This is a genomic window from Streptomyces sp. NPDC002669, assembly GCF_042889165.1.
Taxonomy (GTDB): Bacteria; Actinomycetota; Actinomycetes; order Streptomycetales; family Streptomycetaceae; genus Streptomyces.
In genome coordinates, this window is the sequence record NZ_JBIAQQ010000029.1 from 57672 (window position 1) to 107784 (window position 50113).

At 72.0% G+C, this 50113-nt stretch carries 52 protein-coding genes (1 of these 52 running past the window's edge); 23 read left to right on the plus strand and 29 right to left on the minus strand.

Going from position 1 to position 50113, the window contains the following annotated elements; genetic code table 11:
- The 7 genes from ACFYW1_RS31965 to ACFYW1_RS31995 all read right to left on the minus strand — a co-directional run.
- Positions 1 to 1388, minus strand: partial view of a hypothetical protein gene (locus ACFYW1_RS31965; protein ID WP_389001078.1) — the 5' portion only. 1285 nt of this gene lie to the left of the window's left edge; 1388 of the gene's 2673 nt are visible here — the first part of the coding sequence; it begins with the start codon at positions 1386 to 1388; the stop codon falls past the left edge of the window.
- The gene (locus ACFYW1_RS31970) at positions 1385 to 1810 is read right to left on the minus strand and encodes a DUF6507 family protein (RefSeq protein ID WP_389001081.1); all 426 of its coding nucleotides are present in this window, start codon (positions 1808 to 1810) and stop codon (positions 1385 to 1387) included. The genes ACFYW1_RS31965 and ACFYW1_RS31970 overlap by 4 nt, the downstream gene beginning before the upstream one ends.
- Positions 1811 to 2086: 276 nt before the next feature.
- Positions 2087 to 2392 carry a hypothetical protein gene (locus tag ACFYW1_RS31975; protein ID WP_389001083.1) on the minus strand — a complete coding sequence of 102 codons (306 nt, stop codon included), beginning with the start codon at positions 2390 to 2392 and terminating at the stop codon, positions 2087 to 2089.
- 24 nt (positions 2393 to 2416) lie between these two features.
- Positions 2417 to 3298 (minus strand): glycosyltransferase family 2 protein, encoded by an 882-nt coding sequence (locus ACFYW1_RS31980; protein ID WP_389001086.1) that lies wholly within the window; start codon positions 3296 to 3298, stop codon positions 2417 to 2419.
- A 35-nt stretch (positions 3299 to 3333) separates the two neighbouring features.
- Complete coding sequence (locus ACFYW1_RS31985) at positions 3334 to 3510, minus strand: hypothetical protein (protein WP_389001089.1); 177 nt, start codon at positions 3508 to 3510, stop codon at positions 3334 to 3336.
- Between the two features lie 29 nt (positions 3511 to 3539).
- Positions 3540 to 4484: a hypothetical protein gene (locus tag ACFYW1_RS31990; RefSeq protein WP_389001092.1), complete on the minus strand. Its 945-nt coding sequence runs from the start codon at positions 4482 to 4484 to the stop codon at positions 3540 to 3542.
- Between the two features lie 76 nt (positions 4485 to 4560).
- The gene (locus tag ACFYW1_RS31995; protein WP_389001095.1) at positions 4561 to 4836 is read right to left on the minus strand and encodes a hypothetical protein; all 276 of its coding nucleotides are present in this window, start codon (positions 4834 to 4836) and stop codon (positions 4561 to 4563) included.
- Positions 4837 to 4959: 123 nt separating this feature from the next.
- Here ACFYW1_RS31995 and ACFYW1_RS32000 point away from each other — a divergent pair, with 123 nt between their 5' ends.
- Positions 4960 to 5787, plus strand: coding sequence for a Scr1 family TA system antitoxin-like transcriptional regulator (locus ACFYW1_RS32000; RefSeq protein ID WP_389001098.1), 828 nt, complete (start codon positions 4960 to 4962; stop codon positions 5785 to 5787).
- Positions 5774 to 5998 (plus strand): DUF397 domain-containing protein, encoded by a 225-nt coding sequence (locus ACFYW1_RS32005; protein WP_389001101.1) that lies wholly within the window; start codon positions 5774 to 5776, stop codon positions 5996 to 5998. The genes ACFYW1_RS32000 and ACFYW1_RS32005 overlap by 14 nt, the downstream gene beginning before the upstream one ends.
- A gap of 70 nt (positions 5999 to 6068) precedes the next feature.
- Here the strand turns inward: ACFYW1_RS32005 and ACFYW1_RS32010 are convergent, their stop codons facing one another.
- The 4 genes from ACFYW1_RS32010 to ACFYW1_RS32025 form a co-directional block, all read right to left on the minus strand.
- Entirely contained in the window at positions 6069 to 7889 is a 1821-nt protein-coding gene (locus tag ACFYW1_RS32010; protein WP_389001104.1) for a coagulation factor 5/8 type domain-containing protein, read from the minus strand.
- Between the two features lie 369 nt (positions 7890 to 8258).
- Positions 8259 to 9791, minus strand: coding sequence for a hypothetical protein (locus ACFYW1_RS32015; RefSeq protein WP_389001107.1), 1533 nt, complete (start codon positions 9789 to 9791; stop codon positions 8259 to 8261).
- 131 nt (positions 9792 to 9922) lie between these two features.
- Positions 9923 to 10642, minus strand: a complete 720-nt coding sequence (locus ACFYW1_RS32020; RefSeq protein ID WP_389001110.1) for a class F sortase — start codon at positions 10640 to 10642, stop codon at positions 9923 to 9925.
- Positions 10643 to 10865: 223 nt separating this feature from the next.
- Positions 10866 to 12053, minus strand: a complete 1188-nt coding sequence (locus ACFYW1_RS32025; RefSeq protein WP_389001113.1) for a hypothetical protein — start codon at positions 12051 to 12053, stop codon at positions 10866 to 10868.
- 637 nt (positions 12054 to 12690) lie between these two features.
- Here ACFYW1_RS32025 and ACFYW1_RS32030 point away from each other — a divergent pair.
- The gene (locus ACFYW1_RS32030; RefSeq protein WP_389001116.1) at positions 12691 to 14715 is read left to right on the plus strand and encodes a GTP-binding protein; all 2025 of its coding nucleotides are present in this window, start codon (positions 12691 to 12693) and stop codon (positions 14713 to 14715) included.
- A gap of 168 nt (positions 14716 to 14883) precedes the next feature.
- The gene (locus ACFYW1_RS32035) at positions 14884 to 15420 is read left to right on the plus strand and encodes a hypothetical protein (protein WP_389001119.1); all 537 of its coding nucleotides are present in this window, start codon (positions 14884 to 14886) and stop codon (positions 15418 to 15420) included.
- Between the two features lie 49 nt (positions 15421 to 15469).
- On the opposite strand, the gene ACFYW1_RS32040 is transcribed toward ACFYW1_RS32035, so the two are convergent.
- The 3 genes from ACFYW1_RS32040 to ACFYW1_RS32050 form a co-directional block, all read right to left on the minus strand.
- Entirely contained in the window at positions 15470 to 15898 is a 429-nt protein-coding gene (locus ACFYW1_RS32040) for an ester cyclase (protein ID WP_389001122.1), read from the minus strand.
- 86 nt (positions 15899 to 15984) lie between these two features.
- Positions 15985 to 16845: a transglutaminase-like domain-containing protein gene (locus tag ACFYW1_RS32045; RefSeq protein WP_389001125.1), complete on the minus strand. Its 861-nt coding sequence runs from the start codon at positions 16843 to 16845 to the stop codon at positions 15985 to 15987.
- A gap of 60 nt (positions 16846 to 16905) precedes the next feature.
- Complete coding sequence (locus ACFYW1_RS32050) at positions 16906 to 17931, minus strand: GNAT family N-acetyltransferase (RefSeq protein WP_389001128.1); 1026 nt, start codon at positions 17929 to 17931, stop codon at positions 16906 to 16908.
- 117 nt (positions 17932 to 18048) lie between these two features.
- On the opposite strand from ACFYW1_RS32050, the gene fdxA reads away from it, so the two are divergent.
- Together fdxA and ACFYW1_RS32060 are read left to right on the plus strand one after the other, a co-directional pair.
- Positions 18049 to 18369: a ferredoxin gene (gene fdxA / locus ACFYW1_RS32055; protein ID WP_018105475.1), complete on the plus strand. Its 321-nt coding sequence runs from the start codon at positions 18049 to 18051 to the stop codon at positions 18367 to 18369.
- A gap of 135 nt (positions 18370 to 18504) precedes the next feature.
- Positions 18505 to 19602, plus strand: a complete 1098-nt coding sequence (locus tag ACFYW1_RS32060; RefSeq protein ID WP_389001132.1) for a bifunctional succinyldiaminopimelate transaminase/glutamate-prephenate aminotransferase — start codon at positions 18505 to 18507, stop codon at positions 19600 to 19602.
- Positions 19603 to 19706: 104 nt separating this feature from the next.
- Here the strand turns inward: ACFYW1_RS32060 and ACFYW1_RS32065 are convergent, their stop codons facing one another.
- Positions 19707 to 20105: an ATP-binding protein gene (locus ACFYW1_RS32065; RefSeq protein WP_351833633.1), complete on the minus strand. Its 399-nt coding sequence runs from the start codon at positions 20103 to 20105 to the stop codon at positions 19707 to 19709.
- Between the two features lie 297 nt (positions 20106 to 20402).
- Positions 20403 to 21356 (minus strand): hypothetical protein, encoded by a 954-nt coding sequence (locus tag ACFYW1_RS32070; RefSeq protein ID WP_389001136.1) that lies wholly within the window; start codon positions 21354 to 21356, stop codon positions 20403 to 20405.
- A gap of 257 nt (positions 21357 to 21613) precedes the next feature.
- On the opposite strand from ACFYW1_RS32070, the gene dapE reads away from it, so the two are divergent.
- Together dapE and ACFYW1_RS32080 are read left to right on the plus strand one after the other, a co-directional pair.
- Entirely contained in the window at positions 21614 to 22693 is a 1080-nt protein-coding gene (dapE, locus tag ACFYW1_RS32075) for a succinyl-diaminopimelate desuccinylase (protein WP_389001139.1), read from the plus strand.
- 101 nt (positions 22694 to 22794) lie between these two features.
- Positions 22795 to 23544, plus strand: coding sequence for a TIGR00730 family Rossman fold protein (locus tag ACFYW1_RS32080; protein ID WP_389001142.1), 750 nt, complete (start codon positions 22795 to 22797; stop codon positions 23542 to 23544).
- A gap of 43 nt (positions 23545 to 23587) precedes the next feature.
- Here ACFYW1_RS32080 and folP read toward each other — a convergent pair whose 3' ends face one another.
- Positions 23588 to 24460: a dihydropteroate synthase gene (gene folP / locus ACFYW1_RS32085; protein ID WP_389001145.1), complete on the minus strand. Its 873-nt coding sequence runs from the start codon at positions 24458 to 24460 to the stop codon at positions 23588 to 23590.
- Between the two features lie 214 nt (positions 24461 to 24674).
- Between folP and ACFYW1_RS32090 the strand changes: the two genes are divergently transcribed.
- Together ACFYW1_RS32090 and ACFYW1_RS32095 are read left to right on the plus strand one after the other, a co-directional pair.
- Complete coding sequence (locus ACFYW1_RS32090; protein ID WP_389001148.1) at positions 24675 to 25121, plus strand: DivIVA domain-containing protein; 447 nt, start codon at positions 24675 to 24677, stop codon at positions 25119 to 25121.
- Positions 25118 to 25708, plus strand: coding sequence for a DNA-3-methyladenine glycosylase I (locus ACFYW1_RS32095; protein ID WP_389001151.1), 591 nt, complete (start codon positions 25118 to 25120; stop codon positions 25706 to 25708). Before ACFYW1_RS32090 ends, ACFYW1_RS32095 begins: the two co-directional genes overlap by 4 nt.
- An 85-nt stretch (positions 25709 to 25793) precedes the next feature.
- Here ACFYW1_RS32095 and ACFYW1_RS32100 read toward each other — a convergent pair whose 3' ends face one another.
- A complete protein-coding gene (locus tag ACFYW1_RS32100) occupies positions 25794 to 26606 on the minus strand; it encodes an enoyl-CoA hydratase/isomerase family protein (RefSeq protein ID WP_283853840.1) in 813 nt (270 codons plus the stop codon).
- Between the two features lie 314 nt (positions 26607 to 26920).
- Here ACFYW1_RS32100 and ACFYW1_RS32105 point away from each other — a divergent pair, with 314 nt between their 5' ends.
- The gene (locus ACFYW1_RS32105) at positions 26921 to 27088 is read left to right on the plus strand and encodes a DUF3117 domain-containing protein (protein WP_003966491.1); all 168 of its coding nucleotides are present in this window, start codon (positions 26921 to 26923) and stop codon (positions 27086 to 27088) included.
- Between the two features lie 171 nt (positions 27089 to 27259).
- On the opposite strand, the gene ACFYW1_RS32110 is transcribed toward ACFYW1_RS32105, so the two are convergent.
- Entirely contained in the window at positions 27260 to 27925 is a 666-nt protein-coding gene (locus ACFYW1_RS32110; protein WP_389001155.1) for an O-methyltransferase, read from the minus strand.
- 186 nt (positions 27926 to 28111) lie between these two features.
- Between ACFYW1_RS32110 and sigE the strand changes: the two genes are divergently transcribed.
- The 5 genes from sigE to ACFYW1_RS32135 all read left to right on the plus strand — a co-directional run bounded on the left by sigE (position 28112) and on the right by ACFYW1_RS32135 (position 33223).
- Complete coding sequence (gene sigE, locus ACFYW1_RS32115) at positions 28112 to 28873, plus strand: RNA polymerase sigma factor SigE (protein ID WP_389001158.1); 762 nt, start codon at positions 28112 to 28114, stop codon at positions 28871 to 28873.
- On the plus strand, positions 28870 to 29922 hold the full coding sequence (locus ACFYW1_RS32120; RefSeq protein WP_389001161.1) for an anti-sigma factor family protein: 1053 nt from the start codon (positions 28870 to 28872) through the stop codon (positions 29920 to 29922). The genes sigE and ACFYW1_RS32120 overlap by 4 nt, the downstream gene beginning before the upstream one ends.
- Positions 29923 to 30032: 110 nt before the next feature.
- Positions 30033 to 31862 (plus strand): trypsin-like peptidase domain-containing protein, encoded by a 1830-nt coding sequence (locus tag ACFYW1_RS32125; RefSeq protein WP_389001164.1) that lies wholly within the window; start codon positions 30033 to 30035, stop codon positions 31860 to 31862.
- A 99-nt stretch (positions 31863 to 31961) separates the two neighbouring features.
- Positions 31962 to 32444, plus strand: a complete 483-nt coding sequence (locus tag ACFYW1_RS32130; RefSeq protein ID WP_389001167.1) for a sec-independent translocase — start codon at positions 31962 to 31964, stop codon at positions 32442 to 32444.
- 119 nt (positions 32445 to 32563) lie between these two features.
- Positions 32564 to 33223, plus strand: a complete 660-nt coding sequence (locus ACFYW1_RS32135; protein WP_389001170.1) for a hypothetical protein — start codon at positions 32564 to 32566, stop codon at positions 33221 to 33223.
- 76 nt (positions 33224 to 33299) lie between these two features.
- On the opposite strand, the gene ACFYW1_RS32140 is transcribed toward ACFYW1_RS32135, so the two are convergent.
- The 3 genes from ACFYW1_RS32140 to ACFYW1_RS32150 form a co-directional block, all read right to left on the minus strand.
- Positions 33300 to 34433: an Mrp/NBP35 family ATP-binding protein gene (locus ACFYW1_RS32140; protein ID WP_389001173.1), complete on the minus strand. Its 1134-nt coding sequence runs from the start codon at positions 34431 to 34433 to the stop codon at positions 33300 to 33302.
- A 74-nt stretch (positions 34434 to 34507) separates the two neighbouring features.
- Positions 34508 to 35065 carry a DUF1003 domain-containing protein gene (locus tag ACFYW1_RS32145; protein ID WP_389001176.1) on the minus strand — a complete coding sequence of 186 codons (558 nt, stop codon included), beginning with the start codon at positions 35063 to 35065 and terminating at the stop codon, positions 34508 to 34510.
- Entirely contained in the window at positions 35055 to 36329 is a 1275-nt protein-coding gene (locus ACFYW1_RS32150) for a magnesium transporter MgtE N-terminal domain-containing protein (protein ID WP_389001179.1), read from the minus strand. The genes ACFYW1_RS32145 and ACFYW1_RS32150 overlap by 11 nt, the downstream gene beginning before the upstream one ends.
- A 203-nt stretch (positions 36330 to 36532) precedes the next feature.
- On the opposite strand from ACFYW1_RS32150, the gene ACFYW1_RS32155 reads away from it, so the two are divergent.
- Positions 36533 to 37300 carry a hypothetical protein gene (locus ACFYW1_RS32155; RefSeq protein WP_389001182.1) on the plus strand — a complete coding sequence of 256 codons (768 nt, stop codon included), beginning with the start codon at positions 36533 to 36535 and terminating at the stop codon, positions 37298 to 37300.
- Between the two features lie 40 nt (positions 37301 to 37340).
- On the opposite strand, the gene ACFYW1_RS32160 is transcribed toward ACFYW1_RS32155, so the two are convergent.
- Both ACFYW1_RS32160 and ACFYW1_RS32165 read right to left on the minus strand, forming a co-directional pair.
- Positions 37341 to 37865, minus strand: a complete 525-nt coding sequence (locus tag ACFYW1_RS32160) for a hypothetical protein (protein WP_389001185.1) — start codon at positions 37863 to 37865, stop codon at positions 37341 to 37343.
- A 35-nt stretch (positions 37866 to 37900) separates the two neighbouring features.
- Positions 37901 to 39016 carry a magnesium and cobalt transport protein CorA gene (locus tag ACFYW1_RS32165; protein ID WP_389001188.1) on the minus strand — a complete coding sequence of 372 codons (1116 nt, stop codon included), beginning with the start codon at positions 39014 to 39016 and terminating at the stop codon, positions 37901 to 37903.
- A 410-nt stretch (positions 39017 to 39426) separates the two neighbouring features.
- Here ACFYW1_RS32165 and ACFYW1_RS32170 point away from each other — a divergent pair, with 410 nt between their 5' ends.
- Positions 39427 to 40011, plus strand: a complete 585-nt coding sequence (locus ACFYW1_RS32170) for a suppressor of fused domain protein (protein ID WP_389001191.1) — start codon at positions 39427 to 39429, stop codon at positions 40009 to 40011.
- A gap of 105 nt (positions 40012 to 40116) precedes the next feature.
- On the opposite strand, the gene ACFYW1_RS32175 is transcribed toward ACFYW1_RS32170, so the two are convergent.
- Positions 40117 to 41349, minus strand: a complete 1233-nt coding sequence (locus ACFYW1_RS32175) for an MFS transporter (protein WP_389001193.1) — start codon at positions 41347 to 41349, stop codon at positions 40117 to 40119.
- 157 nt (positions 41350 to 41506) lie between these two features.
- Here ACFYW1_RS32175 and ACFYW1_RS32180 point away from each other — a divergent pair, with 157 nt between their 5' ends.
- The 3 genes from ACFYW1_RS32180 (at position 41507) to ACFYW1_RS32190 (ending at position 43897) form a co-directional block, all read left to right on the plus strand.
- A complete protein-coding gene (locus ACFYW1_RS32180; RefSeq protein WP_389001195.1) occupies positions 41507 to 42151 on the plus strand; it encodes a DUF6758 family protein in 645 nt (214 codons plus the stop codon).
- Between the two features lie 126 nt (positions 42152 to 42277).
- A complete protein-coding gene (locus ACFYW1_RS32185) occupies positions 42278 to 43144 on the plus strand; it encodes a PHP domain-containing protein (RefSeq protein WP_389001198.1) in 867 nt (288 codons plus the stop codon).
- Between the two features lie 147 nt (positions 43145 to 43291).
- Positions 43292 to 43897, plus strand: coding sequence for a MarC family protein (locus tag ACFYW1_RS32190; protein WP_356930946.1), 606 nt, complete (start codon positions 43292 to 43294; stop codon positions 43895 to 43897).
- Between the two features lie 75 nt (positions 43898 to 43972).
- On the opposite strand, the gene ACFYW1_RS32195 is transcribed toward ACFYW1_RS32190, so the two are convergent.
- On the minus strand, positions 43973 to 44125 hold the full coding sequence (locus ACFYW1_RS32195; RefSeq protein ID WP_187438837.1) for a hypothetical protein: 153 nt from the start codon (positions 44123 to 44125) through the stop codon (positions 43973 to 43975).
- A 229-nt stretch (positions 44126 to 44354) separates the two neighbouring features.
- On the opposite strand from ACFYW1_RS32195, the gene ACFYW1_RS32200 reads away from it, so the two are divergent.
- Positions 44355 to 45242 (plus strand): NYN domain-containing protein, encoded by an 888-nt coding sequence (locus tag ACFYW1_RS32200; protein ID WP_389001203.1) that lies wholly within the window; start codon positions 44355 to 44357, stop codon positions 45240 to 45242.
- Positions 45243 to 45320: 78 nt separating this feature from the next.
- Here the strand turns inward: ACFYW1_RS32200 and ACFYW1_RS32205 are convergent, their stop codons facing one another.
- Positions 45321 to 46166 carry an alpha/beta fold hydrolase gene (locus ACFYW1_RS32205; protein WP_389001206.1) on the minus strand — a complete coding sequence of 282 codons (846 nt, stop codon included), beginning with the start codon at positions 46164 to 46166 and terminating at the stop codon, positions 45321 to 45323.
- Between the two features lie 157 nt (positions 46167 to 46323).
- Positions 46324 to 48162 (minus strand): DEAD/DEAH box helicase, encoded by a 1839-nt coding sequence (locus tag ACFYW1_RS32210; protein WP_389001230.1) that lies wholly within the window; start codon positions 48160 to 48162, stop codon positions 46324 to 46326.
- A gap of 486 nt (positions 48163 to 48648) precedes the next feature.
- Between ACFYW1_RS32210 and ACFYW1_RS32215 the strand changes: the two genes are divergently transcribed.
- On the plus strand, positions 48649 to 49383 hold the full coding sequence (locus ACFYW1_RS32215) for a ferritin-like fold-containing protein (RefSeq protein ID WP_389001209.1): 735 nt from the start codon (positions 48649 to 48651) through the stop codon (positions 49381 to 49383).
- A gap of 51 nt (positions 49384 to 49434) precedes the next feature.
- Here the strand turns inward: ACFYW1_RS32215 and ACFYW1_RS32220 are convergent, their stop codons facing one another.
- Positions 49435 to 49704, minus strand: coding sequence for a hypothetical protein (locus tag ACFYW1_RS32220; RefSeq protein ID WP_389001212.1), 270 nt, complete (start codon positions 49702 to 49704; stop codon positions 49435 to 49437).
- Positions 49705 to 50113: the final 409 nt, after the last annotated feature.

A 50113-nucleotide genomic window follows, 5' to 3' on the forward strand; every position in this document is an offset into this window, starting at 1 on the left:
TTCTTGGCGTGTTGGGTGAGGTCGCCGGTGGCGTTGTAGATGTTGCCGTGGGGGTCCAGGAACTGTGACGGGCCGTCGCCGGGGAGTTTCACCGTGCCCGGCGGGAAGGTGGTGGTGCCCTCGGGGAGCTTGAGGGTGCCGTCGGGGAGCCGGGTCGCTCCGTCGGGGACCGCCGTGCCCGGGGGGAGGTGGATCGTTCCGTCGGGGAGGTGTGCGGCGCCCTCGGGCAGGGCGATCGCGCCGTCCACGTCGAGGGCAGGGGCCTCGAACCTGCCCAGGCCCTTCAGCCCGGCCAGCACGTCGCTGACCTTCGACAGGCCCGCGCCCGCGCCCTTGAACAGGTAGGTCATGGGGTCGACGGCGCGGGCGGTTCTGCTCGTGAGGGAGAGGGCCCTGGCGGCCAGGCCGGCCTTGCCCGCGCCCGAGGCCGCGCCGCCCGTGCCGCCGGTGAAGACGGTGGTCAGCACGTTGAAGGTGACCGCCCCGGCCGCCCGGGAGGGGTTGGAGCCCCACTGGTCCCAGGCGACCAGGGCCTTGCCGGTCTCCTTCACCGCGGTACCCGAATCACGCAGCCACGCGGAGTGGTCGCCGGGCAGGGCGTGCAGGACGAGCTGGGCGGCGGGTGAGAGGCCGGTGGCGAGTTTCGCCAGCCCGGTCCAGGCATCCTCCGCCGCGTCCCCGCCACTGAAGCCGGCCAGGGTCCCCAAACCCTTGAGGGTGCCCCAGACACCGTCGACGAGGAAGCCCCTGCCGAAGTCGTAGGCGTGCTCCCACACCTGCCACCACGGCGTCGACTCCTCAACCGCCTCACCCCACGGCAGGGACTTCGCCCGCTTCAGGGCTCCGGCGTCGTACCCGTACGTACCGGGTTTGCCCGAGCCGTCACCGGTCTTCAACGGGCTGCCGCCGACCAGGGCGACGATCTTGGCGTGACAGGCCCGCTCCACCTCCTGAAACGCCGCCCACACCTCCGCGATCTCGCCCCGGCGCCGGTTGTTCTCCTCGACCAGGTCCCCGTCCTCGGACCACGTGTCGTCGCCGTCGACCTCCACCCGGAAGGCCACCGCGTCCCGCTTCAGCTCCTTCAGCTTCTCCACCAGGGGAAACGCATCAGCCGAGTACGTCCCCAGCGCACCGGCGATCACACACAGATCCGAACTCAGAACCTGACCCTTCGCCGCGACCGGCCCGGTCGTCGCGAACAACTGCTCCGCCTCGGGCGCCCTGTAGAAGGCGCGCAGCCCACCGAAACTGCGGTGCACCTCCCCGGCCGCCCCCGCCACCTTCGCCCCGTGCCCCGACAACGCCGTCACCTTCGTGTCCAGCAACGCCAGATCACCCGTGAAAACCGGTATACCGACCGGATCCACCGGCCCCGCCCCGCTCACCGCCCCTCCCCACCACGCCTGAGCAGATCCAGCCGCACCGCCCCGGCCGCCTTCTGCGCGTGCTCGGCGGCCTCCAGATCACCCCGGCAGTACGCCCCCGTCGCCTCCAGCGCCCCCAGCACCGACGCCTCCGTGCGCTCGGCCATCGACCGGAAGTCCTGATCACGCTCCCGCAGGTACTCGCCCAGCGCCACGGCCACCGGACCCATCGCCGCCCGCGACAACGGCGCACTCCCCGCAACCACCGGACCCTGCACCGGAGTCGACGCCTGCGCACCCGGCACCGCCGTCCCCGCCGCCCGCGCCGCCTCCGACACCGTCTCCAGCATCGCCGTCAGAGCCTTCTGCAGATCACCGGCATGACCGCCGACCACCCTCAACTGGCCCTGAACCCCCTGCGGCCTGATGTCCCACCCCACCACGACAAAGCCCCCTCACGTCCCGCGCCGGCCCGGCCGCCCGCCTGTACGCGCGCACAACGAACGGCCATTCGCATGGTCATCCCTATCAACCATGGCGTCGCTGGTGCAATCAGCAAATCGTCAATCGGCCAACAATGACTCACTCATGACGTGATGAAGTGCGAGGAAAGCGTGAGGGAAGTACTCCTGGGTGGTGCCGGGAGGCGTTTGCAGTCGGGGGCGGAGGGGGGTGTCGTCACCTCGGGGCGAGGGACGGGCGGGCGGGCGCGTGTGCGGTCAGCCGCCGTCCAGGCAGTTCCAGTTGATCGAGTGCGTGGCGGCGGGGGCGAGCGCGTGGACCCGTTCCCGGAAGCCGGTCTCGAAGCGCGGTCGCATGGCGTAGAAGCTCCTGATGCCGACGGGGTAGTCGGTCTCGCCGGTGATGAAGTACTGCCCGTCGATCACGCTCCACCCCATGGCGACCTCGTGGTCCTGGAAGCCTTCTTCGGTCACCAGGTCGGCGATCGAGTCCAGGACGGTTCTGGTTTCCGCCTCGTCGGCGAGTCCGTGCACCGCGAAATCGAACATGACGTTTACACCCATGCGCCGATGCTAAACGGCCGGAGGTCAGAGGATCGGGGGGCGGCCCAGCCGGGTCATGCGCCACACCGTGCGCCACTTCATCGCCTTGCGCGGGCCGCACGACGTCCGCACGCCCTCGGCGAAGCCGCCCCACCACGCCTTCGCGCCGCTCAAGGAGCGCATGCGGATCATGGTGATCCCGGTCCACACGCCGAGGTAGACCGGGATCAGCGGGACCGGGAGCCGACGGCGTGCCAGCCATACGCGGTTGCGCGCCGTGAACCGGTAGTAGACCGCGTGCCGGGCCGGGGACGTCTTCGGGTGCTGCAGGACGAGTTCGGGCTCGTACAGGATCTTCCAGCCCTCGTCGAGCGCACGCCAGGCCAGGTCGGACTCCTCGTGCCCGAAGAAGAACTCCCCGGCCCACAGGCCGGTCTGCTTGAGCATCGGTACGGAGAAGGCGTGCCCGCCGCCGAGGAACGCCGTCACCAGGCCCCGGCGCATCGGGTCGTCGGCGCGCAGCCGGGGAACCCAGCGCCGTTCGGTGTGCCCGTGCTCGTCGGCGACCCGGAACCCGATGATCCCGAGCCGCGGGTCGGACGCGAACAGTTCCTGGACCTTCCGGAACACGCCCATGTCGATGAGGAGTCCGTCGTCGTCCAGCTCGACGACGACATCGACGTCGCCGGAGTCGCGCAGCAACTCCAGACCGACGTTGCGGCCCCCCGGGCAGCCGAGGTTCTCGTCGAGCGGGACCTTGGTCACGTTCTCCGCCACGTCCACATCGGTGAGGGGCGTCGCGTTGCCGATCAGTACCACGCGCGCCGCCGGCACGTCCTGCTTCTCCACCGAGGTGAGGAGAGCCTCCAGTTCCCGTGGGCGGGTGCCCATGGTCACGATGACGACTCCGATACGCGGCAACGACATAGCGGCAAACTCCAGTGGTTGGCGGAGTGCCGATGCTAGCGCCGTCCGACGTGCTCCTCGTGCCGCACCCGGCCCGACCGGAACGGCCGTCGCGCCGTATCCGGCTCGGCCGGTGCGATGACGTCGACCAGGGTCGGGCCGCCCACCATGACGCCGATGCCCGGGGCGGTGCGTCCACCGGCACGGACCGACCGCCGGGCAACGGACGTCACCGCACCCCGCGGGAGTCGATGCGATCGGGTCAGCTGCGGGCGGCGGACCGCCCGGACAGCCCCGCGCGTACGGCGGCTGCGCCGCGTGCCGTGGCTGCCACCGCTGCCGACTCCTGGAGGGGCGACGCGCCCCGGCACATGGCGCACAGCTCCTCGTCCCCTTCCGGGGTGAACAGCATCGGCTGCATGTGATGGGGTCCGGCGCACTCGCGCATCGCGGTCAGTCGGGGCGGCGGAGTCGTGGCGGGAGGGGCCACCGGCGGCGGCACGGGCTCCGGTTCCCGGAGCAGGTACCGCAGGAGGCCGCCCGGGCGGTGGATGGCCCGTTCGCGCCCCGGCAGACCGCGCCGGACCCGGCCGCGTACGTCGTCGGCGGTGTGCCCGAGGTCCAGCCACTGGGAGGCGAGCGCGACGAGCTGCGGGACCATGCCGCGCGGCACGGTCAGCCGTGGGTCCAGGGTCGTGATGTCGGCGATCAACTCCCTTGCCTCGCGGTCGCATTCGGAGTCCGGGGGCGGGGGAGAGGGAGGGATGGAGGTGTTTTCGGCAGGAGTCTTTTCGGGATGACGACCGGCGGCCCGACCCTTCGGCTCACCGGCGGCCGGACAGGCGGCCGTCGGACGTTCGTCGCGCACGGCGGCCGTCGGACGCCCGTTGCGTACGGCGAGGGCCTCCTCGGCGGTCAGCGGCACGGAGGAGACCAGCTGCACGGTGGACCAGAGGCCGCGCAGCCCCTGCTGTCGCCACTCGTGCACGAACCCCTCCCCCTTGAGCTGGGTCTTGGCCCGGTTGAAGGCGCCCTTCCCGATACCGGCGCGGGTGGCGGTGCGGGAAAGGGATTCCTCGGCGCCCGGAGGGAGGGAGAGCTGCCAGGTGAGGATGCGGACGGCGTCGGACGACAGCCGGGGGTGCCGCAGGATCTCGTTGGAGATCTGGGAGAAGTGGCGCAAGGGCGCGATAACATGCCGAAGCATCGTTCGTGTTCCTGTCGTGTCGGGAACTGGCGGTGAAGGCCCTTGTCGCCGGGTGCAACCAGCGATGGGGGCCGCTTCATTGGTCACCGTACATGAACATCCGCACACACAGGGTCACTTCATCCGGTCGCCACTCCCCGCCGTAACGCTCCTGCTTCCGCTGGATCCGCGCCCGGATCACGTGCGTCTCCTCGGGCGACGCCGCGCGCAGATCGGCCGCGTTGATGGTCGCCACGAAATGGACGAACCGCACCCGTCGAAGGGTCCCGTCCACCCCGATGACCTTGCCGGGGCCGTAGGCGTCGGTACCGGTGTGGGCGACGTAGGCGTCCTGTTCGAAGGGCGTCGTCATGGCACTTCCTCTCGCTTCACTTCACTCTGCGTGGGTGATTCATGTCACAGGGTGAGTCGCTTGCGGCTACGCTCGCCAGAGGGTTCAGCGTGACGACGCACTTCGCACATGGGGGAGTTACCGGTGGCGAGCGAGGGGATTCCCGAAGTACGGGTCCTGTACGGCAAGGAATTGCGCAGCCGGAGAGAGGCGGCCGGGCTGACGCAGGAGCAGTTGAGTCGGCGCGCGTTCCTGTCCCGTACGCACCTCGCCCATATGGAGGCGGGGCGGCGGCTGCCCTCGCCGGAAGACGCCGAGCGGCTGGACCAGGTGCTGGGCACGGGTGGGTTTTTCGTGCGGTTCCTGCCTGTGCTGGACGACGAACACAAGATCGCCAAGTACTTCGAGGCGGTTATGGAGTTCGAGAAGCAGGCGACGGTGCTCCGGCATTACGACCCCAAGCTGATTCCCGGTCTGCTTCAGACGGAGGCATACGCCCGCGAGGTGTTGAGCTCGGGCTTCCCGCCCAAGAGCGAAGAGGAACGTGACAGGCTCCTTGTCACACGCCTGAAGCGTGCCCGCATCCTCGGCAACTTCGAATCGCCCGTGGTGTGGGTGCTGCTCGACGAGGCGGCGTTGCACCGTCCCATTGGCAGCCCGGCCCTGATGGCCGAACAGTTGCGTCATGTTGTGGGGTTCGGGGAGCGGCGACGCATACGAGTGCACGTCCTGCCGTTCTCGGCGGGTTATCACGCACTGTTGGAGGGGTTGGTCTCCCTGATGTGGTTCGAGGATCTACCGCCCATCGCTTACACCGAAGGGCTCAAGTCGGGGAGGATCTGGGAGAACCCATCGGCAGTACGCGACTTCCAGGTGGCCTACGATCACGCGCTGGGGGATGCGCTCTCGCACCGGGAGTCCCTGGCCCTCATCCGTTCGGTTGCGGAGGAGTACGAGCATGAAGCGCAGTGAACCCATCGTCCCGGACGCCTCGGTCCTGTCCGCCTGGCGCAAGTCCAGTTACAGCGGCGACAACGGCGGCGACTGTCTCGAAGTGAACGACTCCTGCACCGCCCGCGTCCCCGTCCGCGACAGCAAGAACCCGCACGGTCCGGCCGTCGTCTTCGCGGCCGCGGCCTGGACGCCGTTCGTGACGGCGGTCAAGGGCGACCGCCTGGTGTGACGGTGCGTCGAACCACGGAGTGGGGCCCGGTCGCCGCGACGGCCGGGCCCCACTCCCGTTCCCGTACGTACTACGGGAACGACACCACCTGCGACGGAACGGTGTCCGAGCCCGAGGTGGGCGATCCCGTCCCGTTGATGACGTGCTCGTACTGGCCCTTGCCGCCGAGCGAGACCACCAGCAGGTCGTGGAACCTCACACCGGGCTTCACCGGTGCCTGGAAGCCGTGGTCCTGGCGGATCGTCGGGTCGACGTTGAAGTAGCAGTAGCTGCCCAGGCCCCAGCCCTCGTGGTTGTTCACCGAGTCGTCGACCTTGTAGGCCGCGAAGCCCTTGGTGTCGCCGTTCTGGATGGCGGCCTGGTTGGGGGCGTCGTACGCCTTCTCGTTCTGGAAGAAGATCGTCCGGCCGTTCTCGCCGGACCACCGCACGTCGTACTTGTTGAAGTGCTCGACGAACAGGCCGGTCGCCAGGACGTCGTCGCCGTTGACCTGGAAGCCGTAGTCGGCCCGGTTGGTCTCCCAGCCGACGCCCTCGCCGTGGTCGGCGCGCCAGATCCAGGTGTGGTCGACGATCGTGTCGTTGCTGTTGATCACCATGCCAGTGGTGGCCCGGCCGGCCCCGGCGCCGCCGACCCGTACGAACACGTCCTGGAGCGACGTCGGGTTGTCCGCGTGGCGTGCGGAGGCGCCCGCCGGGCCGACCTCGACCAGGGTGTCCGAGTTGGTGGGACCGGCGTCGACGAGCAGTCCGGCGAGCTTCACCCCGTCCACGTCACCGACCCTGATGGCCGTGACGCCGTTGTCCGGGACGATCGTGGCGAGGCCCAGGCCGAGCACCACGGTGTCGGCGCGGTCGATGTCGATCGTCCGGTCCACGTGGTAGATGCCAGGCGTGAACAGCAGGTGCAGGCCCTGCTCCACCGCCGCGTTGATCGTCTCGGCGGTCGCGCCGGGCTTCACCACGTAGAACCGGTCCAGCGGTATCGACCCGCCCTGCGGTGTGCCGTTGCCCCATGAAGTGCCGCGCGCGTTGACGCGTTTCGCGGGCACGAACACCTTGTACGCGTCCCCGTCGAGGTACAGGAACGGCTTCTCGCGCGAGACGGGGGTGGTGTCCAGCGTGGTGTACGGCGGATTCGGGAAGCTCTGCGCGGGCGCGCCCTCGACGCCGGAGAACGTCATGTTCCAGACGGCGTTGTTCCAGCCGCCGACCGAGCTGTCCCGGGTGTACCACTGCTGTTGTGAGTACGGTGCGACCTGGCCGTCGATCCTGCTGTCGGCGATGTAGCCGCCGCTGGCCCAGCCGTAGCCGTCGGGTGCGAGGTTCAGCCCGCCCCGGACGTGCATCCGGCGGAACGGCGCGGCCTGCGAGACCGCCCAACGGTCCGTGCCGTTCACCGGGTTGAGCGCCAGGTTCTCCGCCGAGCGCCAGAAGTTCTGGGTGGCGTTCCCGTTGAACCAGCCGGCGTCGACCGTCACGTCGCCGTTGAACGTGGTGTCGTCCGGGCTCAGTCCCAGCCCGGCGATCGAGGTGTAGAAGCCGAGCTGCGCGTTGATGTTGTCGTACGTGCCCGGCTTGAAGAACAGCGCGTAGCGGCCGTCGCCGAACTGTGCCGACTCCTGCTGCTTGAAGATCTCGTCGACCTTGCCCTGGATGTTCGGCGTCGAGGGGTCGAAGACCAGGACGTTGGGGCCCAGGTCGCCGCCGCCGACGATCTCCTGTGCGTTCTGGCCGTGCGCCGTCGGGGCGGCGAGGACGGAGGCGAGCAGCGCGGCGGCGAGCGCGGCGATCACGGCCGGTCCGGGAATCCGGCTCCGACGGCCCCGACGGCTGCGGCGGAGGCCGGAACGAGGGCTGAGGCGTGGGGGTGCTGTGGGGGGAGCATGCATGGGAACACTTCTCCTGAGTCGTGGTTCGGATGCACGACGAACTGTCGGGGGAGCGTCTTGAGAGCGTCCTGAGAGCGCTCTCAGGACGGATTCCGATGGTTCCGTTGCCGCGCGGTGAACGTCAAGAGGTGTGCACAGGTGGGCGCCCGGGATCGGCTTGAGTGCAACAACTAAAGCCATGGGAAAGGCGATTGACCCGTCATGGGGTCGGTTCGGTGGGGGCGCGCATTCAGGGGGTGCCGTATGAACGGCGAGGGGCGGGGACAGCCCCGTAAGGCCGTTCCCGCCCCTCGCGGTCCGTCGGTCCGTCAGCCCGTCGGTCCGTGTCGAGTGATCAGGCCGGATCGTCCGGCTGCGGAGGACACCTGCTCAGTCCGTCAGCGTTTCACTGAAGCGGGACTGGTTGGTCGGGGCGCCGATCGTGGCCGCGCCGAACGAGACGGAGCCCTTGGCGACGATGCCGGTGGCGTCCGTACCGAAGATCCACAGGGCGCCCTTGCTGTTGTTCTCCGAGGGGGCGCCGACCACCATCTCCGTACGGCCGTTGCCGTCGTAGTCGCCCAGCGCGACGGCCTCGCCGAACTGGTCGCCCGCCTCCGCGACACCCGGGACCCCGGCCGTGTACTGGCCGAACTCCTTGGTGCCCGCGCCGCTCACGCCCTTCGGGCCGCCCTTGAACACCAGGACCCGGCCGGCGTCGGAGATGCCGTTGATCCGCTCGCCGGGCAGGCCCACGGCGATGTCGGGGTAGGTGTCGCCGTTCGTGTCGCCCAGCGCCAGGCTGTAGCCCATCCGGTCGTGGGCCTCGGCCGTACCCGAGACGCCCTCGGTGTCCTGGTTGATCCAGACGGGCTTCCGGGTGGTGCTCTGCCCCTTCGGGCCGCCGTACGAGACGAAGAGCGCGCCGCCCTTCTTCACCGGCGGGTCCGCCTGCGACCACTCGTCGCCGCGCCCGATGACGATGTCCCCGTGGCCGTCCTTGTCCAGGTCGGCGATGCCCACGCTGACGCCGCCGACACCGGCGCCGTCCGCGTCCTTGATCTCGACCGGTGCGCCGAAACCGGTACGGCTGCCCTTCAGCAGGTACGTGTGCTGCTGCCACGGGTCGTCCGGGCCGAAGCCGAGGATCACCAGGTCGCCCACGCCGTCGCCGGTCACGTCGCCGACGGCGATCTCCGAGGTGTCGAGCACGGCGGTGCCGTCGACCGAGAACGAGCTGATCCGGCCCGGCTTGCCCGTACGGCTGATCGGGCCGTGCAGGACGTGGCCGCCGCGCCGTACGTCGCCCACCGCGATGTCGGCGAAGCCGTCGCCGTCCACGTCGCCCACGTCCAGGTCGCCGGTGGCGTCGGTCTGCTCGCCCGGGACGGGGGCGAGGACCGTGGCGTTCTTCGAAAGACCGGTCGCGCTGCCCCAGTTGACGGACAGGACCGTGCCCTGGTCGCCGGGGATGTTCGCCCAGAGGCGGCTGACGAGGTCCGCGTAACCGTCGGAGTTCAGGTCGGCGCTGCGCAGCTTCGTGCCGTAACGGGCGTCGCTCCCGCCCTCGATGCCGGAGCGGTCCGGCCAGGTCAGCACCTGCTTGCGGGCGGAGGACAGGCCGCCGGGGCCGCCGAAGAGGACGCTCACGGCGCCCGCGCCCTCCTCCGAGCCGACGACGGTGGTGGCCATGGGGGCACCGACGGCGACGTCCGGGTAGCCGTCGCCGTTGAAGTCGTCGCGCAGCCGCTTGGGGCTCGGCGTGCTCGCGGCGACGGACGACTGCGCGGCGGCGACGGACGACTTCGCGGCCGGGGCGGACGACTGCGCGGCGGCATGACCCACGGGTGCGGCGAGGGCTCCTGCGACCAGGGCGACACCGGTCGCTACCGCCAGCCGACGGTGGGGGAAAAGAACAGGCACGTGGATCAACTCCGGTGCTCGGGACGTCGGTCGGGGCAGTACGGAAACGCTTCCGTACTGCCCCGTACGACGTTGCGACCCGGCGGATGGTTGTGCCGAAGTGCCGACGACCGATGACGGATGCCGTCGGCTCAGCCCTCCTTGAAGGTGTCGAGATGGGCGAAGGCCACCACGTTGTCCTTGTAGTCCTTGGCGGTCTTGTCGTACGCGCCACCGCAGGTGATCAGGCGCAACTGGGCGGAGTTGGTGTCGGCGTAGACCCGCTCGTCGGGGAAGTCCGCCTTGCTGAACTGCTCGACGGAATCCACCTTGAACGTGGCGACGGAGCCGTCGGCGCGGGTGATGTCCACCTTGGCGCCGGGCTTGAGGTACTGGAGCTGGAGGAACACGGCCGGGCCGGTCATCGTGTCCACGTGGCCCGCCACGATCGAGGCGCCGCGCTCACCGGGGGTGGCGCCGTCCTTGTACCAGCCGACCAGGTTGTTGTCGTCGGGGGGCGGCGCGTCCAGCTGGCCGTTGGCACCGAGGGACAGATCGGTGAACGGGGCGTTGACGCCGATGGCCGGGATGCTCAGCCGCTTGGGGACGGAACGCGGCATGGTCGGGCCGACGGTGGTCGGGGACGGGGGGAGCGGGGCGGGCGCGGCGTGGGAGCCGAGGACCTCGGGAGTGGCGGACGAGACGGCCGCAGGTGGGGCGGGCGGTTTGTCGTCGGCCGAGGTGCCGAAGGAGTTGTAGATGAGGAGGACGCCGACGCCGGCTGTCACGGCGGGCCACATCAGGGCGCGGCCCAGTGTGGTGCGGGAGGCAGTCCGGGTGGGGGTGGAGCCGGTCGACTGCGGGGCGGCCATGGGAACGTGCCTTTCGGTTCAGTCGTGCGGTGCTGAGGGGGCGGGCGCGGGTGCGGCAGGTGCAGCCCCCGTTGCGTGTGCGGGACCTGTCGGATTCGCGGGGGCTCACCGGATCCGCCGGGGCTTATTCGGGATTTACTCGGGGGGAAACGCAGCCGCCGCGACCGCCGCCCCGAGGGGCGACGGCCGCGACAACGTGCCGTTCGGACGGCGATGGGCCCGGTCAGGCCATCGCGCCACCCGTCGACTGGCGGCGGCGCAGCTTGTACGCGCCGACACCGACACCGCCGAGGAGCAGCGCCGAGCCGGCGGCCAGACCGCCACCGGTCATCGCCATGCCGCCACCACCGGTGTGGACGCCGCCGCGGGGGCGGTCGCCGCGGTCGCCGTAGCCACCCCGGTCGTCGCCGCGGTCGCCGTAACCACCACGGTCGCCACCGCGGTCACCACCGCGGTCGCCGTAGCCGCCGCGGTCGTCCTTGCCACCCTTGTCGCCGTAGCCGCCGCGGCCGCCCTCGTCGTCACCGGTGATCACGGAGGCCATGAAGCCGCCGCCGGCGTGGACGCCGCCCCAGGGCTTGTCGCCCCGGTCGCCGCCGTAGCCACCACGGTCTCCACCGCGGTCCCCGCCGCGGTCGTCCTTGCCGCCCTTGTCGCCGTAGCCGCCGCGGTCGTCCTTGCCGCCCTTGTCGTGGTCGCCGCCGCGGCCGCCCTCGTCGTCACCGGTGATCACGGAGGCCATGAAGCCGCCGCCGGTGTGGACGCCGCCCCAGGGCTTGTCGCCGCGGTCTCCACCACGGTCGCCGCCGTAGCCGCCACGGTCTCCACCGCGGTCTCCACCGCGGTCTCCACCGCGGTCCCCGCCGCGGTCGTCCTTGCCGCCCTTGTCGTGGTCGCCGCCGCGGCCGCCCTCGTCGTCACCCGTGATGACGCGAGCCATGAAGCCGCCACCGGTGTGGACACCACCGTGGGGGCGGTCGCCGCGTCCGCCGCGGTCGTCGCCGTAGCCGCCGCGGTCGTCCTTGCCGCCCTTGTCGTGGTCGCCGTAGCCACCGCGGTCGTCCTTGCCACCCTTGTCGTGGTCGCCGCCGCGGCCGCCCTCGTCGTCACCCGTGAGGATGGAGGCCATGAAGCCGCCGCCGGCGTGGACGCCGCCCCAGGGCTTGTCGCCCCGGTCGCCGCCCCGGTCGCCGCCGTAGCCGCCGCGGTCTCCACCACGGTCGCCGCCGTAGCCGCCGCGGTCGCCGCCGCGGTCGGAGTCGGACTTCCCGTGGTCTTCGCCGCGCGAGGACGAGTAACCGTTGTCGTGATCGGAGTCGCCGGACGTCGCCATGGCGTAGGCGGCCGGACCGGTGATGGCGAGGACCGCTGTGACGGCGGCCGAAGCGAACAGTGTGCGGGCAGAGCGCATCTGAACACATTCCTTCCGACGCAACTGCGAAGAGTGACGGGCTGTCGACTCAATGTGGCGCAGTGGCGACGTGATCCACCGTCAGTCGGAATGCCGATCCGCGCCATCGGGGAGAGGCGCATTGGAGCTATACCCTGCTCTTTTCGGGTGGCACCGGGCCGATAATCACCCGTTGGATTGCATGAGGCGCCGTGTGAGGTTTGGGCGGCGGAGGGCCACCCGTTTGCCGGTGCGTCAGTTCTTCGGTGCGCCCGGCGCCCGGTCCGCCCGCATTTCTCATTTCCCGTCAACGGCGTTCTGGAAAGGGAGGATTGGGCGGGTTTCGCGTGGACCCTGTCGCGGACGGGCCGGGCGGGACGGTTCCGGCGGCCCGTCAGTTTCTTCGTGCGAAGGCCCCCGATCCGGGGCCATGACGTGCGGTACCGGGCGACTCGCCGCCTCTGACCTGTTTGCTTTCGGACGGCGAGAGGTGTTCGGGACCTGAGGCGGCGACCGGGGCCGGTAAATCGGTTGTCGACGGGTCCGGCCCCTGCTGTACTCGCCGCTGACGTCCACCGGCCGAAGGAGCGGATCATGCGCGGAACTCACATGTTCATTCAGACGGGAATTGCCACCGATCTCGAAGACATGGAGTTTCGTGCACACGCTGAACCTGGGAATTCTGGCGCATGTCGACGCCGGTAAGACGAGCCTGACCGAGCGGCTGCTCCACGCCGCCGGAGTCATCGACGAAATCGGCAGCGTCGACGACGGGAGCACCCGGACCGATTCCCTGGCGCTCGAACGGCAACGCGGCATTACGATCAAATCCGCCGTCGTCTCGTTCGCCGTCGACGACACCACCGTCAATCTGATCGACACCCCCGGTCACCCGGATTTCATCGCCGAGGTGGAACGGGTCCTGAACGTGCTCGACGGCGCCGTGCTGGTCGTCTCCGCGGTGGAGGGCGTCCAGGCGCAGACCCGCGTCCTGATGCGGACGCTGCGCCGCCTGCGCATCCCGACGCTCGTCTTCGTGAACAAGGTCGACCGGGGCGGCGCGCGGACCGGCGCCGTGCTGCGGAGCATCGCCGAGAAGCTGACCCCGGCCGTGGTCGCCATGGGCTCGGTCGACGCAGCGGGCGGTCCGGCCGCCCGCTGCGTGCCGTACACCGGCGCCGACACCGGCTTCACGGACCGGCTTGCCGAACTGCTCGCCGACCACGACGACGAACTCCTGGCCGCGTACGTCGGGGACGCCGGGCCGCTCCCGTACGACCGGCTGCGCGGGGAACTGGCGGCACAGACCGGGCGGTCCCTGGTGCACCCGGTGTACTTCGGCTCGGCGATCACCGGCGCGGGGGTGGACGCCCTGATCGGCGGCGTCCGGGAGCTGCTGCCCGCGGGCCGGGGCGATGCCGAGGGGCCGGTCGCGGGCACGGTCTTCAAGGTGGAACGCGGACCGGGCGGCGAGCGGACGGCGTACGTCCGGATGTTCTCGGGCACGGTGCGGGTCCGCGACCGGCTGCCGTTCGGCCGGGGCGAGGGGCGTGGTGAGGGCAGGGTGACCGGGATCGACGTCTTCGACGGGGGCTCGGTCGTGCGCGGGTCGGAGGTCGGCGCGGGCCGGATCGCGAGGCTCCGGGGGCTCGACGGCATCCGGATCGGCGACCCGGTCGGGGCGCCGGACGCGGACGGCGCGGCCGGGCCGGGCCGGTGGTTCGCCCCGCCGACGCTGGAATCGGTCGTGGTTCCCCGCCCGCCCGCGAACCGGGGCGAGCTGTACTCCGCGCTCGCCCGGCTCGCCGACCAGGACCCGCTGATCGACCTGCGGCAGGACGACGTCCGCAAGGAGCTGTCCGTATCGCTCTACGGCGAGGTGCAGAAGGAGGTCATCGAGGCGACGCTGGCCGACGAATTCGGCATCGGCGTCACCTTCCGCGAGACCACCACCATCTGCCTGGAACGGCCGAGCGGCAGCGGCGCGGCGCACGAGATCATCGACGAGGGGGAGAACCCCTTTCTGGCGACCGTCGGACTCAGGGTCGACCCCGCCCCCGTCGGCAGCGGCATCGCCTACCGCCTGGAGGTGGAACTCGGTTCGATGCCCTTCTCCCTGATGCGGGCGGTGGAGGAGACCGTGGGGGAGACCCTGCGGCAGGGAATTCACGGCTGGCAGGTCACCGACTGCGTCGTCACCATGACGCATTCCGGCTACTGGCCCCGCCAGAGCCATTCCCACGGGGTCTTCGACAAGAGCATGTCGAGCACCGCGGGGGACTTCCGGAACCTGACGCCGCTGGTCCTGATGAGCGCGCTGGAACGGGCCGGCACCACGGTGCACGAGCCGGTGCACCGGTTCCGGCTGGAACTCCCCGAGGACCTGTTCGGCCCGGTCCTGCCCGTGCTCGCCCGGCTGGGGGCGGTCCCCGGCACGCCCGCCGTGCACGGTTCCGCCTGCGTGCTGGAGGGCGAGATCCCGGCGGCCCGCGTCCACGAACTCCAGCAGCGGCTTCCGTCCCTGACGCGCGGTGAGGGGATGCTGGAATCCGGCTTCGACCGGTACCGGGCCGTCGTCGGCCCGCCCCCGGCCCGGCCGCGCACGGACCACGACCCGCTCAACCGCAAGGAGTACCTGCTGCGCACGATGCGCAAGGTCGCGGCGGGCGGGGAGGCGCGGTGACCTGGTGATCCGGTGACGGTGCCCGCGGCCCGGACGTCGCCGCTCGTTAGGATCGGGCCGGACCCGTGAGGGCCGGGGAGGCGTTTCGCGACGGTCCGGGCCGTGCGGGGGACCTGATCATCGATGTGACACGACGGCCGGGCCGTCGTCGGGAGAAGTGAGCAAACCGTGGCCATGGTGGGCCTGTTCTGGATCGCCGAGGGCGACGTGTACCTGGGCGCGAAGCCGACCGGTCTGGCGCCCGGGGTGCGCCTGACCCCCGAGGGTGTGATGGGCCTCGGCGACGGGCAGTCCACCCTCCACCTCTGGGAGGACGTGCGGGCCCTGACCCTGGCCGACGTCCCCATGAAGTCCTTCATGCGGCAGGCCGGGAAGGCCGGGGGCGTGGCCCTGGAGACGGTGATGAACCTGGTCCTGCCCGAGCGCCCGCTCCGGGCGGGCGAGGCCCCGCCGACGATGACGCTGCACGTGAGCACGGACGGCGGCGACCACCGGCTGACGGCCTACACCGCCGCGGCCGCCGGCTACTCCTCGACGGAGGCGGAGCTCTCCGGGGCCCTCCTGTCCCGCCTCACGGAGGGCGCCGCGACGATGTCCACGACGCTCGCCGCGATGTCGGACTGGGGCCGCCGGGCGGAGGGCGGATCGCCCCGGGGCGCGGAGCGGGAACGACTGCTGCGGCAGTGGGCGGACCAGGGAAGCTGACGCCGGGGCCCTTCCGGCCGCGGATACCGGGCGCGGGCCCGCGCCGGGGTCAGCGCTCGGTGGCCGCCTGCTCCAGCTGGGCGGTGATGCCCTGCCGGTCGATCTGGATCCAGTACTCGACGATGAGTCCGTCCTCGACGCGATAGACCGCGCTGGTCATCGCCGTGACCGGGGCACCGGTCGGCCGGTAGTGGTCCACCGGCCCGACGTGCCGCCCGTGCTGGGTCCAGCGGGCGTGGACCCGGTCCCCTTCGGCGACGAGCTCGTCCACGGTCAGGGTGAAGGGGCCGTACGCGTCGAGCATCTCCTGGACGTGCTCGGTGTACTGCTGCGGCGTCCGCTCCACGGTCGCCGGGGCCTCCGAGACGACCTGATGGGCCCGGACCCGGTCGGCCATGAAGCGACCGGCCCGGTCGGGGTGCAGCCCCGAGCGCACCTGAAGGAGGAACTGGTGGACGGTGTCCTTGGCGTTGCTCATGGGCGAAGTGTGGCATTCCGCTCGGGTTGCGGCGGATTCGGGGCGCTCGACGTGACGAGCGCCAAAAGGCCCTGATCCGGAAGGCCCTAGTTCAGCAAGGACCGTGCCGCCCGCGCCCGGCGCCGTATGTCTTCCGCCGCCGTGGGCTCGACCGCGTCGACCACGTCCGCGTACTCCTCCATCTCCGCCGCCCCGCGCAGGAACTGGCCGCTCTGCACGAGCAGCTGCGCACGCTCGTAGCGCAGCCTGGCGGGGTGCGAGGGCAGCAGCAGCGAGAGGTCCACGGCCCACAGCGCCACGTCCGTGCGCTCCGGACGGTGCGCGGCCCAGGCCCTGATGTTGTTCAGGATGCGCAGCACGATGTCCAGGGTCTGCGCGGGCACCAGCATCGACTCGTCGAGCGGCCGCCCGGTCGCCCCCGCCGCCAGCAGCTCCGCGTCCTGACCGGTCATCGGCCGGCCGCCGTCGAACGGATCGGCCAGCACCCGCTCGTCCGGATCACCGAAACCGACGACGAAATGGCCGGGCAGCGCCACCCCGTACACCGGGGCCCCGGCACGGCGCGCCACCTCGATCCACACCACGGACAGCAGGATCGGCAGCCCCCGGCGCCGCCGCAGCACCTCGTGCAGCAGCGACGACTCCAGCCGCCGGTAGTCCGCCGACGAGCCCGCGAAACCGCACCGCTCACCGAGCAGCTCGGCGAGGGCCGAGGCCCAGGCCCGGCCGCCCCGCACCCCGTAGGGAAGCCGGCCCGCCAGCTCGTCCAGCTCGATCTGCGCCGCGTCGATCCCGTGCTCGCCCAGCGAGGGATCGGCCACCGCACCCAGCAGCAGGCAGAGCAGCGCGAGGTCGGGCCGCTCCTCGCGCGCCTCCTCGGCGAACCGCCCGCGCAGCTCGTCGGGGCCGGGACGGTCCGGCTGCTGCTCGTGGTGGTGATGGCTCATCGGGATCGTCCGCCTCGGTGAGGGTTCATCGGGATCGTCCGCCTTCGTCACGCCGGTCCGTCATGCCGACCGGAAGTGGTGGTACAGGTGGTGGACCGCGAACCCCATGCCCTCGTACATCGCTCGCGCGGCCTCGTTGTCCGACTCCACCTGGAGCCAGGCCGCCGAAGCACCCTCGTCCAGGGCCCGGCGGGCGAGTGCGGTCATCACGGCGGTGGCCAGGCCCCGACGCCGGTACGCCGGATCGACCTCGACGGCCATGAAGCCCGCCCACCGGCCGTCCACCACGCACCGGCCGATCGCGGCGGGCGGGACGGGGACACCGGCCGCGCCGGACGTGTCGGCGTCGTCGGCCGGTACCGAGGCGAACCACACCGACGGGCCGCCGCGCAGCACCTGGAGGACGTGCGGGCCCGGCGTCTCGAAGCGCTGGTAGCGGGAGAGCCACGCCTCGTCGAGGTCCCGGCCCAGCCGCACCCGCGACACGTCCGCCGCCAGGTCGCCGATCGGCGCCAGCGCGGCGGTCCGCACCTCCGTCGTCACCTCGCGCCGCCAGCCGCGCTCCGTCAGCTCCGCGCAGAGCAGCTCCTGGGTGCCCTCGCCGCCGGTCGCGGCCTGGACGTACGCGGGCAGGCCCCGTTCCCCGTACCACTGCCCGACGCGCCGGAGCGCCTCGTCGAGCGGCATGCCCGGATCGCCGAGCGGCAGCACGGAGTTGGCGCGCCGGGTGAACCCCCGTGCGGCGCGCAGCCGCCAGTCGCCCAGCGGTTCGCTCTCCACCGGGGGCCAGGCACGGGCACAGACGGCGGACAGTTCGTCGAAGGAGGCGGCGGGGCCGCGGCGGCGGGCCGGGGCGGCGGGCACGACCTTGCCCGCGACCAACGCGGACTCGTCGATCCGGACGGATTCACCGTTCTTCCGTGTGATCGAGAGCACACCATCGTCCCATGATGTGAGAACCCCGACGGTGTCCGTGAACTTCACGCCTTGAGGATCGGTCTCGCACACACGCCGGACTGATACCCGTTTGCCCACGTCAACCGGTGTGATTCGGACCTCGAACTGTCCGCCGATGGTGAATTCCACAGCTCTGTGCGCCCCTCCTGTTCGGTTCGTGCCCCGGAACGGAGATACTAGGGGTGGGCATCGACGACGCCGCGCTCCCGCGCGAGAGCCAACGCCCTACCGAGGAGGAACGACAGCGTGACCTACGTCATCGCGCAGCCTTGTGTCGACGTGAAGGACAAGGCCTGCATCGAAGAGTGCCCCGTCGACTGCATCTACGAGGGCCAGCGGTCCTTGTACATCCACCCGGACGAATGCGTCGACTGTGGAGCCTGTGAGCCGGTGTGCCCGGTCGAGGCGATCTTCTACGAGGACGACACTCCGGACGAGTGGAAGGACTACTACAAGGCGAACGTCGAGTTCTTCGACGACCTCGGGTCGCCGGGTGGTGCCTCCAAGCTGGGCCTGATCGAGCGCGACCACGCGTTCATCGCCGCGCTCCCGCCGCAGAACCAGTAGTCGGCGGCCGCCACGCGCACCGCCCCGGTCCCGTACGGCTCGTCACCGTGCGGGGCCGAGGCGTTTTCGCACCCGGGCGACGAGTGCCCGGCGGCCCGTACGAGAAAGCCACGTACGAGAAAGCAGAGAGATTCCGTGTCCGCAGTCTCCTCCCGTCTCCCGGTCTTCCCGTGGGACAAGCTCGCCCCCTACAAGTCGACGGCCGCGGGGCACCCCGACGGCATCGTCGACCTGTCCGTCGGCACGCCCGTCGACCCGGTGCCCGCGCTGATCCAGGAGGCGCTCGTCGCCGCCGCCGACAGCCCCGGCTATCCGACGGTGTGGGGGACCGCCGAGCTGCGCGACGCGATCACCGGCTGGCTGGAGCGGCGGCTCGGCGCGGCCGGGGCGACGCACGAGAACGTCCTGCCGGTCGTCGGCTCCAAGGAACTGGTGGCCTGGCTGCCGACCCAGCTCGGCCTCGGCGCGGGCGACAAGGTGGCGTACCCGCGGCTCGCCTACCCCACGTACGAGGTGGGTGCCCGGCTCTGCGGCGCCGAGCCCGTGGTCTACGACGACCCGACCGAGCTGGACCCGGCCGGGCTGAAGCTGCTCTGGCTGAACTCGCCGTCCAACCCGACCGGCCGCGTCCTGTCCAAGGACGAGCTGACCCGGATCGTCGCCTGGGCCCGCGAGCACGACGTGCTGGTCTTCAGCGACGAGTGCTACCTGGAACTGGGCTGGGAGGCCGAGCCGGTCTCCGTGCTGCACCCGGACGTCTGCGGCGGCACGTACGACGGCGTCGTCGCCGTCCACTCGCTCTCCAAGCGCTCCAACCTGGCCGGGTACCGGGCCGCCTTCATCGCGGGCGACCCGGCCGTGCTGGGCGAGCTGCTGCTGATCCGCAAGCACGGCGGAATGATGACGCCCGCCCCGGTCCAGGCCGCGACGGTCGCGGCGCTCGGCGACGACGCGCACGTCACCGAGCAGCGCGAGCGGTACGCGGAACGGCGCACGGCCCTGCGCGCGGCACTGGAGGCGCACGGCTTCCGGATCGAGCACAGCGAGGCCAGCCTCTACCTGTGGGCCACCCGCGACGAACCGTGCTGGGAGACCGTGGCGTACCTGGCGGAGCTCGGCATCCTGGTGGCGCCGGGCGACTTCTACGGCCCGGCCGGGGACCGCTTCGTGCGCGTGGCGTTCACGGCGACGGACGAGCGGGTCGCGGCGGCGGTCAAGCGCCTGGCACCGTAGACGGCCTGTCCGTACCGGATCGTGCGCACGCGCGAGGGGCCTCGGGAACGCATCGCGTCCCGAGGCCCCTCGCGCGTGGTGCGCCGGCCGATGGCCGGGGCGGGTCAGCCGAGCGGCAGACCGCCCCCGGCCGCGCCGCCGAGGGTCTCGCCCGCGTTGCCCGCGAGGCCGCCCGCGGCCTTCTGCACGGTGGGGGCCGCCTGGGTGCCGGCCTCGCCGACGGTCTTGCTCGCGACCGGGAGGGCCGTGCCGACGAGCTTGCCGCCGGTCTCGTTCGCCGTGCCGGCACCCTGCCGGGACGCGCCGTCGACCGCCTTGCCGAGACCGGCGCCGTCCGCCACCTCGCCGAGGCCGGCTCCGTCGACGGTGGTCAGACCGCCGAGCTCCGGGGCCTGCGGAAGCGTCGCGGCACCCGCGGCTCCGGCCGCGCCGACCACGGGGGCGGCACCTGCGGCGATCAGCAGCGCGGCACGGGCGATCCGGCGGGTCAGGGGGAGGGACATGATGCTCCTTCGACGGGGTGAGGAATCTGTCTGTCCGTTGATCGGACGCAATGACAACCGTCGTGAGGGCGGGAGAGGTTGCGGTGGGCCGAGGTAAAGAGTCGGTAACGCACCGCACGGTCCGCAGCGGCGGAATTCGGTCGGTCCGCGACTTTCCGGACGGGTGGATGAACCATCACTTCCCTTGTGGCGCAAGGGAAGTGGCGATTATTCGAGAAGCAGTGGGGGCTGTCGCGACGGTCCGCGCGCGGGGGCGGACGGGAGGCGCCGGATGACCGCTGCGAGCGATCGGACGAACTACTGCGCGAGGCCGATCCGGACCTCGGTGGTGCCCGATTCCTTGCGTTCCGTCCGCCAGCCCGCCCCGGCCTTCCACACCCGGCCCGCGTAGGACACCTCGTCGATCCGCAGCGCCTCGGAGCGCGCGACCGCCCAGTGCGCGAGCTCCCAGCCGCGCCGGTCCGTGCCCTTCCCGCCGCCCCCGGACGCACGGGTCGCGCGCACCGGCACCGAGACCGGGCCCGCCGCCGGGGCCCCGGCCGCGGACTTCCCGTCCGGCGACGCGACCTCCCGCGCGGGCAGCACGTCCTTGCCGAAGGCGCGCACCAGTTCCGAGCGCACCTTGGCCGGGTCCGCCTTCGCGCCCGTCGCCCGCGGCGGCACGCAGTTCAGCGCGGCGGGCGTCCGGCCGGTCAGCGCCGCCGCCAGCAGCGCCGCGTCCGGCTCGTGCTTCGCGTACGCCTGCGGGAAGCCACTGCGCTGGACCCGCTGCGCGGCGACCGTCAGCGGCAGCCGCGAGTAGCCGGGGACCTTCGCCAGGTGCCGGTAGAACTCACCGGCGGAGTAGACCGGGTCCAGGATCTGCTCCTCCGTGCCCCAGCCCTGCGAGGGACGCTGCTGGAACAGGCCCAGCGAGTCCCGGTCGCCGTGCTCGATGTTGCGCAGCCCGGACTCCTGGAGGGCGGTCGCCAGCGCGATCGTCACGGCGCGCTCCGGCATCCCGCGCGAGGCGCCGACCGCCGAGATCGTCGCGGCGTTGGACGCCTGCTCGGGACTCATCCGGTACGTACGGGCCCGGCCGTCCGAACCGTCGGCGGACTCCACCGTGCAGCCCTCGACGAGCTTGTTGCCGGTGACGTACTGAACGGCCAGATAGCCGCCGAGCGCGGCGAGCACGACAAGAGCCGCCGTGATGCGGAAGAGACGGCTGCGGCCGGTGTGTCGGCTGGTGGAAGAGGCGGTCCGGGGCACGGGGCCACCGTACTGGAGTGCCGGACCGGGACCGAGGGCCCAGGGGCCCAGGCCCGGATCATGACGCGCCCGAGGAGTCCGATCCGCCCCGGAGCGAACGAAAAGCCCTGCTCCCGTACCGTCCCGTACGGTCGCGTCCGCGGCCGGCGGCGGGACGGCCGGGCCGGGGGCCGCGCACCGGCCGTGGCGGGCGTCCCGCCACGGCCCGGGGTGAGACGGCCCTGCCGACCGCGAGCGGGGTCGTTAGGGTCGGTGCCATGCCCGAAACCACACTTGACCTCACCCAGGACGGCCCGGCGCTCACCGCCGCGCTCGTCGACTTCCCCTCGGTCAGCGGTCAGGAGAAGGACCTCGCCGACGCGATCGAGTCGGCGCTGCGCACGCTCCCGCACCTGACCGTCGACCGGCACGGCAACAACATCGTGGCCAGGACGAACCTGGGCCGGGCCGAGCGGGTCGTGCTCGCCGGGCACATCGACACCGTGCCGATCGCGGACAACGTGCCGTCCCGGCTCGACGCCGACGGCCTGCTGTGGGGCTGCGGCACCTCCGACATGAAGTCGGGCGTCGCCGTCCAGCTGCGGATCGCCGCGACCGTGCCCGAGCCCAACCGCGACCTGACCTTCGTCTTCTACGACAACGAGGAGGTCGCCGCGCACCTCAACGGCCTCGGCCACATCGCCGACGCCCACCCGGACTGGCTCGCGGGCGACTTCGCGGTCCTGCTGGAGGGCTCCGACGGCGAGGTCGAGGGCGGCTGCCAGGGCACCCTGCGGGTCTTCCTGCGCACCGAGGGCGAGCGGTCCCACTCCGCGCGCGGCTGGATGGGGTCCAACGCCATCCACACCGCGGCCCCGGTCCTGGCCCGCCTCGCCGCGTACGAGCCGCGCCGCCCGGTCATCGACGGCCTCGAATACCGCGAGGGCCTGAACGCGGTACGGATCGAGGGCGGCGTCGCCAACAACGTCATCCCCGACGCCTGCACCGTCGTCGTCAACTACCGGTACGCCCCCGACCGCACCGCCGAGGAGGCGCTGGCCCACGTCCACGAGGTCTTCGCGGACTGCGGCGTCGCCGAATTCGTCGTCGACGACCACTCGGGCGCGGCCATGCCCGGCCTCTCCCACCCGGCGGCGAAGGCGTTCATGGCGGCGGTCGGCGGCACCGCCCGGCCCAAGTTCGGCTGGACCGACGTCTCCCGCTTCGGCTCCCTCGGCATCCCCGCCGTGAACTACGGCCCCGGCGACCCGCTCCTGGCGCACAAGCGCGACGAGCACGTGAAGGTCGAGCGGATCACCCACTGCGAGGAGCGGCTCCGCTCCTGGCTCACCGGCTGACCCACGGCATTCCCCCGGCCGTAACCTTCGGCGATCTACCCTGACCTGACACGGACGGCCGCCGTCGGACGGCCGTCGATCGTCGTCGGAGGGAGCAGGTCATGGGCAACCCCGAGGGAGCACGTGTCCCCGAGGAGCAGCGGCTCGGACCAGTACTGCGCCGCAGGGAACAGGTGCAGCCCGGCACCACCGACCAGCGGCTGCTGGACACCGAGGGCGACTCCGAGTGGGTGCACACCGACCCGTGGCGGGTGATGCGCATCCAGTCGGAGTTCGTCGAGGGCTTCGGCGCGCTGGCCGAACTGCCGAGCGCCATCAGCGTCTTCGGCTCCGCCCGCACTCCGGCCGACGGACCCGACTACGAGGCGGGCGTACGGATCGGCAAGGCCCTGGTCGAGGCGGGCTTCGCGGTGATCACCGGGGGCGGGCCCGGCGCGATGGAGGCGGCGAACAAGGGGGCGCGGGAGGCGAAGGGCGTCTCGGTCGGCCTCGGCATCGAGCTGCCCTTCGAGTCGGGCCTCAACCCGCACGTCGACATCGGCGTGAACTTCCGCTACTTCTTCGTCCGCAAGACGATGTTCGTGAAGTACGCGCAGGGCTTCGTCGTGCTGCCCGGCGGGCTCGGCACCCTGGACGAGCTCTTCGAGGCCCTCACCCTCGTCCAGACGGGCAAGGTGACCCGCTTCCCGATCGTGCTGTTCGGCACCAAGTACTGGAGCGGCCTCGTGGACTGGCTGCGGGACACGGTGGTGGCCCAGGGCAAGGCGTCCGAGCACGACCTGCTGCTGTTCCACGTCACGGACGACGTGGACGAGGCGGTCGACCTCGTGACGAAGGAGGTCGGCCGGTAGACCGGACGGGGGCCGGGGCGCCCGCCCCCGGCCCCCGCGGGCCTCAGGCCAGGCCGCGGCGGGCCACGGCGGGCTCCCGGTGACCGGCGATCGACGCCACCATGTCCAGCACCTGCCGGGTCTCCGCCACCTCGTGCACCCGGTAGACCTGCGCGCCCAGCCACGCCGACACGGCCGTCGTCGCCAGCGTCCCGATCACCCGCTCCTTCACCGGCCGGTCGAGCGTCTCGCCCACGAAGTCCTTGTTGGACAGCGACACCAGCACCGGCCAGCCGGTCTCCGTCATCTCGCCGAGCCGCCGGGTCGCCTCCAGTGAGTGCCGGGTGTTCTTCCCGAAGTCGTGACCGGGGTCGATCATGATCCCGTCGGGCCGCACCCCGAGCGCGACCGCCCGCTCGGCCAGCCCCACCGTCACCCGCAGGATGTCCGCCATCACGTCCTCGTACCCGACCCGGTGCGGCCGGGTCCGGGGCTCGGCGCCGCCCGCGTGCGTGCACACCAGCCCGGCGCCGTACCGCGCGGCGACCTCCGCGAGCTTCGGGTCGAAGCCGCCCCACGCGTCGTTCAGCACGTCCGCGCCGGCCTCGCAGACCGCCGCGCCCACGTCGTGCCGCCAGGTGTCGACACTGATCACCACGTCCGGGTGGCGGCGGCGCACCTCCGCGACGAACCCCACCGTGCGGCGGGCCTCCTCCTCGGCGGTCACCTCCTCGCCGGGGCCCGCCTTCACGCCCCCGATGTCGACGATCGCCGCACCGTCCGCGATCGCCTGCTCGACCCGGGCGAGCGCCGGTTCGTCCCGGAAGGTCGCGCCCTGGTCGTAGAAGGAATCCGGGGTGCGGTTCACGATCGCCATGATCACCGGCTCGTGCGCACCGAATTCGCGCCGTCCCAGCCTGAGCGCACCGCTTCGCATCCCGTGTCTCTCCTCCGGTAGATCGCCCCGCGGGTCGCCTGCGCCCCTGGGCCGTGTCCGCCAAGTTATCGCCTGGTCCCGGCCGCCGGTCCCACGGTGCTGTCCGGGCGGACCCCGGTTGTCGGCCGGCGGTCCCGGACGGGCAGGGCCCCGGTTGTCGGTGCCGCATGGCACGATCGGACCCGGACAGGTTTCCGCCCATGGGGAGATGCGCGTGTTCTGGTTCTTGCTGCTGACGATGGTGGTGGTCGTGGCCGCGGTCACCCTCGCGGTGGTCGGCGGGGGGAAGAGCGCGGTCCTGCAGGACGTGGCGCCCGAGCAGCTGACCGATCCACTGCCCGCGACACGCCCGGTCGGCCGCGCGGACGTCGAAGCGCTGCGGCTCCCGGTGGTCGCGCGCGGCTACCGGATGACGGAGGTGGACGAGGCGCTCGGCCGCCTCGGTGCCGAACTCGCCGAGCGGGACGCGCGGATCGCGGAGCTGGAGTCGGCGCTGGCCGGTGCCCAGGCGACCGCGGTCGGCGGCCCCGAGCTGTTCGAGCGGCCGGCCGCGGAGCCGTCCGAGGAACGCCACCGGGCGCCGTGGGAGGCACCCGGGCAGGAGCCCGGCGGCAGCGGACACGGCCACCCCGAGCACCCCGGAGAGGAGCCCCGGCGATGAGCGGCGGAGCCGAGGCCGCCCAGGACGGCGGACTGCGCTGTCCCTGGGGGCTCGCCACCGAGGACTACCTCGCGTACCACGACACCGAATGGGGCCGCCCCGTCCACGGCGACGACGCCCTCTTCGAACGGCTCTGCCTGGAGGCGTTCCAGTCGGGCCTGTCCTGGCTGACGATCCTGCGCCGCCGCGAGGGCTTCCGCTCCGCCTTCGCCGGGTTCAAGATCCCCGCGGTGGCGGAGTTCACCGGTGCCGACGAGGACCGTCTCCTCGCCGACGCGGGCATCATCCGCAACCGGGCGAAGATCGAGGCGACCCTCGCCAACGCCAAGGTGCTGGCCGGCTGGCGCGCCGGCGAGCTGGACGAGCTGATCTGGTCCCACGCCCCCGACCCGGCGGGCCGCCCCGCCCCGCGCACCCTCGGCGACGTCCCCGCCGTCACCCCGGAGTCGACGGCGCTGGCCAAGGACCTCAAGAAGCACGGACTGCGCTTCGTCGGACCCACCACCGCCTACGCCCTGATGCAGGCGTGCGGCCTGGTCGACGACCACCTGGCCGACTGCGTGGCGCGCGGCGGCGGCGCCGCTTAGCCCGCCGGTCTCCCGGCCCGACGCGTCCAGGGCCCCGGCGGAGCGCCGGGGCCCTGGGAGTTTTCGATGCTGCCGGGTTTCGGCGCTACCGGCCGAGGTACTTCGGCTTCTCCTTGTTCAGGAATGCCTGCACCGCGATGGTGTGGTCCTCGGACGCGCCCGCCCGGGTCTGGAGCTCGTCCTCCTTCTCCAGCGCCTCGTCGAGCGTGTGCCCGGCGCCGTGGGCCAGGGACTCCTTGAGCGCGGCGTACGCCACCGTGGGGCCGGACGCCAGGGCGCGGGCCACGGCGGCGGCCTCGGCGGCCAGGTCCGCCGCCGGCACCAGCTTGTTCACGATGCCCAGCTCGTACGCGTCCTGCGCGGAGATCGAGCGCGGGAAGAACAGCAGATCGGCCGCGCGGCTCTGCCCGATCAGCCGGGGCAGCGTCCAGGAGACGCCCGAGTCGGCGGTGAGCGCGACACCGGCGAACGAGGTGTTGAACGAGGCGGTGTCGGCGACCACCCGGTAGTCGCAGGCGAGCGCGAAGCCGAAACCGGCGCCCGCGGCGACGCCGTTCACCCCGGCGACGACCGGCTTGGGCATTCCGGTGAGGGCCCGGACGATCGGGTTGTAGTGCTCCCGCACGGTGCTCAGCGCGTTGCCGCCGTCCGACTCGCGGGCCTCGGCGAGCTTGGCCACGTGCTCCTTCAGGTCCTGGCCCACACAGAAGGCGCGCCCGGTCGCGGTGAGCAGAACGGCCCGTACGGCGGTGTCGGCGGCAGCGGCCTCCAGCGCGTCCCGGAGCGCCACCTTGGCCGCGGTGTCCATGGCATTCATCGCGTCGGGACGGTTGAGGGTGATCGTCGCGAGTCCGTCGCTCACCTCGTAGAGCACGCTGTCCGCCATGTGATCGGCCATTTCGTTGTCCCCTCCGGGCCTCGGGCAATGCCTGTCCAGGCAAGCATGGCCGACGCGGGCGGAAGCCGACATGTGACCTGCGTCTAACAATTGCGCCCCCACAAGGGGGTGAGGGGGGCGGAGTATCGCAGGTCGATCGCCGAAATGGGTGGTTTTGAGAGAGCGCGTTGCACAAGCGATGCCGACCGAGGTTGGTCATCGGGGTCTGTGATGCGGGATAATGGCCTGGAAGCAATGTGTTCGATGCCGGTGACACAGCGCCTGTCAGTGGGGCCGCCGGTTGCGATGAGCTGGTTTCAGGAAGGGGAACGAGCATGGCGGCCATGAAGCCGCGGACGGGCGACGGCCCGCTCGAGGTGACAAAGGAGGGGCGGGGCATCGTCATGCGCGTTCCGCTCGAAGGCGGCGGTCGGCTTGTCGTGGAGCTGACGCCGGACGAGGCCGATGCACTCGGCGACGCCCTCAAGAAGGTCGTCGGCTGAACAGAGGCGTTCACTCTTCATCACTGCCCCGGCACGGTCACCGTGCCGGGGCAGTGATGCGTTCACGACGCCCCGGGGCCGACCGGTCGGCCGACCGGCCCGCCGTCCGGGAGCCCTGACGGCGCCGGGTCGCGCCCTGCGGCCCGGCCGCCCCGGGCCCGTTCCGGTCGCTCAGCCCCGCCGCACCGCGCACAGCAGCCCGTCGCCCACCGGCAGCAGCGTCGCCATCAGCTCCTGGCTCTCCCGCACCGTGCGCAGCAGCTCCCGCAGCCGCAGCACCTCCGCGGGCTGGGCCGAGGAGTCGACCGTACGGCCGTCGGCGAAGACGCCCTCGAAGCAGACGAGGCCGCCGGGCCGCAGCAGACGCAACGATTCGGCGAGACAGTCCAGGCTCTCCAGCCGGTCGCCGTCGCAGAACACGAGGTCGTACCCGCCGTCCGCGAGCCGCGGCAGCACGTCCAGGGCGCGGCCGGGAATGAAGCGGGAGCGGTTGGCGGCGAAGCCCGCGGCCCGGAACGCCTCACGGGCGAACTGCTGGCGCTCGGGCTCCGGGTCGACCGTGGTCAGCACCCCGTCGGGCCGCATGCCGTGCAGCAGGTAGAGGCCGGACACGCCGGTGCCGGTGCCGATTTCGGCCACCGCTTTGGCGTCCGTCGTGGCAGCGAGCAGGCGCAGCGCGGCGCCGGTGCCTGGCGACACCGGGCGGAGCCCTGCGTCCCGGGCCCGGTCCCTGGCCCAGCGCACTGCTTCGTCCTCGGCGACAAAGGCGTCGGCGAACGCCCAGCTCGTCTGCCGGTTGGCGGTAATGACCCTCTCCTGTCCCCGTAGTTGGCGCAACGGTGACTGTATCCGCTGGACCCGGGAACCCGCAGATGGGACCGGGCGTTATGAGGAGGCGGGGGAGAGCCCGTGGGACCGGCCCCGCAGATCGGGTCCGGGAAGCCGCGGGCCGATGCTTTCCCGGGGCGTGTCCCCGGCCCCAGCAGGAAAAAGGCTTATCCGGAGCTAACGGGCGAGGTGGCTATGGTAGGGACTCCACTGGACACCACCAGAGCCGACAGGGGAGGTGCGGCTGCGCCTGTGGATCGGGGAGGAGTGCTGCGGCGCTTTCTCAGGTCGGCGGGTGAGCCGAAATCCGTGACCTACATTGCTGACCGTTCTTCCAACGACTCCGCACCGACCGCGACCTTCGCCTCCGATGCGGAATCCCAGGCGTGGACACCGCCCTCATGGGAAGAGATCGTCAGCACGCACAGCGGCCGGGTCTACCGCCTCGCCTACCGACTGACGGGCAACCAGCACGACGCCGAGGACCTCACCCAGGAGGTCTTCGTCCGTGTCTTCCGGTCGCTGTCGACCTATACGCCCGGCACCTTCGAGGGCTGGCTGCACCGCATCACGACCAACCTGTTCCTGGACATGGTCCGCCGCAAGCAGCGGATCCGCTTCGACTCCCTCGGCGACGACGCCGCCGAGCGGCTGCCGAGCCGCGAGCCGTCCCCGCAGCAGGTCTTCAACGACAGCCACTTCGACGCGGACGTGCAGCAGGCGCTGGACACCCTCGCGCCCGAGTTCCGTGCCGCCGTCGTGCTCTGCGACATCGAGGGGCTCTCGTACGAGGAGATCGCCGCGACGCTGGGCGTGAAGCTCGGCACCGTGCGCAGCCGTATCCACCGGGGCCGCTCGCACCTGCGCAAGGCGCTGCAGCACCGTTCGCCCGCCGCCCGTGCCGAGCAGCGCTCGCTGGCGGGCGCGGTACTCGCGGGGGAGGGCGGAACGGCGTGAGTGGCACAGGTCCGACCCCCGCGGAACAACACCTGGGGGATCGCCTCGCCGCGCTTGTCGACGGCGAGCTCAAACACGACGCCCGGGACCGGGTGCTCGCCCACCTCGCGACCTGTGCCAAGTGCAAGGCCGAGGCCGCGGACCAGCGGCGGCTGAAGAGCGTCTTCGCGCAGTCCGCCCCGCCCTCGCCCTCCGAGGGCTTCCTCGCCCGGTTGCAGGGCCTTCCCGGCGGACCGGGAGGTGACGGCGACGACGAGGGAAGACCGTTCGGCGGCACCGGGCGCTTCTCCGACGGGCTCTTCCCCGTGGTCCAGCCGTCCGGCAGCCGTACGGATCGGCCGGGGGACTCCCCGCTCGCGGGCTTCGGCTTCCTGCCGGCCCCGCACGGCTCGACCGCCGTGCTGCCGGGCAGACCCCCCCGTTCCGGCTTCCGGATCCATGAGGTGGGACGGGAGGCCGCCGACCGCTCGCCCTGGCGCGGCCGGAGATTCGCCTTCGCGGCGGCGAGCGCCGTCTCGCTGGCGGCCATCGCCCTCGGCGCCCTGCCCGCGGGCTCCGGGTCCGGTGCTGCGGCCCGCGCCTCGGGTTCCGGCTCCGGGAACGCCGTGACCCCCTTCGACACGGCTTCGCGCGGCGAGAGCGGCAGCCCGGCCGCCCGTCGCAACGGCAGCGGCGGCGGGCACGGCAGGCTCACGGCGGCGGAGGAGGGCGAACGCGTGGCCGTGGCGGCCCCGTCGACCGCGCCGGGCACGATGTCCGCCCCTCCCGCGGCCACTTCCGCCACCCTCTCCACGTCCGCGGTGATGTCCACCGGGAGCCTCATGGGCGGTCCCTTCACCACCCAGGTCCTGACGAACATGTCCGCGCCACCACTGATACGCCCGACCGCCCCCACCCCGCTCTTCGCCAAGGTGTTCGGGCGCCTCGCCCCGCCGCCCCCGACGCCCTACGCGCCGCCGCAGCCACCACCGTCGTCCTGGGCGCAACCGTCGGCCTCGGCTCTCCCCACCCCCACCGAGCGCGGCCTGCCGCTTTCCGTCCGGCGCTGACCGGGGTCTGCGCAAGCATTCGCAAACCTGGTTGAATTCCTGGAGCAGTTCCGGGAGGGACGCCCCCGCCGGGGCGTGCACGGGCCAGTTGAGGCAGTTGCGGGGAGAGCATGGAAGACGGGAAGTCCACCGGGCCGAAGGCGAAGTGGTGGAGCCGTCCCACACCGGGACGCGCCACCCGCACAGCGCCGGACGAGTCCTCGTTCCCCGTCGAGGACGCGCCGCCCGCGGCCGGCTCCGCGGGCGCGCCGACGGCCGGACTCCCGGCGGACGCCGCGCAGGCGCCCGGGGGCCCGGAGCCGTCCGCGCCGGACGACTCCCGCACCACCGCGGCGCCCGTGACCGCCGGGCCCCACGCCCCGGCGGCCGAAGCCCCCGAGCCGATACCGGCCGTCCCGGCCGCCGGAACACCGGTCCCCGAGGCCCCGGCCCCCGGGCCCATGACGTCCGGGCAGCCGATGAAGCCGCTGCACGAGCCCGACGAGTACAGCACCCCGCCCTACGGCGGCCCCGGCCCCTGGGCGCCCGCACCCCCCGTGCAGCGCCCGGTCCCGACCCCGGCGCACGGCACCTCCGTACCGCCGCAGTACACGGGGACGAACGGGGCGGGCACCCCGGCGCCGCTCGCCGCGGCTCCGTCGGCACCGGCCGCGCCCGCGCCCGGCTTCACGCCCCCGCCCCAGCATCCTCAGGCCCAGGCGGCCCCCGCCCCGCTCCAGCCGCAGCCGGCACAGCCGACGCAGTGGCTCCAGTACGACCCCTGGGGCGCGCCCCGGCAGCCGCTCACCACCAACCCGGGCCCGCCGGCCGGGGCCGACACCGGGCGCAAGAAGCAGCGGCGCGGCTCGCTCCTCATCGGCGCGGTGCTGCTCGCCCTGGTGGCGGGCGGCATCGGCGGCGGCATCGGGGCCTACGTCGAGCGCAACGGCGGCCTCACCCGGATCGAGCTGCCGCAGGCCGGTCGCGACAGCGGCGGCCGGGCCCCCGACAGCGTCGCCGGGATCGCCGCCAGCGCCCTGCCGAGCGTGGTCACCCTGCACGTCAGCGGCACCGGCGAGTCCGGCACCGGCACCGGCTTCGTCCTCGACAAGTCCGGCCACATCCTCACCAACAACCACGTCGTCGCCCCGGCCGGTTCGTCCGGCGACATCACCGTCACGTTCAGCGGCGGCGAGACGGCGCGCGGCGAGATCGTCGGCAAGGACAGCGGCTACGACCTGGCCGTGGTCAAGGTCTCCGGCGTCTCCGGCCTCAAGCCGCTGCCGCTGGGCAACTCCGACAACGTGCGGGTCGGTGACCCGGTGGTGGCCATCGGAGCCCCCTTCGACCTGTCCAACACGGTGACCGCCGGCATCATCAGCGCCAAGGACCGGCCGATCACCGCGGGCGGCGAGAAGGGCGACGGCAGCGACATCAGCTACGTGGACGCGCTCCAGACCGACGCCCCGATCAACCCGGGCAACTCCGGCGGGCCGCTCGTCGACGGCAAGGCCCAGGTCATAGGCATCAACAGCGCCATCCGCGCCGCCGACAGCGGTTCGTCGGGCGAGGGCGGCCAGGCCGGTTCCATCGGCCTCGGCTTCGCCATCCCGATCAACCAGGGCAAGCGGGTCGCCGAGGAACTGATCGCGACCGGCCGGGCCACCCACCCCGTGATCGGCGTCACGCTCGACATGAAGTACACCGGGGACGGCGCCCGGGTCGGCACCAAGGGCGCGGGCGGCAACCCCGCGGTGACGCCCGGCGGACCCGGCGCCAAGGCCGGGATCAGGCCCGGGGACGTCATCACGGAGGTCGACGGCCGCCGGGTGCACAGCGGCGAGGAACTGATCGTGAAGATCCGCGCCCACCGTCCCGGCGACCGTCTGGACCTCGGTCTGACACGCGGTGGTAAAGACCTGTCCATCTCTTTGACCCTCGGGTCCGCAACCGGCACGTGAGAGCCCTCGGGCGCTACCGCGACGACAGTTTCGGCGGGTACCGTGGGCCGGGTCCGGACCTCGACCGACCCGGCCCCGGAGAACACGAGGAGCAACAGGGTGTTCAATGACATAGGCGTACTCGAGCTGGTGACGCTCGGGATCCTGGGCGTGCTGATCTTCGGCCCGGACAAGCTGCCCAAGGTCATCCAGGACGCCTCGCGCTTCGTCCGCAAGGTCCGTGATTTCTCGGAGAGCGCCAAGGAGGACATCCGCACGGAGCTCGGCCCGGAGTTCAAGGACTTCGAGTTCGAGGACCTCAACCCCAAGACGTTCGTCCGCAAGCAGCTCATGGACGGCAACGACGACCTGGGGCTGAAGGAGATCCGCGAGACCTTCGACCTGCGCAAGGACCTGAACGAGATCACCGACGCGGTGAACGGCCGGGAGAGCGCCGTGGAGTCCGCCGACTCGCGCAGCGGCGTGTCGAGCAGCCCGGCGATCACCGCCGCCAACGGCTCCCCGGGCGCTCCCGACCTGCTCAAGAAGCGTGACCAGCCGGCCGTGGACAAGCCCCCGCCCTTCGACGCAGACGCCACCTGACCCCCCGCCAACCGGGCTCGTCCGGACGGTATGGCTATTCTCCATCTGTCCGGAAGTGAGTACGCCCGTCGGGGGGCGGGCCGCTCCGGGCCCAACGGATCGAGGAGGCGGCCGGACAAATGGGGACGACGAGTCGGGTGGGCGCGGAAGACGCGCCGAGCACAGTCACCGCAGAGGGGAGTCCGGTGGCCCGGCGCATCGTCGACGGCTACCTGGCGGCCGGATTCCCCTGGTACGGGCTGGACGAGGCATTCACCGGGCCGCGTCGGCTGATGCAGGTGGGCACCACCGCCGACGGCGCGGTGCAGCACGGTTCGGTCGGACACGGCGACGAGCCGTCGGTACGGGCGGACGCGGGCGCGGAGAAGCAGCGGTTCGCCGTCGTCGTCTCGCTGGGCAGCAGCCCGGTGCGGCGCAGTGGCGACGGTACGGGGGTGCTGGACGCGACCACGGTCTCCTCCGCGGCCTGGCTGGCCGGGTCCGGCCTGCTCGCCTGCACCTGGCCGCCGCAGCTGGACCACGCCCTGCGCGACGACTGGCTGAACCAGCAGACGGAGACGGCGTTCGACCTCGCCGACGACCTGGAGGGCCCCGCCTGGTCGGTGCTGTCCCTGCCGGTGGACGGGGTCCCGGTGCCGTTCCACTACCGCGAGTCCGAGTTCGGCTGGGTGCTGGCGGGCTCCGCGCCCGGCGGGGTGCACATCGGCGCGTACGGGCGGGGCATGAGCGCCTACGGCCTGGGCTTCGCGGTGATCGGCGACATCACGTCGTACGCGTAGGCAGCGGTACGAGAGGTACGAGAGGTACGAGCGGGACGGGGCGGTGGACCGGCGGGGCCGGCCACCGCCCCGCGGCTCAGAACTTGTTGCGCGGGGTGATGCCCAGCGACATGCCCGACAGACCGCGCTTGCGGCCGCCCAGCTTGTCCGCGATGGTGCGCAGCGCCTTGCCGGCCGGGGAGTCGGGGTCGGACAGGACGACCGGCTTGCCCTCGTCACCGCCCTCGCGCAGCCGCACGTCGATCGGGATGGAGCCGAGCACCGGAACCTCCGCGCCGACCGTCCTCGTCAGGCCCTCGGCGACCTTCGCGCCGCCGCCGGTGCCGAACACGTCGACCATCTCGTCGCAGTGCGGACACGGCATGCCCGACATGTTCTCGACGACACCGACGATCTTCTGATGGGTCTGCACGGCGATCGAACCGGCCCGCTCGGCCACCTCGGCCGCCGCCTGCTGCGGGGTCGTGACGACCAGGATCTCGGCGTTCGGCACCAGCTGGGCCACCGAGATCGCGATGTCACCGGTGCCCGGCGGCAGGTCGAGCAGCAGGACGTCCAGGTCGCCCCAGTACACGTCGGCGAGGAACTGCTGGAGCGCGCGGTGGAGCATCGGGCCGCGCCACACCACCGGGGCGTTGCCCGGGGTGAACATGCCGATGGAGATGACCTTCACGCCGTGCGAGGACGGCGGCATGATCATGTTCTCGACCTGGGTCGGCTTCCCGTCCGCGCCGAGCATCCGCGGCACGCTGTGCCCGTAGATGTCCGCGTCCACGACCCCGACCTTGAGGCCCTCGGCCGCCATCGCCGCGGCGAGGTTCACCGTCACCGACGACTTGCCGACGCCGCCCTTGCCGGACGCGACCGCGTAGACCCGGGTCAGCGAGCCGGGCTTGGCGAACGGCACCTCGCGCTCCGCCGTGCCGCCGCGCAGCGAGGCCGCGAGCTCCTTGCGCTGCTCGTCGCTCATCACGTCCAGGGTGACGTCGACCCGGGAGACGCCCTCGACACGGGAGACCGCGTCCGTCACGTTCTTGGTGATCGTCTCGCGCATCGGGCAGCCCGAGACCGTGAGATAGACCGTGACAGCGACCGCACCGTCAGCGTCGATCTCGACGGATTTCACCATGCCGAGCTCGGTGATCGGGCGGTGGATCTCCGGGTCGTTCACTGTCGCCAGTGCCTCAAGCACCGCGTCTTCCGTAGCCATACCTCGATAGTACGGGTGCGCGCAGCGCTCCTTGAGGGTGGTGGTGGGCGGATGCTACGCGCGAGTAGCCTCCGTCAGCGGTCTTCGTCGCTCTCGGCCGGGAGCAGGGCCCGCCGGTCGTCCAGGTCCTTCACGAGGTCCTCCAGCTCGGAGCGGATCCAGTCGCGGGTGGCGACCTCGCCGAGCCCCATCCGCAGCGAGGCGATCTCCCTGGTGAGGTACTCGGTGTCCGCGATGGAGCGCTCGTTCTGCTTGCGGTCCTGCTCGTGGGTGACCCGGTCGCGGTCGTCCTGCCGGTTCTGCGCGAGCAGGATCAGCGGCGCCGCGTACGAGGCCTGGAGCGACAGCATCAGGGTCAGGAAGATGAACGGGTACTGGTCGAACCGCCACGGCAGCGGCGCGAAGACGTTCCACAGCACCCAGACGATGATGACCAGCGTCATCCAGACGATGAACCGCCCGGTGCCCAGGAAGCGGGCGATCCGCTCGGAGAACCGGCCGAACGCCTCGGGGTCGTAGTCGGGCAGCACCTTCCGGCGCGGGTCCTTCGGCTGGTCCAGCCGGTGGCGCGGCGGGCGCACGATGCCCGAGGCGCCCGTCGGGGCCGTCTTCGTACGTTCCTCAGCCGCCACGGGGCGCCCCCTCCTCGCTGTGGAAATCGGTCTCCCGCCAGTCCTCGGGCAGCAGGTGGTCGAGGACGTCGTCCACCGTCACCGCGCCGAGCAGCGACCCGCTCTCGTCCACGACGGGCACCGAGACCAGGTTGTACGCGGCCAGGTAGCTGGTCACGGCCGGCAGCGGGGTGTCCGGGCCGAGGGGGACGAGATCGCTGTCCACGACCGAGCTGACCAGGGTGTACGGCGGATCGCGCAGCAGCCGCTGGAAGTGCACGGTGCCCAGGTACTTGCCGGTCGGCGTCTCGTCGGGCGAGCGGCACACGTAGACCTGGGCGGCGAGCGCCGGGGACAGGTCGGCCTGCCGGACCCGGGCGAGGGCGTCGGCGATCGTCGCGTCCGGCCGCAGGATGATCGGCTCGGTGGTCATCAGACCGCCCGCGGTCCGTTCCTCGTACGACATCAGGCGCCGCACGTCGGCCGCGTCGTCCGGCCGCATCAGCGTCAGCAGCCGCTCCTTGTCCTCCTCCGGCAGCTCGGACAGCAGGTCGGCCGCGTCGTCCGGGTCCATCGCCTCCAGGACATCGGCGGCGCGCTCCTCCTGGAGCTTGCCGATGATCTCCACCTGGTCGTCCTCGGGCAGCTCCTCCAGGACGTCGGCGAGCCGGTCGTCGTCGAGCGCGGCGGCCACCTCGGCCCGCCGCTTCGGCGACAGGTGGTGCAGCGCGTTGGCCACGTCCGTCGGGCGCAGCCGCTCGAAGGTGGCGACCAGGGTCTCGGCGCCCTGCCCCACCTCCTCCAGCGAGAACCCGCTGACGGCCGACCAGTCGACCGTCAGGGTCTCGCCCTTGCGGCGCAGAGCCCCGGCCTTGCCCTTGCGCACGAAGTACTTGTCGATCTCCCAGTCACGGCGGGCCGGCAGCTGCTGAATGGCGACGTCGAGGACGGTGACCTCCTCGCCGGTCTCCACGAGGCGGACCCGCCGGTCGAGGAACTCGCCGAGCACCAGGCGTTCGGTGGGCCGCTGTTCGAAGCGTCGCATGTTGACCACGCCGGTGGTGATGACCTGGCCGGACTCGACGCCCGTCACCCGGGTCATCGGGAGGAAGATCCGGCGGCGGCTGAGCACCTCGACGACCAGGCCGAGCAGCCGGGGCGGCCGTCCGCCGACCCGCAGCATCGCGACCAGATCGCGGACCCGGCCCACCTGGTCGCCGTTGGGGTCGAAGACCGGGACACCGGAGAGGTGCGAGACGAAGACCCGGGGGGCGGCTGCCGCCATGGTGCGCCTCCTTCTTCCGGGTACGACTTCCGGGTCCGGCCCGGTTGGCGGCCAATCGGCCGTTATGTCGTGATCAGGCTAGCCCGTACCGCTCGGGGCCTGCGCGGTGGATCCGTCCGTACGGCTCCCTGCCGAAGGGTTCGTACGGCACGGGTACGCTGCGGTCTGCCACCCCCGCCACGCAGATGAGAGGCAGTGCGCCCGTGACCCCTCCCGCTCCGCCCGTCCGGGCCCGACGCCGGACCGCCCTCGCCGTGGTGCTCTGTGCCGGGCTGACCGCCGCGCTCACGGCATGCGGCGGCGACGAGGACCCGGACGAGGGGACCAACGGCGTCGGCAGACTGACCGCCGTGCAGATCGAGAAGAAGGCGCAGAAGGCGGCGGACTCCGCCCCCGCGGTGCGCCTCGCCGGGTCGCTGGTCAGCAAGGGCGGCACGTACAAGCTCGACATGCAGCTCAAGGCGGACGGCGGCACGGGCTCGGTCGTCTCGAAGAACAGCACCTTCGAACTGCTGCGCATCGGTGACGAGCTCTACCTGAAGGCGGACGCCGGGTTCTGGAGCCACGACGAGGGGGCCGGCGCCGACAGCGAGGCGGGCGGGGCCGCCGCCGACAAGCTCCGGGACAAGTACGTGAAGGTGCCCCAGGACGACCCCACGTACAAACAGCTGCGCGGCTTCACGGACAAGAAGACGCTGCTGGACGGCCTGCTCACGCTGCACGGCACCCTCACCAAGGGGGACCGGAAGGAGATCGGCGCGACCCGGACCATCCAGATCGCGGGCGACGAGGGCGCGGGCGGCACGCTCGACGTCTCGCTGGAGGGCACCGCGTACCCGCTGCGCTTCGCGCGCGGCGGCGGCGGCGGGACCGTGCTGCTGTCGGACTGGGGCAAGAACTTCACCCTGGAGGCGCCGGAGAAGCAGGACACGGTCGACTACGGGAAGCAGCTGCCCCGGACGACGTCCTGACGGCCGAGGCCCCGGCGGGGTGAACCGCGGGGCGTGCGGGTCAGCGTTTGCGGCCGCGCTTGAGGAGCAGGCGCGGCAGCCCGGCGGGCACCGGGCGGCGCGTCGTCGCGGGCGTCGGCAGGGGCGCCGCGGCCAGGGAGCCGTCCGGCAGTGCGGTACGGAAGTCGCCGGGCGTCAGCCGCAGCACCCGGCACTCCCGGGCCCACCGCTCCGTCATCCGCTCGGCGTCCGGCGCGTTCAGCCGCTTGCCCTTCAGCTCGGCGACCGCGGCCTCCCACTCCAGTGAGTGCGGCGCCAGCTCCGTCACCGAGGCCGTCCAGGCGATCAGCCGGCCGCCCTTGTCCTTGCTGCGCACGGTCACCTCGGCGGCGGCCCCGTCGCCGAGCCCGGCCGGGAACGGCTGCTCGCCGGGGCCGTCCCCGACCAGGTGCGCCGCGCCCTCGTGCCACACGTGCCACAGCGCCCGCGCGGGACCGGTGCCCCGTACCCAGATCAGGCCGGACTTCTTGGTGGCCTCCTCGACGAGGGCCCGGCCCAGTGGCACGTCAGGTGCGGCAGCAGTCATGCCTGAACTCTATGGGAGGCGCACGGGAGCCGGGATCAGAGCCAGCCGTTGCGCTTGAGGGTGCGGTGGATGGAGAAGCAGACCACGCCGATGACGCCCAGCACCATCGGGTAGCCGTACCGCCAGCCCAGCTCGGGCATGTGCTTGAAATTCATGCCGTAGACGCCGCAGATCATCGTCGGCACGGCGACGATGGCCGCCCAGGACGTGATCTTGCGCATGTCCTCGTTCTGCGCGACGGTCGCCTGCGCCAGGTTGGCCTGGAGGATGGAGTTCAGCAGTTCGTCGAAGCCGATGACCTCCTCGTGCACCCGCGCCAGGTGGTCGGCGACGTCGCGGAAGTACTTCTGGATGTCGGGGTCGATCAGCCGCATCGGCCGCTCGCTCAGCAGCTGCATCGGCCGCAGCAGCGGTGACACCGCCCGCTTGAACTCCAGCACCTCGCGCTTCAGCTGATAGATCCGGCCCGCTTCCGAGCCGCGCGAACTGCCCTTCGCCGGGGCGGAGAAGACCTCGATCTCCACCTCGTCGATGTCGTCCTGGACGGCCTCGGCCACCGCGATGTAGCCGTCGACGACGTGGTCGGCGATGGAGTGCAGCACCGCCGAGGGGCCCTTGGCGAGCAACTCGGGGTCGTCCTGGAGCCGGTGGCGCAGCGCGCGCAGCGAGCCGTGCCCGCCGTGCCGCACGGTGATGACGAAGTCCCGGCCGGTGAAGCACATCACCTCGCCGGTCTCCACCACCTCGCTGGTGGCGGTGAGTTCGGCGTGCTCGACGTAGTGGATGGTCTTGAAGACGGTGAAGAGCGTGTCGTCGTACCGCTCCAGCTTCGGCCGCTGGTGGGCGTGGACGGCGTCCTCGACGGCGAGCGGGTGCAGTCCGAACTCCCGGGCGATGCCCGCGAATTCCTCCTCGGTGGGCTCGTGCAGACCGATCCAGGCGAAGCCGCCCTCGGCCCGTACTTCGAGCATCGCCTCGTGCGGGGTGCGGCAGGTGCCGCGCTCCAGGCGCCGGCCGTCGCGGTAGACCGCGCAGTCGACGACCGCGCTGGAGGCGGACGGGTCGCGGGTGGTGTCGTAGGCGTTGTGCAGGGCGTTGCTCTTGCGCAGGGACGGGCGCACGACGGCGCGCAGGTCGCGGATCATCGACATGGCTGGCTCCTCTTCACGGAGGGCCGTCGTCGGGCACGCGGAACAACCCGGAATGGGGACGTGCGCTCACGTCCGCAAAGCGGGCGGCACCGCAGCGGCGCGATGACGGCGTTCGCTGCAGACAGGCAGGAAAGGAATGCTCTTCCGTCGTGCGCAATGCCATGGGCCTTGACCGAGAAGGCTTCAGATCACCGGGAAGGGTGAGATGCGGAAGAGCGGTTGGTACTGCACGGTCGACTTCGATCCATGGCAGCCCCACCTCCTCCAGCCGGTCCCCCTTGGGGGATGACGTGTCGTCGGGGCTGAGAGCGACGCTTCTGCGTGCTGCCCCGACCGGCGGCCAAGACTATCAGCCGCCTGACGGCCAATCCTTTACTTTGCCCGTTCCATACGCGTTCTATGCTCGCGGGATGGGAGAAATTCTTGCTCTGGTCGAGGCCCGGTTGCTGACGGCCCTCGGTGAACCGGACGCGCGCGCCGCAGTGACGTTTCTCGGCACGGACCGGATCGAGGTGCTCCGCTTCGTCGACGGCGATGTGGTGCGCTACGCCACACTCGGCATGTCCGCCCAGCCGATGGCCGACCCGACCGCGGTCCTCGCGGACCCGGTGAAGGGGCCGCGCGCCGAGCTGGTCCTCTCCGTGCGCGCCGGGCTCGCCGACACCGACAAGGTGCTGCGCCCACTGGCCGTGCTGGCGGCCTCCCCGCAGGTCGAGGGGTTGGTGGTGACGCCGGGTGCCTCGCTGGACGTCGGCGAACCGCTGTGGCCGGGGGCGCCGTTCAGCTCCGTACTGGTCGCGGAGCCGGGCGGTCTGGTCGAGGACCTGGAGCTGGACGCGCCGATGGACCCGGTCGCGTTCCTGCCGCTGCTGCCGATGACGCACAACGAGGCCGCGTGGAAGCGGGTCCGGGGCGCGCAGGAACTCCAGGAGCGGTGGCTCTCGCACGGCACGGACCTGCGCGACCCGCTGCGCGGCTCGGTACCGCTGGACTGACCTCCCGGTCCCCGGTCTCCGGTTCCGGCCCGTCCGGCGCGGAGAGCCCCGCCGCGCGGCCAGGAGGGGGAGCCGCGGGCGGGGCGGTACGGGGCGGACGGCGGGTCAGTCGGCGAAGGCCGCGACCCCGTCCTCGGCGGCGTGCCCCGGCTCCAGCACCTCCGCCTCGTGGGTCAGCGCCGAGCGCCGGGCCCACACGACGAGCGCGCCGGCCACGGCCGCGACCGCGGCGACCACGAACGGGACGTGGATGTCGCTCCACTCCTCGATCTTCGGGGCGAGGTACGGGGCGGCGGCAGCGGCGAACCAGCGGACGAAGTTGTACCCCGCGCTCGCCACCGGCCGGGGCGCGTCCGAGACGCCGAGCGCCAGCTCCGTGTAGACGGTGTTGTTCATGCCGATGAAGGCGCCGGAGACGATCGTGCAGACGATGGCGGCGGTGTGGTTGCCGTACCCCAGGACCAGCAGGTCGACGGCGAGCAGCAGCAGCGAGGCGCCGAGCACCTTCAGCGAGCCGAAGCGCTTCTGGAGCCGCGGGGCGACGAGCACCGAGAAGACCGCGAGCAGCAGGCCCCAGGCGAAGAACACCGCGCCGGACCTGTACGGCGTCATGTCCAGCACGAACGGGGTGAACGCCAGGATCGTGAAGAACGCGTAGTTGTAGAAGAACGCCGAGGTCGCGACCGAGGCCAGACCGCCGTGGCCGAGGGCCCTGATCGGGGCCAGCAGCGAGGTCTTCCGGGCGGGCCTGGGCTGTTCCTTCAGGAACGCGGTGATGCAGAGGAAGCCGATCGCCATCAGCGCGGCCGTGCCGAAGAACGGGTAGCGCCAGCTGGCGTCGCCGAGCAGGGCGCCGAGCAGCGGTCCGCACGCCATGCCGAGGCCGAGCGCCGACTCGTAGAGCAGGATCGCCGCCGCGCTGCCGCCGGCCGCCGCGCCGACGATCACGGCGAGCGAGGTCGACACGAAGAGGGCGTTGCCCAGTCCCCAGCCGGCCCGGAAGCCGACGAGTTCGCCGACGGACGTGGAGGTGCCCGAGAGTGCCGCGAAGACGACGACGAGTGCCAGGCCGGCCAGCAGCGTCCTGCGGCCGCCGATGCGACTGGACACGAAGCCGGTGACGAGCATCGCCACGGCGGTGATCAGGAAGTACGAGGTGAAGAGGAGGGACACCTGGCTGGGCGTCGCCTCCAGGCCCTTGGCGATGGACGGGAGAATCGGGTCCACCAGGCCGATTCCCATGAACGCGACGACAGAGGCGCCCGCCGTGGCCCAGACGGCCTTCGGCTGGCGCAGGATGCTGCCCGCGCCCTGATCGAACGGATCCTCTCCCTGCATGGATCTCCTCGCTCTCCACTAGGTCGTTGCGGTACGCACAGAATAAGTTAGATAGACTAATGAATGCAAGTTACATCTAAATCTGCCGGTGAGGGGAGCACTACGGACGGGTGATCTTGCTTGACGCGGCGACGGTCCTGGAGGACCGTTGGTCGCTATGAGGGGCGAACCCAGTTGCCCGAAGTGCGGAGGCCGGGTCAGGGCACCCGGTCTTTTCGCCGACACCTGGCAGTGCACCCTGCACGGCAGCGTGCAGCCACTGCAGCCGGTCGTTCCACCCAGCGTGGAAGCGCTGGGGGCGGTGGTGCGCCGGGCTCGGGTACCGGTGTGGATGCCCTGGCCGCTGCCGGTGGGCTGGCTGTTCACCGGGGTGGCGAGCGCGGGCGACGACCGCAGCGGCGGTCGCGCCACCGTCGTCGCCTGTTCCGGCCCCGGCCCCGTCGGCGGCATCGGCGAGCTGCTGCTGGTCACCGAGGAACTCGGGCTCGGACTCGGCGCGCGGTACGCCGGGATCGACGGCCCCGACCCCGGCCCGCACCTGGAGGTCGACGGCCCGCCCGACGTCAAGATGCTCGCGGCCGGCCGCCCCACCCCGCTCTGGCACGTCAAGGGCGCCCCCGAGGACCGCGCGGTCTTCGCGGGCGAGGCGCGCGGGCTCTGGCTCTGGGCGATCGTCTGGCCCGAGCAGTCGGGACTCCTGATGTACGACGAGCTGGTGCTCGCCGATCTGCGCGAGGCCGGGGGAGAGATGGACCTCGTGCCGTGCGGGGCGCTCACCCCGCGCCTGCTCGACACGCCCTGACCTCGGCGTGCCCCCGGAGCCGGGGGACATCGGCCGGAGCGGTCCCGGGCCCGGCCGGAGGGTGTTCGAACGCCGGTTATCCTTGAACGTCCCCCTTGTCCGGCCCCGAGCACTGGAGTACGCGTCGTGCGCATCGACCTGCACACCCACTCCACCGCCTCGGACGGCACGGACACCCCCGCCGAGCTGGTGCACAATGCCGCCGCCGCGGGGCTGGACGTCGTCGCGCTCACCGACCACGACACCGTGCGCGGCCACGCCGAGGCGGTCGCCGCCCTTCCCGACGGACTCACGCTGGTCACCGGCGCCGAACTCTCCTGCCGGCTGGACGGGGTGGGCCTGCACATGCTGGCGTACCTCTTCGACCCCGACGAGCCCGAGCTGGCCCGTGAACGCGAACTGGTCAGGGACGACCGGGTGCCGCGCGCCCGCACCATGGTGGGCAAGCTCCAGCAGCTCGGCGTACCGGTCGAGTGGGAGCGGGTCGCGAGCATCGCCGGGGACGGCTCGGTCGGCAGGCCGCACATCGCCACCGCGCTCGTCGAGCTCGGCGTCGTCGAGACCGTCTCCGACGCCTTCACGCCGCAGTGGCTCGCCGACGGCGGACGCGCCCACGCCCAGAAGCACGAACTCGACCCCTTCGACGCGATCCGGCTGGTCAAGGCCGCCGGGGGCGTCACCGTCTTCGCCCACCCGGCCGCCGTCAAGCGCGGCCGGGTGCTGCCCGAGTCGTCGATCGCCCGGCTCGCCGCCGCCGGTCTCGACGGCATCGAGGTCGACCACATGGACCACGACGGGCCGACCCGGGCCCGGCTGCGCGATCTCGCCCGCGAGCTGGGGCTGCTGACCACCGGGTCCAGCGACTACCACGGCAGCCGCAAGACGGTCGGGCTCGGCGAGTACACCACCGACCCCGAGATCTACGGCGAGATCACCCGGCGCGCCACGGGAGCCTTCCCGGTGCCGGGCGCCGGCGGACTCCGCACCGCGTAACGGCGCACACCGAGGGGTGCGGCTCCGCCCGCCCCCGCACACCGTCGCCCGGATCACTTACACGTTTCACCCGCGCGCCTCCGGCTGCCCACGCGGCCCCGCCGGTGCGCCCCTCCACCTCGTTTCTCTCTTCCCGCAAGGCTCACTGTGTTCGACGTCGCCGTCTTCGGATCCCTTTTTCTCACGCTTTTTGTGATTATGGATCCCCCGGGCATCACCCCGATCTTCCTCGCCCTCACCGCGGGCCGCCCCGCCAGGATGCAGCGCCGGATGGCGTTCCAGGCGGTCGCCGTCGCCTTCGGCGTGATCGCGGTCTTCGGTGTGCTCGGCCAGCAGATCCTCGACTACCTGCACGTCTCCGTGCCCGCCCTGATGATCGCGGGCGGGCTCCTGCTGCTGCTGATCGCGCTCGACCTGCTGACCGGCAAGACCGACGAGCCGACGCAGACCAAGGACGTCAACGTGGCGCTCGTACCGCTGGGCATGCCGCTGCTCGCCGGCCCCGGCGCGATCGTCTCGGTGATCCTGGCGGTGCAGCACGCCGACAGCGTGGGCAGCCAGATCTCGGTCTGGTCGGCGATCGTCGCGATGCACGTGGTGCTCTGGCTGGCCATGCGCTACTCGCTGCTGATCATCCGGGTCATCAAGGACGGCGGGGTCGTGCTGGTGACCCGGCTCGCCGGAATGATGCTGTCCGCCATCGCCGTGCAGCAGATCATCAACGGCGTCACCCAGGTCATCCAGAACTCCTGACCGCCCGCCGGAACCACGGCGCCCCCGTACGGATCCTCCGTACGGGGGCGCTTCGTCTTTGTGCGTCGTAGAGCGTTACGAAGCCGAGGATTCGGCCGGGCGGATGTAGATGCGCTGGCCCACGGCTGCGGCCTGCTGCACGATCCGGTTGACGGAGGCGGCGTCCACGACAGTGCTGTCCACGGCGGTACCGTCGACATCGTCGAGTCGCATGATCTCGAAGCGCATATGGCTCCCCTTCGTCTGATCCTCCTGCTGGAGAACTACTGGGAGGACGGGTGACCCGTCCGCAAGGATGTGGGCGCTCGACATCGCTGTCCCGCGCTCACACGGGGTACAACGGCTTGCCCCCTGCAAACATTCCCTACGCTAAGGAAATTTTTTGGATGTCTAAGCATCAGCAGGTCATCGCGCACGAACCGGCGACGAGGACCACGGGGTCCACGACGAGGCCCGAATGAACGAGGCAGAGATCGGCGAGCGCCTGGACCGCACCAACGAGCTGCTCCAGCGGGTGCTCGCCGAGGTGTCGAAGACCCCCTCGACCCACGCCATCTTCGTGGACGCGGGCTATGTGTACGCCGCGGCCGGACTGCTCGTCACCGGCACCGAGGACCGCCGCTCCTTCGACCTCGACGCGGAAGGGCTGATCGAGGCATTCATCGACAAGGCCCGGACGATCTTCGCGGACAGCAGACTGCTGCGCGTGTACTGGTACGACGGGGCCCGCCGGCGCATCCACACCGCCGAGCAGCAGTCCATCGCCGAACTTCCCGACGTCAAGGTCAGGCTCGGCAACCTCAACGCCAACAACCAGCAGAAGGGTGTGGACTCGCTCATCCGCACCGACCTCGAATCGCTCGCCCGGCACCGGGCCATCAGCGACGCGGCCCTGGTCGGCGGCGACGAGGACCTGGTGTCGGCGGTGGAGGCCGCGCAGGGCTACGGGGCCCGGGTCCACCTGTGGGGCATCGAGGCGGGGGAGGGGCGCAACCAGGCCGAACCGCTGCTCTGGGAGGTCGACAGCCAGCGCACCTTCGACCTGGAGTTCTGCCGCCCGTACGTCACCAGACGCCCCGTCACCACCTACGAGGACGACGCCCCCGTGCCCTCGCGCGAGGACGTCCGCTTCGTCGGTGCGCAGATCGCCGCGGCCTGGCTGGTCGCCCGGGGCCGCGAATCGCTCGCCGACCTGCTGCCGGGCCACCCGTACCTGCCGGGCTCGGTCGACCAGGACCTGCTGGTCGAGGCCGAACGGCTGCTCCAGCGGTCGCTGCGCGGCCACGCCCAGCTGCGGCGGGCGCTGCGGGACGGCTTCTGGCAGCACCTGCAGGCGCAGTACTGAGGCCACGGCCCCGCGCACGGTGCGGGGCCGCGGCTGCCGGAGGTCCGTCGCGGGGCCTCCGGCGGTGCGCGTGATCCCTTACAGGCTGTCCCAGAACGCGACGAGCGCGGCGGCCGTCTCCTGCGGGCGGTCCGTGTTGGGCGAGTGCTCGGCGCCCGCGATCCGGGTGCGCCGGGCGTCCAGCCGGGTGGCCATCTCGTCGAGCAGCGGCACCGGCCAGACGTCGTCGCGCTCGCCGGAGAGCACATGGAGCGGCAGCCCCGTGGCGGCCAGTTCGGCCACGCGGTCCGGCTCGGTGGCCAGCTGGCGGCCGGTGGCGATCAGCTGGGCGGGCCGGTGGCGCAGCCAGCGCCGGCGCAGGTCCTCGCCGTCCGTCGCCGCGTCCTCGGGCGGGTCGAAGGCGCGCATCGCGTCCCACACCTGGGCCATGGTCAGCGTCGCGAGCGCGTCGCCGAGCATCTTCACCTTGAGCTGCTGGGCCTCGACGACCTCGGCGGGCCCCGACGACATGAGGGTCAGCGAACGGAACGGCGAGGCGTCGAGCAGCACGGCGGCGCGGGCGATCTGCCCGCCCAGGGAGTGCCCCAGCAGGTGCACACCGCCCTCGCCGGCTTCGAGGGCGGCGGCCTGCGCGAGCACGTCACGGGCCAACTCGCTCTGCTCGTAAGTCTCCTGACGGTCCGTCCCCTCGCTCTCGTACTGCCCGCGGCCGTCCACGGCGACGGTGCGGTACCCGGCGGCCGAGAGCGGTTCGAGAAGCGCGACGAAGTCCTCCTTGCTGCCCGTGTAGCCGGGCAGCAGGAGCGCGGTGCCCCGTACGGCGCCGGACGGCGGGGCGTCCAGCACGGCGAAGTCGCCGCGCGCGGTACGCAACCGGTGGGCGTGGGCGCAGGGGGGCGGGGTGAAGGTGTGCGGCCGGCTCATGGGACGAGGTTAGAGGGTGCGATGCCGGGCGGCGCGGCCGGAAGGCCGGAAGAGCCCGGCCCCTCCCGGCGCCCCGAGGCCCCGGAACGCCGGATGGGCCCGAGGGAATCCCTCGGGCCCATCCGGCGAAATCACGCCCCTGTGTCAGGGGCCGTGCTCAGCCCTCGGCCTTCGTGGCGGCCGTGCGCGGCGCCCGCCGCCTGCGCGGCTTCGCCTCGGCCTCGGCGGCCGGGGCCTCCTGGGCCACCGTCTCCGCAGCCGGCTTGGCGGCCGCACGGGTGCGGCGGCGCGGCTTGGTCTCCGACCGGGGCTCGGAGATCGGCGCGATCTGGAAGTCGACCTCGTCCTCGACCGGCTTGACGACCCGGGCCCGGCGGCGCGGCCGGGTGACCGTCTTCGCCTCGGCCGCCGGCTCGGAGACCGGCGAGGTCTGGAAGTCGACCTCGTCCTCGACCGGCTTGACGACCCGGGCGCGGCGGCGGCGCGGCTTGGCCTCGGCCGGAGCCTCGGTGGCCTTCGGCGCGGCCTCGGCCACCGCCTCGGCAGGGGCCTGCACCGTGTTCAGCGCGGCCTCGGCCGCGACCTCCGCGGCACCGGCACGGGTACGACGGCGGCGGCGCGGCGTACGCGGCTCCGCCGGGGCGTCGACCTCGGTGGCCTCGGGGGCCGGCACGGCGGCGGCGGACGCCTCGGCGGAGACGGCGGCCCCGCCCCGGGTGCGACGGCGCTGGCGCGGCGTACGGGGCGCACGCTCCTCGCGCGTGGCGGACACGGCGGGCGCGGCGGACTTGCGGCCGCGGCCGCCCGTCTCGCCCAGGTCCTCGATCTCCTCCGCCCGCAGGCCCGCCCGGGTCCGCTCGGAACGCGGCAGGACACCCTTGGTGCCGGCCGGGATGTCGAGCTCCTCGAAGAGGTGCGGCGAGGTGGAGTAGGTCTCGACCGGGTCGTTGAACTTCAGGTCGAGCGCCTTGTTGATCAGCTGCCAGCGCGGGATGTCGTCCCAGTCGACCAGCGTGATCGCGATGCCCTTGGCACCGGCCCGGCCGGTCCGGCCGATGCGGTGGAGGTAGGTCTTCTCGTCCTCCGGCGACTGGTAGTTGATGACGTGGGTCACACCCTCGACATCGATGCCGCGCGCCGCGACGTCGGTGCAGACGAGCACGTCCACCTTGCCGTTGCGGAACGCGCGCAGCGCCTGCTCGCGGGCGCCCTGGCCGAGGTCGCCGTGGACCGCGCCGGAGGCGAAGCCGCGCCGTTCCAGCTGCTCGGCGATGTCGGCCGCCGTGCGCTTCGTGCGGCAGAAGATCATCGCGAGTCCGCGGCCGTTGGCCTGCAGGATGCGGGAGACCAGCTCCGGCTTGTCCATCGAGTGCGCCCGGTAGACGTGCTGCGAGATGTTCGCGACGGTCGCGCCCTCGTCGTCGGGCGAGGTGGCGCGGATGTGCGTCGGCTGCGACATGTAGCGGCGCGCGAGGCCGATGACGGCGCCCGGCATGGTCGCCGAGAACAGCATCGTCTGGCGCTTCTGCGGAAGCATGGTGATGATCTTCTCGACGTCGGGCAGGAAGCCCAGGTCGAGCATTTCGTCGGCCTCGTCGAGCACCAGCGCGCGGACGTGCGAGAGGTCGAGCTTGCGCTGCCCGGCCAGGTCGAGCAGTCGGCCCGGGGTGCCGACGATCACGTCGACGCCCTTCTTCAGGGCCTCCACCTGCGGCTCGTAGGCACGGCCGCCGTAGATCGCCAGCACGCGGACGTTGCGCACCTTGCCCGCGGTCAGCAGGTCGTTGGTCACCTGCTGGCAGAGCTCGCGGGTGGGGACGACGACCAGGGCCTGCGGGGCGTCGGTCAGCTGCTCGGGCGCGGCCCGGCCGGCCTCGACGTCCGCGGGGACGGTGACGCGCTCCAGCAGCGGCAGCCCGAAACCGAGCGTCTTGCCGGTGCCGGTCTTGGCCTGGCCGATGACGTCGGATCCGGAGAGCGCGACGGGGAGCGTCATCTCCTGGATGGGGAAGGGGGACACGATGCCGACGGACTCAAGGGCCTCGGCGGTCTCGGAAAGAATCCCGAGTTCTCGGAACGTAGTCAGGGTGCTGCCTCTTCTGTGAGACGCGGTCCGAGGCGAACGCTGGGGGTCGTACCGTGCCGGGGTTGGTCATCCGGCCGCGGATGGGCCGGGTGGCGCGGGACCACTGCCGTCGCTCGAGCGCTCGTGCCGCTGAGGGGGCCCCTCATCTGCGGTCGTACGGTGTCGCACGACCCGCGCGGAGGGCTGTCGGGTCGGAGCCGATCGGGCCACCGACCGGGCATCCTCATTCTTTTTCACCATTTTTTGCGCCGTAAGCACATCCAAAATACTCAGTAGGCGCAATACCACTGTACCCCGGATTCGCGCATGTGTGTCGGGCGAATTCATCGGAACGGTGTGATGTCGCGTACCGGCCGGACCCTTACGCACCTCCGCGGGCGGGCTATTCTGCGGTCCATGGAGACGCCTGACAACGCCACTGAAACCCCTGAACCCACCGGGATCGCCGCCCAGGACTGGGCCACCGCGTCCGCGGAACCGCAGTACCGCGCCGCGGTCGTGGACCTGCTGGGAGCACTCGCGTACGGGGAGCTGGCGGCCTTCGAGCGGCTCGCCGAGGACGCCAAACTCGCGCCGACCCTGGCCGACAAGGCGGAGCTGGCGAAGATGGCCTCCGCCGAATTCCACCACTTCGAGCGGCTGACGGACCGGCTGAGCGCGATCGAGGTGGAGCCGACCGGCGCGATGGAGCCGTTCGCCAAGGCGCTCGACGACTTCCACCGCCAGACCGCGCCGTCGGACTGGCTGGAGGGGCTGGTCAAGGCGTACGTGGGCGACTCCATCGCCAGTGACTTCTACCGCGAGGTCGCCGTCCGGCTCGACTCGGACACCCGCTCCCTCGTTCTCGCCGTGCTCGACGACACCGGCCACGGCAACTTCGCCGTGGAGAAGGTGCGCGCCGCGATCGAGGCCGACCCGCGCGTCGGGGGCCGGCTCGCGCTGTGGGCGCGCCGGCTGATGGGCGAGGCGCTCTCCCAGGCCCAGCGGGTGGTGGCCGACCGCGACGCGCTGTCGACGATGCTCGTCGGCGGCGTGGCGGACGGCTTCGACCTGGCGGAGGTGGGCCGGATGTTCTCCCGGATCACCGAGGCGCACACCAAGCGGATGGCCGCGCTGGGACTCGCCGCGTAGCAGGAGGACGACCACGGTCGACCGGGGCCGCACCCGCGGCCCCGGCACGGCTCAGGCGGCCGCCGACCGGCTCAGACCGTGATTGCGGGGGCGGACCAGCAGCGAGAGCGTCACCACGCCGATCAGCACCGCGCCGATCAGTGTGGCCACTCCGTGACCCGGGCCCAGCACCGAGTGCGTGAGGAACATGCCGAACAGGGCTCCCAGGGCGCCGGTGGTGAACACGGCGCGACGGGACGGGAGCCGGTGGGGCAGGGAACGGAGCGCCACCCAGGCGAGGGCGAGTCCGAGCACGACGGCACCGAGCGGTTCCAGGATCACAGATGATCACCTCGCGAATGGCGGGGCGGGTAAATCGGTCGTTAGCGGTCCTACCCGAAGGACGCGGAACGCAACCCTCCCCGAGCCGGTTTCGCACAGGAATCGCCTGCTGGACGCATGTGCGGACAGATTCGGCCGACTGCGCGGCCGGCCTCGTCCACGACGACGCGCCGAGGGCCCCGATCCGGCCGCGGCCACACGCGGCGGCCCGGTCCGGAACACGACGCGCGGCGGAGCCCGGTCCGGTCACGACGTGGGGGGGGGGGGGGGGGGGGGGGGCGGGGCGGGGGGGGGGGGCGGGGGGGGGGGGGGGGGGGGGGGGGGGGGGTGGGGTGGGGGGGGGGGGTGGGGGGGGGGGGGGGGGGGGGGGGGGGGGGGGGGGGGGGGGGGGGGGGCGGTATTTGTTCCG

Excerpts from the sequence above, each read along its gene's own strand:
- ACFYW1_RS31975 (WP_389001083.1), bottom strand. The coding sequence starts at position 2,392 with ATGGGTGTAAACGTCATGTTCGATTTCGCGGTGCACGGACTCGCCGAC.
- ACFYW1_RS31980 (WP_389001086.1), bottom strand. The coding sequence starts at position 3,298 with ATGTCGTTGCCGCGTATCGGAGTCGTCATCGTGACCATGGGCACCCGC.
- ACFYW1_RS31990 (WP_389001092.1), bottom strand. The coding sequence starts at position 4,484 with ATGCTTCGGCATGTTATCGCGCCCTTGCGCCACTTCTCCCAGATCTCC.
- ACFYW1_RS31995 (WP_389001095.1), bottom strand. The coding sequence starts at position 4,836 with ATGACGACGCCCTTCGAACAGGACGCCTACGTCGCCCACACCGGTACC.
- ACFYW1_RS32005 (WP_389001101.1), top strand. The coding sequence starts at position 5,774 with ATGAAGCGCAGTGAACCCATCGTCCCGGACGCCTCGGTCCTGTCCGCC.
- ACFYW1_RS32010 (WP_389001104.1), bottom strand. The coding sequence starts at position 7,889 with ATGCATGCTCCCCCCACAGCACCCCCACGCCTCAGCCCTCGTTCCGGC.
- ACFYW1_RS32020 (WP_389001110.1), bottom strand. The coding sequence starts at position 10,642 with ATGGCCGCCCCGCAGTCGACCGGCTCCACCCCCACCCGGACTGCCTCC.
- ACFYW1_RS32025 (WP_389001113.1), bottom strand. The coding sequence starts at position 12,053 with ATGCGCTCTGCCCGCACACTGTTCGCTTCGGCCGCCGTCACAGCGGTC.
- ACFYW1_RS32040 (WP_389001122.1), bottom strand. The coding sequence starts at position 15,898 with ATGAGCAACGCCAAGGACACCGTCCACCAGTTCCTCCTTCAGGTGCGC.
- ACFYW1_RS32045 (WP_389001125.1), bottom strand. The coding sequence starts at position 16,845 with ATGAGCCATCACCACCACGAGCAGCAGCCGGACCGTCCCGGCCCCGAC.
- ACFYW1_RS32065 (WP_351833633.1), bottom strand. The coding sequence starts at position 20,105 with ATGTCCCTCCCCCTGACCCGCCGGATCGCCCGTGCCGCGCTGCTGATC.
- dapE (WP_389001139.1), top strand. The coding sequence starts at position 21,614 with ATGCCCGAAACCACACTTGACCTCACCCAGGACGGCCCGGCGCTCACC.
- ACFYW1_RS32080 (WP_389001142.1), top strand. The coding sequence starts at position 22,795 with ATGGGCAACCCCGAGGGAGCACGTGTCCCCGAGGAGCAGCGGCTCGGA.
- folP (WP_389001145.1), bottom strand. The coding sequence starts at position 24,460 with ATGCGAAGCGGTGCGCTCAGGCTGGGACGGCGCGAATTCGGTGCGCAC.
- ACFYW1_RS32095 (WP_389001151.1), top strand. The coding sequence starts at position 25,118 with ATGAGCGGCGGAGCCGAGGCCGCCCAGGACGGCGGACTGCGCTGTCCC.
- ACFYW1_RS32100 (WP_283853840.1), bottom strand. The coding sequence starts at position 26,606 with ATGGCCGATCACATGGCGGACAGCGTGCTCTACGAGGTGAGCGACGGA.
- ACFYW1_RS32105 (WP_003966491.1), top strand. The coding sequence starts at position 26,921 with ATGGCGGCCATGAAGCCGCGGACGGGCGACGGCCCGCTCGAGGTGACA.
- sigE (WP_389001158.1), top strand. The coding sequence starts at position 28,112 with ATGGTAGGGACTCCACTGGACACCACCAGAGCCGACAGGGGAGGTGCG.
- ACFYW1_RS32125 (WP_389001164.1), top strand. The coding sequence starts at position 30,033 with ATGGAAGACGGGAAGTCCACCGGGCCGAAGGCGAAGTGGTGGAGCCGT.
- ACFYW1_RS32135 (WP_389001170.1), top strand. The coding sequence starts at position 32,564 with ATGGGGACGACGAGTCGGGTGGGCGCGGAAGACGCGCCGAGCACAGTC.
- ACFYW1_RS32140 (WP_389001173.1), bottom strand. The coding sequence starts at position 34,433 with ATGGCTACGGAAGACGCGGTGCTTGAGGCACTGGCGACAGTGAACGAC.
- ACFYW1_RS32150 (WP_389001179.1), bottom strand. The coding sequence starts at position 36,329 with ATGGCGGCAGCCGCCCCCCGGGTCTTCGTCTCGCACCTCTCCGGTGTC.
- ACFYW1_RS32160 (WP_389001185.1), bottom strand. The coding sequence starts at position 37,865 with ATGACTGCTGCCGCACCTGACGTGCCACTGGGCCGGGCCCTCGTCGAG.
- ACFYW1_RS32165 (WP_389001188.1), bottom strand. The coding sequence starts at position 39,016 with ATGTCGATGATCCGCGACCTGCGCGCCGTCGTGCGCCCGTCCCTGCGC.
- ACFYW1_RS32170 (WP_389001191.1), top strand. The coding sequence starts at position 39,427 with ATGGGAGAAATTCTTGCTCTGGTCGAGGCCCGGTTGCTGACGGCCCTC.
- ACFYW1_RS32175 (WP_389001193.1), bottom strand. The coding sequence starts at position 41,349 with ATGCAGGGAGAGGATCCGTTCGATCAGGGCGCGGGCAGCATCCTGCGC.
- ACFYW1_RS32180 (WP_389001195.1), top strand. The coding sequence starts at position 41,507 with ATGAGGGGCGAACCCAGTTGCCCGAAGTGCGGAGGCCGGGTCAGGGCA.
- ACFYW1_RS32195 (WP_187438837.1), bottom strand. The coding sequence starts at position 44,125 with ATGCGCTTCGAGATCATGCGACTCGACGATGTCGACGGTACCGCCGTG.
- ACFYW1_RS32200 (WP_389001203.1), top strand. The coding sequence starts at position 44,355 with ATGAACGAGGCAGAGATCGGCGAGCGCCTGGACCGCACCAACGAGCTG.
- ACFYW1_RS32205 (WP_389001206.1), bottom strand. The coding sequence starts at position 46,166 with ATGAGCCGGCCGCACACCTTCACCCCGCCCCCCTGCGCCCACGCCCAC.
- ACFYW1_RS32210 (WP_389001230.1), bottom strand. The coding sequence starts at position 48,162 with ATGACGCTCCCCGTCGCGCTCTCCGGATCCGACGTCATCGGCCAGGCC.
- ACFYW1_RS32215 (WP_389001209.1), top strand. The coding sequence starts at position 48,649 with ATGGAGACGCCTGACAACGCCACTGAAACCCCTGAACCCACCGGGATC.